The sequence below is a fragment of the Arthrobacter sp. ISL-85 genome (assembly GCF_018613675.1).
Lineage (GTDB): Bacteria > Actinomycetota > Actinomycetes > Actinomycetales > Micrococcaceae > Arthrobacter.
Window position 1 is genome coordinate 1 of sequence record NZ_JAGGPQ010000029.1, and the last position, 50,187, is coordinate 50,187.

The window sequence follows — 50,187 nt, forward strand, 5'->3', positions numbered from 1 at the left end:
TCACTCAAAGGTCAGCCACCGGCCAGCCGCGTCACCAACCTCGCAGGTCAATACACCTAGAGCACGCTGCGGATGGCCTGCTCGAAACTGGTGACGTGCTCCAGGGCGAGCTTGCCCGCCCGGTCCGCGTCGCCGTCGGCCACTGCTTCCAGCAGTTCCACGTGCTCCTCGATGTGCTCCGCCACGGAGGGAACCTTGTCCAGGACCATGCACCAGATGCGGGTGGCCAAATTGTCGTAGCGGATCAGGACGTCTTCAAGGTGCGTGTTGGCGGCCGCACGGTAGATCAGGCGGTGCACCTTGATGTCATAACGCATGAGGTCATAGGGATCGTCTCCGCCGCCCATCTTGGCGATCGCCGCCGCGGTTTCCCGGATCTCCTTCCGCAGCGCGGGCGTTGCCAGCTTTGCGGCGCGGCGGGCCGCCAGGGGTTCCAGGGACTCGCGCAGTTCGGAAACGTCAGCGAGTTCGGTGATGTCGACGACGGTGGCAAACGTTCCGCGGCGCGGATAAGACACCACCAGGTGGTCGCTTTCGAGCCGCTTGAGGGCTTCCCGGACCGGGGTGCGGCCGATTCCGAGTTCGGCGGCGAGCTTGCCGTCATTGATTGCCTCGCCCGGCCGGATGTCCAGCATGATGAGGCGGTCCCGAAGATGCCGGTAGGCCTGCTCGGCGAGCGACAGCTCACCCTCCCCGGCCAGGTGGTTCTCCAATGTGACGCTCATATTCAAGCTCTCCCAAGGTTGCTATTGACGGCACTGTGACTTCAAACATACTATTACGTCAGTTCTAATATATCAGTTACAGATCAGTTATAGATCAGTGACTCCGAAGGGCTCAAAAGGAGAACAATGCAGGACGTACTGAACGCCTCGCTCGCCACGGTGGACGCCGACGTCGCCGCCGCTGTGGCACAGGAACTGCACCGCCAGCAGTCCACCCTGGAAATGATCGCGTCGGAGAACTTCGCTCCGTCCTCCGTGATGGAGGCCCAGGGCTCGGTGCTCACCAACAAGTACGCTGAGGGATACCCGGGCAAGCGCTACTACGGCGGCTGCGAGCACGTCGACGTGATCGAGCAGTTGGCCATCGACCGCGTGAAGGCATTGTTCGGCGCGGAGTTCGCCAATGTGCAGCCGCACTCGGGCGCCCAGGCCAACGCCGCCGCCATGTTCGCCCTGCTGAACCCGGGCGACACCATCCTGGGGCTCTCCCTGGCCCACGGCGGCCACCTCACGCACGGCATGAAGATCAACTTCTCCGGCAAGCTCTACAACGTGGTTCCCTACCACGTCCGCCAGGAAGACCTCCGGATCGATATGGCCGAGGTGGAAGCCCTGGCCCTGGAGCACAAGCCAAAGCTGATCGTGGCCGGTTGGTCCGCCTACTCACGCCAGCTGGACTTCGCCGAGTTCCGCCGCATCGCCGACCTCGTGGGCGCCTACCTGATGGTGGACATGGCCCACTTCGCCGGCCTGGTGGCCGCCGGGCTGCACCCCAACCCCGTCCCCTACGCGGACGTGGTCACCACCACCACCCACAAGACCCTGGGCGGTCCGCGCGGCGGCGTCATCCTGGCCAAGGAGGAATACGCCAAGAAGATCAACTCCGCCGTGTTCCCCGGCCAGCAGGGCGGACCCCTGGAGCACGTGGTCGCCGCCAAGGCCGTGGCGTTCAAGCTCGCCGCCACTCCCGAATTCAAGGAACGCCAGGAGCGGGTGCTGCAGGGAGCCAAGCTGCTGGCCGAGCGCCTCCTCAAGGAAGACGTGGCAGCGGCCGGCATTTCCGTGGTCAACGGCGGCACGGACGTGCACCTGGTCCTGGTGGACCTCCGCAACTCCGAACTCGACGGCCAGCAGGGCGAAGACGCGCTCCACCAGATCGGCATCACCGTCAACCGCAACGCGGTCCCGTTCGACCCCCGCCCGCCGATGGTCTCCTCCGGCCTCCGGATCGGCACCCCTGCCCTGGCCACCCGCGGCTTCGGCGCCGCCGAGTTCACCGAGGTCGCGGACATCATTGCGACGGCGCTGGTCGCAGCTGCCGGCACAGGAACCCTGCCCGGGGACACCGCCGTCGGACTCCGCGCACGCGTGACGGCCCTGGCCGAAAAGTACCCCCTCTACCCGCACCTCTCCGCCGGCGCCAACCTGGCCGGCATCGAGGCAGACTTGATCGGAGCCGCCCAGTGAGCACCCAGCACCTTCCGGAGCACCCGGACTTCCTCTGGCGGAACCCGGAACCCAAGTCCTCCTACGACGCCGTGATCGTCGGCGGCGGCGGGCACGGCCTGGCCACCGCATACTTCCTGGCCAAGAACCACGGGATGACCAACATTGCCGTCCTGGAAAAGGGCTGGCTGGCCGGCGGCAACATGGCCCGGAACACCACCATCATCCGGTCCAACTACCTTTGGGACGAGAGCGCAGCCATCTACGAGCACGCCCTCAAGCTCTGGGAAATCCTGCCGGAGGAACTCGAATACGACTTCCTCTTCAGTCAGCGCGGCGTGATGAACCTTGCCCACACCCTGGGTGACGTCCGTGAAAGCATCCGCCGTGTGGGCGCCAACAAGCTCAACGGCGTTGACGCCGAATGGCTGGACCCGCAGCAGGTCAAGGAACTCTGCCCCATCCTGAACATCCGGGACAACATCCGCTACCCGGTCATGGGCGCCACCTACCAGCCGCGCGCGGGCATCGCCAAGCACGACCACGTTGCCTGGGCGTTCGCCCGCAAGTGCGACGAAATGGGCGTGGACATCATCCAGAACTGCGAAGTGACCGGCTTCCTCAAGGACGGCAACCGCGTGGTGGGCGTCAAGACCAACCGCGGCACCATCAACACCGAAAAGGTGGGCCTGGCCGCCGCCGGACACAGCTCGGTCCTGGCCGAAATGGCCGGATTCCAGCTCCCCATCCAGTCCCACCCCCTGCAGGCCCTGGTCTCCGAACTGCACGAGCCCGTCCACCCCACCGTGGTCATGTCCAACCACGTCCACGTCTACGTTTCGCAGGCGCACAAGGGCGAACTGGTCATGGGCGCCGGCGTGGACTCCTACAACGGCTACGGCCAGCGCGGCTCCTTCCATGTGATCGAGCAGCAGATGGCGGCCGCCGTCGAACTCTTCCCCATCTTCGCCCGGGCCCACGTGCTCCGGACCTGGGGCGGCATCGTGGACACCACCCTGGACGCCTCGCCGATCGTTGGCCTGACCCCCGTGGAGAACATGTTCGTGAACTGCGGCTGGGGCACCGGCGGCTTCAAGGGAACCCCCGCCGCCGGCATGACCTTCGCGCACACCATCGCCACCGGCGCCCCGCACAAGCTGAACCAGCCGTTCTCGCTGGAACGCTTCGAAACCGGCGCCCTCATCGACGAACACGGCGCCGCCGCCGTGGCCCACTAGCCGCCGCCACCAGAAAAGGACTAACGCACATGCTGCTGATCCCATGCCCCAACTGCGGCCCGCGGGACGAAACCGAATTCCACTACGGCGGACAGGCCCACGTCCCGTACCCGGAGAACCCCAGCGAGCTGACCGACACGGAGTGGTCCCGCTACCTCTTCTACCGCGAGAACCCCAAAGGCATCTTCGCCGAGCGCTGGGTCCACAGCACCGGCTGCCGCCAGTGGTTCAACATGCTCCGCGACACCGTGAGCTACGACATCAAGGCCATTTACCCGATGGGGACGCCCCGGCCTGACTCGGCCGGCGCCCCGGCCGCCGAATCCGGCACCGCCAGCCTTGCCGCGGACAGCACCACCACCGGGACCGACGCGCCCAATATCCCAGGCACCAGCATTTCCCACGCAACCGCCCCGGAAGGAGCCACCAAGTGACTTCACAGAACGCCCGCCTGGCTACCGGCGGCCGCATCGACCGCACCATCTCCTGGCGCTTCACCGTGGACGGCGAGGAGTTCACCGGCCACCCCGGTGACACCCTGGCCTCGGCGCTGCTGGCCAACGGCCTCATCGCCGCCGGCAACTCCCTGTACGAGGGCCGTCCCCGCGGCATCATGTCCGCCGGGGTGGAGGAGGCCAACGCCCTGGTCCGCGTGGAAGCCCGCTTCCCCGGCCACGTGGCCGAATCCATGCTCCCCGCCACCACCGTTTCCCTGGTGGACGGACTCCAGGCCACCCTGCTCAACGGCCTGGGCAAGCTGGATCCGGAGGACGACCGTGCCGAATACGACAAGAAGTACGTCCACACCGACATCCTGGTCATCGGTGGCGGTCCCGCCGGGCTCGCCGCAGCCCGCGAGGCTGTCCGCACCGGCGCCAGGGTCATGCTGCTCGATGACCAGCCCGAACTCGGCGGCTCGCTGCTCTCCGGTTCCACGGTTCCGGGCCTTGCCGAGACCATCGAAGGAAAGCCCGCCCTGGAATGGGTGGCCGACGTCGAAGCCGAGCTGGTATCCGGCGCCGAGTCCACGGTCCTGAACCGCACCACCGCGTTCGGCGCCTACGACGCGAACTACGTCATCGCCGTCCAGAACCGCACCGACCACCTCACCAGCCCCGCAGCTGCGGGTGTGTCCCGCCAGCGTATTTGGCACATCCGTGCCAGCGAGGTGGTCCTCGCCCCGGGCGCCCACGAACGTCCCCTGGTGTTCGAGAACAACGACCGCCCCGGAATCATGCTCGCCTCCGCCGTGCGCAGCTACCTTAACCGCTACGCGGTTGCCGCCGGCAAGCGCGTGGTCATCAGCACCACCAACGACAGCGCCTACGCCGTGGCCGCCGACCTCGCCGCCGCAGGCGTCAAGGTTGCCGCCGTGGTGGACGCCCGTCCTGCCCTGACCGCAGCGGCGACTGCCGCCGTCGAATCCGGGATCCGGGTGCTGATCGGCAGCGCGGTGGCCAACACCTCCGCCGGCGCCGACGGCCGGCTGGACGGCGTCACCGTTCGCAGCATTAACGACGACGACGAGCTCACCTCGGGCGTCGAGCAGATCGCAGCGGACCTGCTGGCGGTGTCCGGCGGCTGGAGCCCGCTGGTCCACCTGCACTCCCAGCGCCAGGGCAAGCTCCGCTGGGACGATGAGCTGGCGGCCTTCGTGCCCAGCACCGAGGTTCCCAACCAGCAAACCATCGGTTCGGGCCGCGGCTCGTTCGCCACCGAAGACTGCCTGGCTGAGGGCATCTCCGCCGGAGCAAAGGCGGCCATCGCTGCCGGCTTCGAATCTGCCGTCGAGCCTTCTTCCTTCGGTGAGCCGAAGGTTTCCGCTCCCACCCGCCAGCTGTGGCTGGTGCGCGGCGAGAGCGGCACCCCGGACGACTGGCACCACCACTTCGTGGACTTCCAGCGCGACCAGTCCGTGGCGGACGTCCTCCGCTCCACTGGAGCCGGCATGCGCTCGGTGGAACACATCAAGCGGTACACCTCCATCAGCACAGCCAACGACCAGGGCAAAACCTCCGGCGTCAACGCCATCGGCGTCATCGCCGCGGCCCTGCGCACAGCCGGGGAAGCCTCCCGTGGGATCGGCGACATCGGCACCACCACCTACCGCGCCCCGTTCACCCCGGTGGCCTTCGCCGCACTGGCCGGACGGCAGCGCGGGGAACTGTTCGACCCCGCCCGCGTCACGTCCATCCACCCCTGGCACGTGGCCAAGGGCGCACTGTTCGAGGACGTTGGACAGTGGAAGCGGCCCTGGTACTACCCGCAGGCGGGGGAGGACATGGACGCCGCCGTGCTGCGCGAATGCGCCGCCGTCCGCGAATCCGTGGGCTTCATGGACGCCACCACCCTGGGAAAAATCGAGATCCGCGGCAAGGATGCGGGCGAGTTCCTGAACCGGATGTACACCAACGCGTTCAAGAAGCTCGCCCCGGGTTCGGCACGCTACGGCGTCATGTGCACCCCGGACGGGATGATCTTCGACGACGGCGTGACCCTCCGCGTCGACGACGACACCTACTTCATGACTACCACCACCGGCGGTGCCGCCAAGGTACTGGACTGGCTGGAGGAATGGCTGCAGACCGAGTGGCCGGAGCTGGATGTGCAGTGCACCTCGGTGACGGAACAGTGGAGCACCATCGCCGTCGTCGGGCCCAAGTCCCGTGAGGTTCTGGCCCAGGTGGCACCGGAACTCGCTGCAAACGGCGGCCTGGGCGCGGAAGCCTTCCCGTTCATGACGTTCCGCGAAACCACCCTCGCCTCCGGCGTGCGGGCCCGGATCTGCCGCATCTCGTTCTCCGGCGAACTCGCCTACGAAATCAACGTGCCCGCCTGGTACGGGCTGAACACCTGGGAAGCCGTGGCCGCTGCCGGGGCCGAATTCAACATCACCCCATACGGCACTGAAACCATGCACGTGCTGCGCGCCGAAAAGGGCTACCCGATCGTCGGGCAGGACACCGACGGCACCGTCACCCCGCAGGACGCGGGCATGGAATGGATCGTCTCCAAGGCCAAGGACTTCATCGGCAAGCGCTCCTACACCCGGTCGGACGCCCAGCGTGAAGACCGCAAGCACCTGGTCAGCGTCCTCCCCGTGGACGGCACGCTGCGGCTGCCCGAAGGCACCCAGCTGGTGGAAAAGGGACGCTCGACCAACCCCGCCTACGGCCCCGTGCCGATGGAAGGGTTCGTCACCTCCAGCTACCACAGCGCAGCGCTGGGCAGGTCGTTCGGCCTGGCCCTGATCAAGAACGGACGCAACCGCATCGGCGAAACGCTGGTGGCAGCTGCCGGCGACCAGCTGGTGGACGTGGTTGTCGCAGAAACAGTGCTTTTTGACTCTGAAGGGACCCGTAAAGATGGCTGAAACAGCAGCATCCCCGACCTCCGCAAAGACCAACGCCGAGAAGAACCTCGCCGCCCGCGTCAGTCCGGCACGGCAGCTGGCGGAAGAATTCGCGGCCGGCTCCCTGGCAGGCACCGTTGAAATCTCCGAGGTGCCCTTCCTGACCATGGTGGGCCTCCGGACCCTCGCAGGATCCGCCGCGGCGGAGCGCCTGGCCGGTGTCACCGGCGGCCTCCCCGCCGGCTCCGGCGCGGTGGCAGGCAGCGGTGACGTGTCCGTCCTGTGGCTCGGCCCCGCCGAGTTCCTGGTGGTTGCACCCACCGAGGCGCACGAATCCCTGGGCGGGGACCTCATTCCCGCGCTCCGGGACGCGCTGGGCAGCGACGCGGGCCAAGTGGTGGACCTGTCCGCCAACCGGACCACGTTCGAACTGACGGGCCCCCGGGCCCGCGCCGTCCTGGAGAAGGGCTGCTCGCTGGACCTGCACCCGCGGGTCTTCAAAGCCGGCACCGCCTTCTCCACGGAAATCGCGAACATCCCAGCCATCCTGTGGAAGACCGGTGATGAGTCCTTCCGGATCTTCCCCCGCGCTTCCTTCGCCGAGTTCCTGGGCCGGTGGCTGCTGGACGCGATGCGGGAGTACGCCTCGCCAGAGGTCCCCTGATGGCGCTCAGCGTCCTTGACCTCTTTTCCGTCGGCATCGGGCCCTCGTCGTCACACACGGTGGGCCCGATGCGGGCGGCCAAGCTGTTCGCGGACGGGCTGAAGGGCGACGGCCAGCTGGCCGCCACCGCCCGCGTCAAGACCGAACTGTTCGGCTCCCTCGGCGCCACCGGCCGGGGCCACGGCTCGGACAAGGCAGTGGTCCTGGGACTTCAAGGACTGGAACCGGAAACAGTCAACACGTTCACGGCGGACGACCAGGTGGCAGCCGCCGCGCTCGACGCCGAACTCCAAATCGGCGGAGTGCACCGGGTGGACTTCAACTGGGAAGAGGACGTGGTGCTCCACCGGCGTAAGTCCCTTCCGGCGCACCCCAACGGCATGACCTTCCGGGCCTTGGACCACGCCGGAGCCGTCCTGAGCGAGCGGAGTTTCTACTCCATCGGTGGCGGCTTCGTGGTGGACGGCGACGCGGATGCCGGTGACCGCGTGGTTGCCGACGCCACTGTCCTGCCCTACCCGTTCACCACCGCCGATGAGCTGCTCGAGATCTGCAGGCGCGAGGGAATGTCCATCTCCGACGTCATGCTGGCCAACGAACTCACCTGGCGCAGCGAGGCGGAACTCCGCGAGCAGCTGCTGGGGCTGTGGGCCGTCATGCGCGAATGCGTGGAGAACGGCTGCAACGCCGAAGGCATCCTCCCGGGCGGGCTGAACGTCACCCGCCGCGCGCCGTCCCTGTTCCGCACGCTCACGGCCTCGGCCGCCACCGCCGAAGCCGCGGCAGCAACGCCGTCGCCCGTTAAAGCACCGGCTGACCCGCTCCTGGCGATGGAATGGGTCAACCTGTTCGCGCTGGCCGTGAACGAGGAGAACGCCGCCGGCGGGCGAATCGTCACCGCCCCCACCAACGGCGCCGCGGGGATCGTGCCCGCCGTCCTGCACTACTACGTGAAGTTTGTTCCAGGGGCCGACGACGACGGTGTGGTCCGCTTCCTGCTGGCGGCGGCCGCCGTCGGAATCCTGTTCAAGCTGAACGCCTCCATCTCCGGTGCCGAAGTGGGCTGCCAGGGCGAGGTGGGCTCCGCCTGCTCGATGGCCGCGGCCGGACTCTGCGAGGTGCTCGGCGGAACGCCCGCACAGGTGGAGAACGCCGCGGAGGTGGGGATCGAGCACAACCTGGGCCTGACCTGCGATCCCGTGGGCGGCCTGGTGCAGATCCCGTGCATCGAGCGGAACGCGATCGCCAGCGTGAAGGCGATCAATGCGGCCCGCCTGGCCCTGCACGGGGACGGCAGCCACAAGGTCTCGCTGGACAAGGCGATCAAGACCATGCGCGATACCGGCGCCGACATGAAAACCAAGTACAAGGAAACCTCCCGAGGAGGACTCGCCGTGAATGTGATCGAGTGCTGAGCCATGACTGCCACTGAAACCCATATCCCCGCCCCCAAGGCGCCCACCACCGTGGAGCACGTCCTGACCCTCGACTGCCCCGAAGGTCCCGGCATCGTGCACGCAGTCTCCGGATTCCTGCTGGAACACGGCTGCGACATCATCGACAACAAGCAGTTCGGTGAGCGGTCCGAAGGCCACTTCTTCATGCGCGTGCACTTCGCGTCCGAAGGGGACGAGTCCACGCTGGATGTTTTGCGTTCCTCCTTCGCCCCCGTTGCCGAAAAGTTCGGCATGCGGTGGCAGCTGGAGCGCCAGGGGTCCAAGCGCAAGGTGCTGATCATGGTGTCCAAGTTCGGGCACTGCCTCAACGACCTCCTGTTCCGGGCACGCATCGGCGAGCTTCCCGTGGACGTGGTGGCCGTGGTGTCCAACCACCGGGACCACCAGGCCCTGGTGGAGTGGCACGGCATCCCGTTCCACCACGTCCCCGTCACGGCGGACACCAAGCCAGCTGCCGAAGCTGCGCTGATGGCACTGGTGGACGGACTCGACGTCGAACTCGTAGTGCTGGCGCGGTACATGCAGGTGCTCAGCGATGATCTCACCCGGAAGCTGGACGGCCGGGCCATCAATATCCACCACTCGTTCCTGCCCAGCTTCAAGGGCGCCAAGCCGTACCACCAGGCCTACGCCCGCGGCGTCAAGACCGTCGGCGCCACCGCGCACTACGTCAACGCCGAGCTGGACGAGGGGCCCATCATCTCCCAGCAGGTGGTGGACGTGGACCACACCTACGGGCCCGAGGACCTGGTAGCCGCCGGCCGGGACACTGAGTGCAAAGCACTCTCCAACGCCGTGAAGTGGCACTGCGAGGGCCGGGTCATCCTGCAGGGCAGCCGCACCGTGGTGCTCCGGTAACGGAACAAAACGACATATCAAAGGCGCGGCCGGTCGCCCTCGGGGGCGGCTGGCCGCTGCAGCGTCACCACCCCATTTTGCATTGAGGCCGGACGGGGCAGGAGAGTTAGGAGAAACACCAACCCTTTCTGAGGAGAACCAGGGATGCACGAACGGGCGGCGGAGCACCAGGTACTGGAACTCCACGATGTTTCGTTCCGCCGGGACGGCCGCGAAATCATCAGCGGTATTTCACTGTCAGTCAGGGCCGGAGAGCACTGGGCATTGCTCGGTGCGAACGGGGCCGGGAAAAGCACACTCATGGGGCTGTGCGGAGCCGTCAACCACCCCAGCTCCGGGACCGTATCCGTCCTCGGTGAACGCCTGGGGCGGGTGGAAATGAAGGCACTCCGCCAGTCAATAGGACACGTCAATCCGCGCCACCAGGTCCTGGCACCCCTCACGGTCCGCCAGGTTGTCCTCACCGGCCTGACGGGCAGCAATGAACTGTCCCCGCGGTGGGAGCCCACCTACGCCGAGTTGGCCAAGGCCGACGCCCTGGTGGAACAGTTTGGCCTGGCCCGCAAAGCCGCCCTGCGCTGGCCTACCCTCTCCCAAGGCGAGCGTGGACGGGCACTTATCGCCCGGGCCCTCATCTCCTCCCCGGAGTTGCTGCTTCTGGATGAGCCCTGCACTGGCCTGGACATCGCTGCCCGGGAGCAGTTGCTGGAAACCATCGACGACCTCGCTTACACCCACCCGCAGATGGCGTCGGTCCTGGTTACCCACCATTTGGAAGAGCTTCCTGCCACCACAAGCCACGCGCTGCTGATCACAGGCGGGCAAGCGGTGGCCGCCGGCCCCGCTGCCTCAGTGATCACCAGTGAAAACATCAGTGCAGCCTTCGGGCATCCCATTGACGTCGAGTACCGGCACCAGCGCTGGAGTGCCCGCACGGGCCGCAGCAGCAGGCGCGGCATCCGCCGGCAGCACACAGAAGAGGTCACTGCTTCCTAAGGGGCCCAATCGCCCAATAAACCGAAAGACCCCTGCCCTGGAGCCCGCAAGCTCCTGGGCAGGGGTCTTTCGGGTGTGGAAGACAAACCGCGCCACTTCCGGGCCGCGCCGTGCACTGCGCTGACAATCAACAACTCGTCGCTGGGGGACAAAGGGCTTCGACACCCCACTGCCAAGCTGGATTCCACAGCAATTTTTCCGAACTCATGACCGTTAAGAAGGATCAAATGAGTATTTCGAATTCCGAGCCCCGGACCACTGACGTTCCGGCCAAGGAGCATTCAACGGCACTCCGCGCCGGCAGCATCGGCGTCCTGGGCATCCTCTTCTTCGTCCTGTCGGCACAGGCGCCCCTCACGGGGATCGTGGGCGCCTCGCCGCTTGCCGCAGCGCTCGGCAACGGTGCCGGCGCGCCCGGCGCCTACCTGATCGTGGGCATCGTCATCGTGATCTTCGCCGTCGGATTCGTGGCGATGAGCCGCAGGATCCAGGCCAACGGCGCGTTCTACGCCTACGTCACCGCGGCATTCGGCAGGAAGACCGGTGCGGGCGCGGCCTGGCTGGCACTCCTTGCCTACAACACCGTCCAGGCTGCCATGTACGGGCTCTACGGCTCCGCCTTCTCCGGGCTGCTGGCTTCCATCGGGCTGGATATTCCGTGGTGGCTGCTCGCCCTGGCCACCATGGCCGGGGTCCAGGTGCTCGGTTCATTGAACATCGAACTCGGTGCCCGTGTGCTGGCCCTGCTGGTGGGACTCGAGGTGGCCATCCTCCTGCTGTTCGGCTTCACCGTGCTGCTCCACGGCGGCGGCCCGGAAGGCATCAGTGTGGCCGCGTCCTTCTCGCCGGAAGCCATCGGGGCCGGAGCGCCCGGCGTGGCCATCATGTTCGCCGTGGCGTCCATGTTCGGTTTCGAATCCACCGCCATCTATTCGGCCGAGGCCAAGGACCCGCACAGGACTGTTGCCCGGGCCACCTACCTGTCCGTGGGCGTCATCTCCGTCTTCTTCTCCTTCATCTCCTGGATGCTGGTCAGCTACTACGGCCCGTCCCAGGTGATGGATGCGGCCGGGGCAGCCCTTGAATCCGGTGATGCCACCTCCTTCGTGCTCGGGCCGCTGGTGGAGCTCTTCGGGCCATGGGCGGGCATCGTGGCAGGCATCCTGCTGGTCACCTCGCTGCTCGCCGGCATCATCGCCTTCCACAACGGCATCAACCGCTACCTGCACTCCCTTGCCCTGCGCGGTTCCATGCCCGCCGTGCTGGCCCGGACCAACCGGCACCGCGCACCTGCCGCCGCCGCCTGGGTGCAGTCCGCCACCGCCGTCGTCCTGGTGCTTCCTTTCGCGGTCCTAACCCTTGACCCGGTCCTGACCCTTTTCTCCTGGTTCAGCGGACTCGCCGTGGCGGCACTGCTGGTGCTGTACATGCTGTGCTCGGTGGCGGTGGTCAGCTTCTTCCGCCGTGAACGTGCCGGCGCCCAGTTGTGGCAAACCCGGGTCGCCCCCATGCTGGCAACGGTGCTGCTCGCGTGGGTCCTGTTCCTGGTGGCCAGCAACTTCACGGCACTGATCGGCGGCAGCGCGGAAACTGCCGCCGCCCTGCTGGCCGCCGTGCCCATTGTCTTCGTGGCGGGGGTGCTGGTGGAAGCCGGCATCGAGCGCCGCCACCACGCCACCGCCGGCCGGCCTGCGCTCAGCCAGCCGTAAGGCTCCCTGTCCTGGCCCGGCGCGGACCGCCAAGTCCGCGCCGGGCCAGGACCCGTGCCGCAGCGAAGAGTCCGGCCACCAGTGCCGCTGCCAGCCAGGCCGCCCAAGCGCTGACGGGCCACAGACCGGCCAGGCCCAGGAATGCGGGAATAGTGGCCGTGGCCTGGCTGGCCAGGACCAGCGCCCAGCCGGTGAACGGGTCCAGCCGCACCACGCCCAATGCAGCCGAGGCGAACAACAGCCCCCATAGCACCGACCAGCACACCCAGAGCACGGCGAGCAGCGGATCGGTGCTCAGCCAGGCACCCGCCAGCAGCAGGCCGAAGAATGCCACCATGCCGCAGAACCAGCCCAGGCCCATCGAGCCCAGCCCCAGCAGGCCATCCAGACCGGCATAGGCGTACGTCAGCCCGAACAGGAACATGCCGGCGGCCCCCATAAGGGCTTCGGCGCCGGTACCGCCAGCGGAAAGATGGACGACACCGAGCACCAGCTGGGTGCCGCCGAGCAGCAGGCTGAAGGTGGCGGCGTCGCGGCGGGGGAGCCGCCCCAGCGTCGCCAGCCCGTTGACCAGCAGCGCTGCACCGGAAAGGAGGAGGCAAATGAAGGGCATCAGCGCGCCTCGGATGTGAAGGAGGGCCGCGGAGCATCTCTCGCAGTGTGGAATATCTGTGTCACAGTACGGAGATTAGCCGAACCGCCGTGCTCCGCCTACTGGCCTCCGGTCGTAATCCGATAGGTGAAGAGTGGACCTTCTGCCGGGCCGTGGCGGAGATCTTCGAAAGCCCTGGCGCAGGGTTTGGTCCAGGTGGGCTGCTCTGGGAGGGCTTGACCCTAAGGGTGTGCGTCAGCAGCCCCGGCGCCATTCGCTGGGTGGCACGCCAAAGGCATCCCGGAACGTCCGGCTGAAGTGGGCGGCATCCAGGAAGCCCCAGCGGGCAGCCACGGTGCCCACGGATTGCCCGGCATGCAGCGGGTCGCGGAGGTCGCGGCGGGCACCTTCGAGCCGCTGGGTCCGGATCCAGCTGGCCACGGTGGTCCCGGACTCGTGGAAGACGTTGTGCAGGTGCCGGGTGGAGATGAAATGTGCGGCGGCGATGCTTGCCGGTGACAGCAGCGGGTCGGCGAGGTTGGCCTCGATGTATTCGCGGACCGAAACGGCCAGCATCGCCTGCGGCTTCATGCGGTCCGGGCTGATGTCCATTTCCGCGTGCAGCATAGTGGACACCAGGTCCAGGGCGTTGGTGGCAAGCCTGGACCCGCTGGGGCCGTTCAGGACGGACAGGTTCGCTGACAGCTCCCGAATGAACTGGCCCACAATTCCGCTGAGACCCCCGGCGCCCATGCGCACCGCGGCCAGTTGCCCCACATAGTCGGCGGGCAGGGATAGTGCGTCGCAGGGGAACATCAGCACCATGATCCTGGTGCTGTCCTCGAATGCAAGGGTGTACGGCCGGTTGGTGTCATAGATGGCCAGGTCGCCGGGCTGGAGGACGGCTTCGCGGTTGTCCTGGATCAGCAGGCCCGTGCCCTCGAGTTGAAGGTTCAGCTTGAAGTAGCGCTCATGGGCTTGGGCGATCAGCGCCGGGGTGCGGTGCACCTCGTGGGAGGAGGCGCTCACTTCCACGATGGACATTCGGTCCAGCACCCGGGAGCGCATCCGCCCGTGGAAGCCGTCGACGTCGGCCGTCCGGGCGTTGAGGGGAACGAAGGATTCCGCCACCAGGTGCTTCCAGTGGTCAAACGACCTCGCGACGCTGGAGGTCACGTCCTGGTGTGGGCTCCGGGCTGTTGTCCCGGTTGTTGCAGCTGCTGGCATGATGTTCCTTGCGCACGGATGGCCACTCGACGTCCCCCGGGTTGTGTCCTGCGACACAGTCCAATCAGGTTAGCGGCCTGGCATTCTTTTTTCAACGGTTGGCGAAAATAAGAAATGCTTCTTTACGGCCGCAGCCCACAGCCGCGCATGTCGCGCGCACCGTTCCAGGCTCCGGATCCTGGTGATGCTCGTCGGCCTGGTGGCGGCGCTGGTGGTTGGCACGTTCGGCACCTGGGCCTACCCACCATCAACCTGGTTTCGGGGCTGATTCACCAGCCTCCCAGCACCGCCGCTTCGCCTGCCGTCACGTGCCGGCGCCCGGGAGCATATTCTGGGCGCATGGCTGAGATGAGAGTTAACTGGCACCGGCGGCACAAGGAGGGCCTCAGCAGGGGCGACAAGGCTGCGGATGCCCTTCGCAACGGCATGGGCAGCTGGCCCTTTGTGGGCATATTCGTAGGTTTCATGGCGCTGTGGGCCGCAGTGAACTCCTTTGCCCTCGCCAATAATGCGTGGGACCCCTACCCCTACATCCTGCTGAATCTTTTCCTGTCCATGCTGGCCGGCCTGCAGGGTGCAATCCTGCTCATCGCAGCCAAGCGCCAGGATGCCATTGCTTCAGCGATGGCACAGCATGACTACGAGACTGACGTCCGCGCAGCCGCGCAGATCGAGATGCTCATGAATATCAATGCTGAACAGTTGAAGCTGCTACAGGAGTTGCGCGGCATGAGGAAAAACCCCTGAAGACGCCAATGGGTGCAACTCCTGCTGGAGCTGCACCCATTCTTGAGGCGTCGGACTAATCCTTCTTGAAGGCGTCCTTGACGTTCTCGCCTGCCTGCTTCAGGTCCGATTTGGCCTGGTCGGTCTTGCCTTCGGCCTTCAGGCTCTCATCGCCCGTTGCGCTGCCGGCAGCTTCCTTGCCCTTGCCGCCAAGCTTCTCTGCGGCGTTGCCGATCTTGTCATCCAAACCCATGGAGTTGCTCCTTACAGTTGGTGCTCTCCCTGGCCAAAGCCAGAGCCTGACCCCTCCATACTAAGCATGCTTTCGACTTTTGGTGCCCATTCGACGCCGTACTTTTTCTGGCGGCGGGAGGTTCAGGCGCGTTCCAGCAGCGCCAGGTAGCCCTCGAGCTGGGCCGCGTGGCCAAAGTCCGTCTGCCCCTCGGGGGCGAGGGCCGCCTCGATTTGCGCCCCGAGCAGCATGTTCAGCAGTTGGCCGGCCAGGATGGAATCGTCGACGGCGGCGCGTACATTGCCGCGGTCCCTCGCCTCTGCCAGGAAGCGGCGGATCGCCACCAGCCGCTGAGCCATTGACTCCTGGTGGATCGCGGCCTTCTGCCGATCGTTGATTGCCTTCTGCCAGAACGGGACCACGATGCGTGCCTCATTGACACGCTCTTCATCCAGGGGGAGGACTTCGAGGCAGAAGGCCCGCAGCGCGTCCAGCCCTGTCCTTCCGGCGGTGACCTCTGCGATCCGCAGGTTGGTCCTGTTGAAAACATGGCTGAAGGCGAATTCGAGCAGGGTGTCCTTGGTGGGGAAGTAGGGTTTCAGGGCACCGTTGGCAAAACCTGCCTCTGTGGCAATCTCGCGCATTGTGGCACTTTCGAGGCCCTGCCGGGCGATGATCCGCCAGGTGGCGTCCACGAGTTCCAGGCGGCGCTCGTCATGGTCAACTATCTTCGGCACCGCGGCCACTCCCCGGAAATTTTCGCTCAGACTCTTGTTATCCATCGTACGGACGTTTATTCTCTACAACCATAGAAAATAAACCCAGTGGCCGGAGACGGCCCGGACGAAGGCTTTCCCATGACTCTTGCCCCCACCGAAACTGCATCAGCCTTTCGCTTGGCCTCCGCGCCGGAAATCCTGGAGGTGCGCTCCATCCTGCGGCTGGAAGGCCACCTGGGCCCGCAGCACCGGATCGCCTACCTGGGATTGCTGGACCCGGCCCGGAGCAGCGATCCCACCACGGCCGAGCGCCGCTTCCGGGTGTTCATCCACGACGTCACCGGGGCGGCGCCTCGCGACGTCGTTGTCTCCACCACGCAGCAAAAGGTGCTCTCCGCCGTCGACCTTGACACCGCGGTGACCGGCGAACTGCCGGTCCTGGAGGAGGAATTCGAAGTGGTGGAATCGCTTCTGGCCACTGATGAACGGTGGCTCAAGGCGCTCGCGGACCGCGGTCTCGCCGTCGAAAAGGTTCGTGTTGCCCCGCTCTCGGCCGGCGTTTTCGAATACAGCGAGGAGCGGGGACGCCGCATCCTGCGCGGGCTGGCGTTCGTGCAGGACTTCCCGGAGGACAGCGCCTGGGCGCACCCGGTGGACGGCCTGGTGGCATATGTGGATGTGGTCAGCAAGGAAGTCACCCAGGTGATCGACCTCGGCGCCATGCCCATCCCCGCCGAGCACGGCAACTACACGGATCCTGAACTGACCGGGCCAATCCGCGAAACCCAGAAGCCCATCAGCATCACCCAGCCGGAAGGGCCCAGTTTCACCGTCACCGGAGGCAACCACGTGGAGTGGGAAAAGTGGAGCGTCGACGTGGGATTCGATGTCCGCGAAGGCGTGGTCCTGCACAACCTGGCGTTCCAGGACGGCGGCCGGAAGCGTTCCATCATCAACCGCGCGTCGATCGCCGAAATGGTGGTGCCCTACGGCGACCCGTCACCCATCCGGTCCTGGCAGAACTACTTCGACACCGGCGAATACCTGGTGGGCCAATACGCCAACTCCCTGGAACTGGGCTGCGACTGCCTCGGCGAGATCACGTACCTCAGCCCAGTGATCAGTGACGCATTCGGAAACCCGCGGGAAATCCGCAACGGCATCTGCATGCACGAGGAGGACTGGAGCATCCTCGCCAAGCACTCGGACCTGTGGAGCGGCGTCACCTACACCCGCCGCAACCGCCGCCTGGTCATCTCCTTCTTCACCACCATCGGCAACTACGACTACGGCTTCTACTGGTACCTCTACCTGGACGGCACCATCGAGTTTGAGGCGAAGGCCACCGGCATCGTATTCACCTCCGCGTTTCCGGCGGGCGGCTCGGACAACATCTCCCAACTGGCCCCCGGCCTGGGCGCACCCTTCCACCAGCATCTGTTCAGCGCCCGGCTGGACATGGCCATCGACGGGTTCACCAACCGGGTGGAGGAGGAGGACGTCATCCGCCAGGCGATGGGGCCGGGGAACGAGCGCGGCAACGCCTTCTCCCGCAAGCGCACCCTGCTGGCGCGCGAGTCAGAGGGCGTCCGGGAGGCCGATGCCCGGGCCGGCCGGACCTGGATCATCTCCAACCCGGAATCCCGCAACCGGCTGGGGGAGCCCGTGGGCTACAAGCTCCACTCCCACAACCAGCCCACGCTGCTGGCTGACCCTGGCTCCTCGATTGCCCGCCGCGCGGCGTTCGCCAGCAAGGACCTGTGGGTCACCCGGTACGCCGAGGAGGAGCGCTACCCCACAGGCGACCTCGTCAACCAGCACTCGGGCGGCGCCGGCCTGCCCGCCTATATGGCGCAGGACCGGGACCTCGACGGCCAGGACATCGTAGTGTGGCATACCTTCGGCCTGACCCACTTCCCGCGGATGGAGGACTGGCCCATCATGCCCGTGGACACGGTGGGCTTCAAGCTGCGGCCCGAGGGGTTCTTCGACCGCAGCCCTGTCCTGGACGTCCCCGCCAACCCGAACAAGCCGGAATCCTCCTGCCATAGTGAGGGCGGCAGCGGTGGCTGCCACTAGCCTGTCCGTCCCACAGTGCAGGGAAAGCACGACGGCGGCAGGGCGGGCCCGTGCCAACGGTCCCGTCCTGCATCCCCGCTTCGTCGCCGTGGTCACCGCCGTATCGTGCGTCGCCCACGTGTGCCTGGCGGTGTCCGGGCACCACGGCGCGTGGCCCAGCGGCCTTATGGTGACGGTCGCCGCGGGCTGCGTTCCCTGCACGGTTCACATCTGGCGGCACAGCAGGGTGGCTGCGCTGCACCAGGTCGCCGTTGCCGCCGTGGCCATGGCTGCCCTCCACGCCGTCCTGCTGTTTGGCGCCAAGGGTTCCGGACACGCGCACGGTGGGACGCCGTCGTCGTCCGCTGCTGCTGACCCCGCCGGCAGCGCCCAACTGCTGCTGGTCATCGGCCTGGAACTGGCCACGGCGCTGCTCGCCGCCACGCTGGTGGCCCGGCTCCGGCGGTTGCACCGGTAGGCCGGGAAGCGTCAGCCGGCAGGGACCCCCAGCGGGCGGGCGACGTGCAGCTGGCCGTGGTCAACCAGCCATTGGACGGACTCGAAGATGGCCTGCTCGGGCTCGTAGCGGGGCGCATAGCCCAGCATCGACGCGGCCTTCTCGATGCTGAAGCACTGGCTGCGGTAGAGATGGCCCCAGCTGGACTCCGCGTACTCCTGCGAGGTGTTTTCGCGGAAGCGGTCCCATGAAACCGTCTCGAGCACCGCGGCGTGCCCGAACCAGGCTGCGGCGATGTCAGCATAGCCGCGGACCGTGAGTGCCGTCGGGGCAACGATGTTGAAGTCCTCACCGGTGGCCGCTTCCGGGCGGCCGATGGCCTTCTCGAAGGCCTGGGCGACGTCGTCGGCGTGGACGTGGTGCATCAGCTCGGCGCCGCTGCCGGGAACCCGGAGGGGCTGCCCGGCGGAGATCGTCTGCCAGACGGTGGGATCGAGGTTTCCGAGCGGGCCGATGGGCTGCCAGCCCGGGCCTACGATGTGGCCGGGGTGCAGCGACGTGGTGGCCAGGCCGCCGCGGGCGGTTTCCTCCTGGAGCATCAGGGCGATCCTGTTCTTCTGGATGCCGTACTCGCCGAAGGGCTCAGCGGCGGAATCCGATCCTTCCCTGATGGGAAGCTTCAGGCTCTGGCCGTACCGCCAGATGGAGCCGCAGTGCAGCAGGTGTCCCACTTCGCCGCGCAGCCGCTGGACAAGTGCGGTTGCTGATTCGAGGGTGAAGCAGACCAGGTCCACCACGACGTCCGGCTTGAGGGCGGCTACCCGGTCCGCGAACGTTCCGTCCCGGTCCTCCGCCTGCCGGTCTGCGCTGACCTGGCGCACCTGCTGCCACTCCGGTGCGTCCGTGTAGGGCTTGCTGCTGCCGCGGCTGATGTTGGTAACGTCGTGGCCGGCCCGGACCAGCCGGGGGACCAGGAACGACCCGATGTGGCCGCTGCCGCCGATGACGGTGACTTTCATTGCTCTCCGATCGTTGTGTTCCCTCCACCGTAGGGCTGAAGCCGTAGTTAAGGGAGGTCCTGGCGGGCCTCCCTTAGCTGCTTGCTCCTGGCGTAATCACGCGGGCTTTGCGTATTCCGCTGCGCTCATCACTTCGTAGCCGACATAGGTTTCATCGCCCTCCACCCAGGCGTCATGGCCTGCCGGAATGGAGTAGGCATCACCGGCGCCGATGGTCATGCCCGTTCCGTCGGTCAGCTGCACGGTCAGCGTCCCGGCGATGCAGAAGCCCAGGTGGTTGACCTGGCAGCTGTCCGTATGGACCACCGTCTTGACGGTTTCCGACCAGCGCCAGCCGGGCTCGAAGGTGAAGCGGCCCAGCGTGGTGCCGCCAAGGGTAACGACGTCGACCTGCGTCATGGGCGGGCGGCGCTTTTCATCGGGTTGGTCGAAGGATTTGGACTCCAGGTCCTTCACGGTAACTGCGGGCATTGCTGGCTCCTTCATAAGGAGTGGTTATTGAGTTCATCCGGGGCTGTGCGCGCCGGGAATGGGCCTGGCAGGGAGGGATGTGCCCCTCCAGAGCCTGCCGGCCCTATGGATTAACGCTCTCAATCTGCTCCTGCACGGAGCCCGTGTCAATGACGCTTTTCCTGCTCGAACCACTCCCGCGCCGGGTTGGTCACCGAGGGTGCCGAGCGGTCCAGGCCCGGCTGTGCAGCCCACCGCACGCCGTTGGCCAGGACCCGCTGGACCTGCGGGTGGTGGTACACCGGATACTCCTGGTCGCCGGGGCTGAAGTAGAAAATGCGTCCCTTACCGCGGGTAAACGTGACGCCGGAACGGAACACCTCGCCGCCCGCGAAGGAGCTGATGAAGATTAGGTCGTCCGGGTCCGGGATGTCGAACAGCTCGCCGTACATCTCCTGCTCGGGGATGACGATGGGGCTGTCTACGCCCTCGGCGATGGGATGGGAGGGTTTCACGGTCCAAACCAGCTCTCGTTCGCCGTCGTTCCGCCAGGCCAGGGAGCAACTGGTCCCCAGCAGTTTGGTGAAGATCTTCGAGAAGTGCCCCGAATGGAGCACGATCAGCCCCATTCCACCCAGTACATGCCGGCGGACGCGGTCGACGACGGCGTCACTCACCTCAGCATGCGCGATGTGTCCCCACCAGAGCAGTACGTCCGTCTCCGCAAGCACCTCCTCACTGAGGCCGTGTTCCGGGTCGGTGGCCAGGACCGCCGTCGTGATGTCCCCGTCGGGATAATAGGAGCGGAGGCCGGCCACGATAGCTCCGTGGATGCCCTCCGGGTACATCTCCCCGATGTGGGCCGGCTCGTTGTTCGCCTCGTGCACGCCCTCGTTCCACACCCGGATCTTCAGCTTGCCGTCCACTAAAGTCGAACCTCCCTCTGCTCCAGCGCTGACTGGTAGCACGCATCGATAATCTGCGCACGGTAAAGCGCCAGCGAACCATCATGCCGGGCCCAGACCTGCTCGCCGCCGCGGACTGCGGTGACGAAATCCTCCACCACTGCGTCATGGGCACGGCCCGGCAGGACGGGGGGCAGGTAGTCCGCGGACTCGCCGTCCTTGTCGGTGAACACCCGCAGCTGTCCCACCGGTGGGAACGGGGCGCCGTGCACCCTGAGCTCGGCGCCGCCGTCGGTTCCGTAGACCGTGAAGTCCAGCTGGTCGTCCGTTTCCCGGTACGCCGCCCAGCTCGCCTCGACCAGCAGTGTTGCGCCGCCCTCCAACCGCAGGAACGCCGAGGCGAAGTCCTCCACCTCGAAAGCGTGGCTGGTGGCCTGCGCGGAGTACCGGCTTCCGCCGCCCCGGCCCTGCGGGCCCAGCTCGGCATGGGTGGCCGCGGAGACCGCCACCACCTTGGGTTCGCCGAGGAGGTGCAGGGCGAAGTCGAGCACATGGACGCCGATGTCCGCCAGCGGTCCGCCGCCGGCCAGTTCCGGGTTGGTGAACCAACTGCCCAGCGTGGGGATGCCGGCGCGGCGGAGCCAGGATGCCTTGGCGTAGTACGGCCGGCCCAGCCCGCCGTCGTCGATGACGTCCTTAAGCGCCTTGATGTCGCCGCGGCGCCGGTGGTTGAAGGCGACGTCCAGGACGCGGCCGGCCTTGCGTGCGGCGTCCACCATGGCCTGGCCTTCCGCAGCGTTGCGCGCGATGGGCTTCTCGCTCAGGACGTGGATTCCCCGTTCCAGGGCAGCGATGGTGATGGGGGCGTGCAGGAAGGTTGGCACTGCCACGCTGACGGCGTCCAGGCCGCCGTGGTCCAGCATGTCCTTCCAGTCGGCGAAGGCATTGGGAATCGAGTATTCGGCCTGCAGGGTGCCGCGGAGTTCCTCCTCCATTCCTGCCAGCGAGACGATGCTGACACCGTTCAGGCCGGCGTAGGCCTTCAGGTGCTGCTGGCCGGCCCAGCCAATGCCAATGACACCAACCCGCAGTTCCTGGGCTGGCGGCTCTTCCGTGCTGGGGGCCTGCTGGCCTGGGGACTGCTCATTATTCAAGGGCTCCTACCTCTTCCTGGCTGACTTACCTGGCGTGACCACCCGTACCCTGCATTTCGCGGATCATGCAATTGCCGTGGCTGGCCATGGATACCGGCAGGAGCAGGTAACTCCTGCGCGCCGCGTGACGCCTGAAACTCGGGTGTAGGTGGCTGAAACCATCATTTAACACGGCTGAAACCTACCCAAAAATTGCCGCCATACATTGGTACCAGACGGCAAAAGCCACCCCTCTGCTGAACGTGGTTTCTCCGCCACCGTTCCACTTGGCGCAACGGCGCTGACGGCAACCGACCGTTGTTTTTCGCATCTTGAAAGGGGTTTCCCATGGACTCGGGAAATGTCGCTTGGATTTTGGCCAGCTCGGCGCTGGTATGCATGATGATTCCCGCCCTGGCCCTGTTTTACGGGGGTATGGTGGGGTCCCGCCGCATTCTGAACATGATGATGATGTGCTTCGGCGGCGCCAGCCTGGTTGCCGTGCTTTGGGCACTGTTCGGTTACTCGATGGCCTTCGGAAATTCCGTGGGCGGCCTGGGACTCATCGGTGACGTCACCGAGTTCCCCGGCATGGGGCAGCTGCTGGCCAAGGACGATTCGGCGTCCATTCCGCTCATCCTGTTTGCCGCATTCCAGTTGTTCTTCGCCTGCGTCACCACCGCACTTGTTGCCGGCGCCGCCGCGGGCCGTATGAAGTTTGGCGCATGGATGCTCTTCGCCGGCATCTGGGCCACGGTTGTGTACTTCCCCATCGCCCACTGGGTGTTCGCGTTCAACTCGGCGGACGGCAGCACCGTTGGCGGCTGGATCGCCAACGGCATCAAGGCCATCGACTTCGCCGGCGGCACGGCGGTCCACATGAACGCCGGCGCCGCAGCACTGGCTCTTGCCTTGGTCCTGGGCAAGAGCTCCGGCTGGCCCAAGGTGGAACACGCCAAGCCGCACAGCCGGCCGCTGGTGTTGCTGGGTGCAGGCCTGCTGTGGGTTGGGTGGTTCGGCTTCAACGCCGGTTCCGCCCTCGCCGCCGGCCAGTCGGCGTCGGTGGTTTTCCTGAACACAGCCGTGGCCGCCTCTGCCGGACTGCTTGCCTGGGCCCTCGTGGAGCGGGTACGCCACGGCGCAGCCACCAGCATGGGCGCCGCCTCCGGCCTGATCGCCGCGCTGGTTGCCATCACGCCGGCCTGTGGTGCGGTCAGCCCGTTGGGCGCCTTGGCCATTGGCGCGATCGCGGGGGCTGTCTGCTCCCTGGCCATCGAATGGAAGTTCCGCCTGGGCTTCGACGACTCGCTCGACGTCGTCGGCGTCCACCTGGTGGGCGGCATCATCGGCACGCTCCTCATCGGGCTGTTCGCCACGGACAAGGCCCCGAACGGTGTCAGCGGCCTCTTCTACGGCGGCGGCCTGGAGCAACTGGGCATCCAGGCGATTGCCACCGTCAGCGTCCTGGCCTACTCCTTCGGCGTCACCTGGATCCTGGCGAAGATCCTGGACAAGACGATGGGCGGACTCCGCATCAAGCCCGAGGACGAACTGCGCGGCATCGACCTCGCAGCGCACTCCGAACTCGCCTACCTGATGGACGAGGATCCGGTGGACCTGGGCTCGCCGCAGCGGGTCTAGCCCGCACTTCCCGCACAAGCTGCCGGGCGCCCGCCTGCTGGGGGCGGCGCCCGGTGCGGGCGTAACGCATTCGCGAGCCACGTGCCGCAAGGCGCGTCCCAGCGCTCGAGTCAGGGCCAAACCTTGGACCGGTGCCGGCAACCGCCGGCTTATAGTTCCGGGGTTTGGCCCTTCGGCGCGCCTGGCAGCTGCCGGATGTTCCGCGACTAATGCTGGATGCAGATTCGGTTCCCGTCGCGGACTTCCAGCCGGGCGGATACCAGCAGGTGTTGCGGACTCCGACGCGCAAATGCCTTCGCGCGGCGCACATTCCCCGGCGCTACGGATGTTTGGGCCGCGAATCGGAACGTGCGCGTCGAAAACCTCGAAAGCGCGGCGCACGCCCTACTCCTTGAACAGCCCTGCCAGGTCCTCGGCCGTGATGGCTCCGCCGGCCATGGCATCGCCTTCCAGGACGTCAGCGAACAGCTGCGACTTGCGGGTCTTCAGTGCCATGACCTTTTCCTCGATGGTGTCCTTGGCCACGAGCCGGTACACCATCACGTTCCGTGCCTGCCCGATCCGGTGCGTCCGGTCCACGGCCTGCGCCTCGGAGGCCGGGTTCCACCAGGGGTCGAGCAGGAAGACGTAGTCGGCCTCCGTGAGGTTGAGTCCGAAGCCGCCGGCCTTGAGTGAAATCAGGAACACCGGCGCGTTGCCGTTCTTGAACTCGCTCACCACATCGGCGCGGTTCCGGGTGCCGCCGTCGAGGTAGCAGTACTCGATCTCCTCCTGGTCCAGCCGTTCCCGCACCTTGCCCAGGAAGCCGGTGAACTGGCTGAAGATCAGCGCCCGGTGCCCCTCGGCCACCAGGTCCTCGAGCTGCTCGAACAGCACATCCAGCTTGCTGGACCGGACGGCGGACAGGGCCGGGTCCACCAGCGACACGTCCAGGCTGAGCTGCCGGAGCAGGGTCAGCGACTGGAAGATGGTGAACCGGTTCTTGTTGACGTCCTCGATCAGCCCCAGGATCTTCTGCCGTTCGCGCTGCAGGTGCGTCTGGTAGACCTTCTGGTGCCGCGGATTGAGCACCACCTCCAGGATCTGCTCCTGCTTGGGCGGCAGGTCCTTGATCACCTGGTCCTTGGTACGGCGCATCATCAGCGGCCGCACACGGCGCCGGAGCTTCTCCAGCTGCCCCTTGTCGCCGTTCTTCTCCACCGGCTTCTGGTAATACTCGGCGAAGCGCTTGGGGCTGGAGAACAGGCCCGGCGCCACGATGGACGTCAGCGCCCAGAACTCCATCAAGTTGTTCTCCAGGGGGGTGCCCGTGATGGCAAGCTTGAACGCCGCCGGCAGCTTCCGGGCGCACTGGTATGCCTTGGACTGGTGGTTCTTCACGAACTGCGCCTCGTCCAGCACCAGCCCGTTCCAGGTCCGGGAAGCGTAGGCCTCGTAGTCGATGCGGAACAGGGCGTAGGAAGTGATCACGACGTCGGCCCCGCCAAGTGCCTCCGCCACGTCCCGGCCGCTCTTCCCAAAGGTCTCGCCGACAGTCCGTACGGTGAGGCCAGGAGCAAACCGCGCCGCTTCGAGGGCCCAGTTGCCCACCACGCTGGTGGGCGCCACCACCAGGAAGGGCGCGACGGCGGCGGGCGGGGCTCCACAGTCAGCGGCCGCACCGCCGTCGGACGAACCATCCGCGTCCAGGGCGGCAGCGGCTTCAACAGCCAACTCCCTCGCCGCACACATCAGCGCCAGCGCCTGTACGGTCTTGCCCAGGCCCATGTCGTCGGCCAGGATGCCGCCCAGGCCGTGTTTGTAGAGGAAGCTGAGCCAGTTGTAGCCTTCCAGCTGGTACGGCCGCAGCTCGGCGTTCAAGGTGGCCGGCAGCGGCAGCCCGTCCGTGCCGCCTTCCAGGAGCCCGCCCACGGCGGAACGCCACGCGGCGGCCTGTTCGTCCACGATTCCCAGCTGCGCCAGCTCATCCCAGAGTCCCGCCTGGAACCTGCTGATCTGCAGCGGCGCATCCTTGTTGTCCTGCAGCGACCTGGCTTCCTCGATCAAAGCCCGCAGCTGGTGCAGTTCCGGCAGGTCCAGCGAGAAGTAAGCGCCGCTGGGCAGCAGCATCTTGGTCTGCCCGGCGGCGAGGGCGGAGAACACGGCGGCGAAGGAAACGGGCTGGCCTTCCAGGGAGATCTGGATGCCCAGGTCGAACCAGTCCCGCTGTTCCGTTGCCTTGGTGGAGATGGACACCACGGGCGCCTCCTCGGCCTCGCGGTAGTCGGCGATCTCGCCCACTGTGTCCACGTCCACGTCCGGCGCTTCCCGCAGCCGCGGGAGCACTTCCTCGGTGAACGCCAGTGTGTCCAAACCTGTCAGTTCGGCGGAGGCCGCCAGCCGGGGAGTGCCCCAGCCGCCTGTGGCGGACTCGCCCAGCGCGTGCACCACGTCCCATGGCTGACCGATGCCCTCCAGGATGCGGGCTTCCGCTGTGTCGTCGCGGTAGCCCTGGTCGCCCGGGTGCCGCCACAAGGGCTGGGCTGTGACCAGCTTGCCGGTCTTGTAGTGCCACTCCCAGTGCAGCCGTACCCGGTGGTCCGCGCCGTAGTTGGCCAGCAAGGAGAGGGTGGGGACCGCCAGTTCGGGCAGCTCCACCGATTCGTCGCGCGCCGTCACCCGGGCCGCCTGCTTGAGCTTTGGATAGAAGCCGGTCAGGAACTTCGACTCGTCCTTTGCAGGAATGTGCAGCATACTGCCCGCGGTGACGAACGCCAGCAGCTCTTCGCTCAGTCCGCTCTCAAGCGGGGCCAGCGTGATGGTTCCGTTGGGGTCGGGGACCCCGGGCAGGGCCGCCTCGCCGGCGGTGAAGAAGAGGCCGTGAGCAGGGCGGCCGATCGTGCCTACCGACGCCGGATCAACCTCTTCCCCCTCGATGGTGATGGTGGGCGAAAGTTCCAGACCGGCGTCGGACGTTGCGGCCCCGCCCTCCGCGCCGGCCGGCTCAGCAACGGGAGTACCGTAGCGGCTCAGGGAAAGCCCGACGGCGGCAGGGGCCTCATCCACCCGGACCGGCTCCGTGCCGCGCGAGTGGACCAGGGCGAGCCCGATCTTCCTGGCATCCGATAGCAGGCCCCACAGGTTCCTGCCGGCATAGGAGTTCAGGCTCAGCCAGAGGCCCGCGGAGTTGTGCATCCGGCTGGCGGAGGAGGAATGGCCGGCCAGGAACTCCTGCAGCCATTCAACGTGGGCCTGGTTCGATTCACGCCGGAAGTTCAGGTAGCTCAGGGTGTTCCAGGAAACGTCTCCGCGGATCCACTTGCCCTTGGCCCCCATGATGACGGGCCGGACCTTGAGCTGCCGTACACCGCGTACCGGGTCCCGGCGGCCTGTGTAGGAAAAATGCGGCGGTGGTTCCTCCACCTCGAACTGCAGGGCGAGGGGAATCCCGCTGGCAGTGGGGGCGGAACCGGTGTGGGAAATCAGCGGGCTGAGGGCCTGTTCCCAGTCGGAGAGGGCCGCGGATGGCGTGCGGGACACCTGCGTGGAGGTGGACGGTGCCAGCAGTTGCATTCGGACGGATGGGTTGTCCTCCGCCGCGAAGAGCAGGGCCGCCACGTGCTTGCAGTCTTTGCGGACCGGGCAGCTGCATACGCCCACGGTGCAGCTCCAGCCGCCGCCCCTGCGGACCAGCTTGGCCGTGGTGGAGTAAGGAACCTCCGCGCCGCCCCGGACCTTTCCCAGCATGAGGCCCGTGCCGCCGTCGAACGATATGCCCGAGACCCTGCTCGCCATGGCATAGGCCAGACCGGCCGCCAGGGAGCGGTCGTTGATGGCAGGTGTCTGTATTGCCAGTTCCGCACTTTCGTCCGGTTGGGATGGCATGGTGAGCGCTACTTTCGGCAGGCCGCGGCGGGTCCGGGTCCGGTGGGTGGTTATCTGATCCATCTTAGTTCGCCCGGCGGCTGGCCCATGCCGCCTGGCGCCTTGCCTGGCGGTCCCGAAAACTTCGCTTGACGTTCATTTCCTTCCGATGCTGCCGTGAACCGGCCGCCGTAGCGTGAAAGCGTCCGGAGCAACATCACCGCCCAGCAAGGATCACCATGACCACCACGCACCACCCCGTCGTCCTGACCAGCAGCAGCATTGGAGGCAGGGACGAGGAGGTGGTGGAGGCCAACGCGGCCATCATCGACGCCATGCGCAAGGCCATGCTGCGGCTCGAGGACATGTCCCCGGTGGCCGTCCGGAGCTGCTTGGTGGATTTCTACCTGTCCCAGGCGCTGGAGGGCGGCTTCGCGCAGTATGCCGTCATGGCGGGCGGCCGGATCGCCACGGATCCGCTGGTCCGCGAGGGCATGGCGGGGATGGGCGCCACCGCACACCTGGACCTGTTCAACCGCGCCGTGGAGGCCTACGGCGCCGTGTCCGCCGGAACTGCGGCGTCCTACCTGGCCGGCCGCAGCGGTGAGAGCGGGGCCGTTCCCGGCGCAGTCCTCCGGGTGGATGAGTTGGACGGCGAGTTCGAGGAGCTGCTGGAACACGAGAACATCACCGCCCTCAACGCCCGGTGGCTGCGCGGCCAGCCGGACCTGCTGGTGCTGGACGACGAGGAAGTGGGCCCGTACATCCAGAGGCTGGCGGCCATGGCCCTGGAAGACGCCCGGGAGGCCGCCGGTGCGCGGGAAAGCCACGAACGCGCTGTAGCGGGTCGGTCTGCCCGCACTTCTTGAGCGATTCGGATGCAGAAAAAAGATTCCCGGACACCCGTAACCTTTCCGCAACCGCAGGCGATGTAGTCAATGATGGGTCCGCCCGGCGGGCCCCGTATTGAATGTGTTGTCTAGGTTTTGGAGAAGTAAATGTCTGTATTCACCGTTCTCGCCACCAGCAAAGTCGCTGCAGGAGTCCTCGCTGCCGGAACCCTGGCTGTCGGCGGAACCGGCGCCGCAGCCGTCTCCGGCGTCCTGCCCACGCAGGCCCAGCACGCCGCGCACGAAGTCTTTGGCGCACCTGCCCCCAAGCTCGCAGCTGAAGCAGCGGCTGATGCCCAGGCCACCCCGGCTCCCACCGCTACCGCCGCAGTAGCCGATGCCCTTAAGAGCGCCGACGCCACTGCAGGCGCCACTGCCAAGGCGTCCGAAACGGCTGAGGCCTCCGACTCGAAGGCTACCGCCGGCGCAACCGCATCCGCCACGGCCAACACCGCCGTTGACGCTGCCGGTCCTGCAGCCCTGGGCCTCTGCACCGCGTTCACCCACGGCGGCCTCGACGCTTCCTCCAAGGCGTTCTCCTCGCTGTCCGTGGCGGCCCACGGCGATGCGAACATCAAGAGCTACTGCACCGGGGTCGTAGCCAAGGCAGACGCCGCCGCCAAGGCCGGCGCCGAAACCAAGGGTTCCGCATCCGTCCAGGCTGAAAAGCCCGAGGTTCCCGCAGTACCGGCCGTCCCGGGTGTCGACGGCAACACCACTGTTCCCGCAGTTCCTGCCGTTCCCGCTGTTCCCGCTGTTCCCGCTGCGGGCGGCAACACGGTCCACACGCCGTCAGTTTCGGCCCGCTAAGGGACATTGGCTAGTCTGGACTGCGGCTGCGGCCGCAGTCAGGGCAGCCGGGCGGGGTGCGGAGGGGTTGGAAGAGCGGCCCCTGGCAGCCCCGCAACGAGGCAGCCGGAGTACCGCGGGGACTGGCCGGTCCAAACCGGAAACCGGGGCCGGACGCAGGCCGGACCCCGGAATGGAGGAGCCAACTGGTGCTGGACACTGTGGCCCAAAATGAGATCGACATATTCGACAACGCAGCCGGAACCGACCCGGCCGCGTTGTTCGCTGCTGCCTATCGAACCTTCGCGGGCCCGGTGCAGGGATACCTCAAAGCGCGCGGACTCGATGACCCCGAGGCCGTCACCCAGGATGTCTTCCTGGCCTTCTATCCCAGAATCGGCACCCTCACGGGCGGCCTGCAGGGCGCAAAGTCCCTGATCTTCTCCATCGCCCACGCCCGTATGGTGGACCACTACCGCCGCCTGGAGCGAAGGCCGCAGCTGACACCGTACGATCCCCTGCACGACGGCAGGACCACTCCGTCCGCCGAGGACCAGGCCGTGGAAATGACAGCCGGGGCCGAAGCGATGCTGCAAGGGCTCAGCGAGGAACACCAGGAGGTCCTGGCCCTTCGCGTCGTGGCAGACCTGTCCATCGACCAGGTAGCCGCCATCATGGGCAAGAGCACCGGAGCCATCAAACAGCTCCAGCGCCGGGCCCTGCAGAACCTCAAGGCACTAACGCTCAAGAGAAACCAGGCACATCATGAGTGACACCGCAGGATCCCGCAACGACGGGGCCGTTGACCAGCTCCTGCTGGAGGCGGGCATGGACGACGACGGCCAGCTCCGCCACGCCCTGCTCAACCTGCGTGCCGTGGCGGGAGAGGCCCCGGTACCCTCCGCGGAAATCGCAGCGCTGATGGCAGGCTCGTCAGCTGCCGGCGCCAGTGCGCCCGCCGCCCCGTCCCTGCTTTCGGGGCCGCCGGCTGACGAACTGGCTGCCCGCCGCAGGGCCAAGCGCCGCATCACCCTCACCACACTCTCTGTGGCAGCCTCGCTCGCGGCCGGCGGCGCAGTCGCTGCCGCCTCGGACCAGGGCTTCCGCGACTCCATCTCGCAGCTCAACCACGCCGTCACCTCGTTCGTGGCGGGTTCCGCAGCGGTTCCCGCGGGCAACGCCACCATGACGGTTCCGAGGCCCGTGCCGTCGGCTCCCCGGCCGTCGGCAACCAGCAGCGCGGATGCCGTTCCGCCGGCACCCGCGCCCGCCTCGGCACCTGCCGCCGCGGCGCCGTCGAGCATTCCGGCCCGGCAGGGAAACACCCCCGGCCATGGAGCGTCTCCGCAGAAGCCCTCGGAGGTTCCGGCGGAGCCGGCACTGCCTGCCGGTGTCCCGGGGGATGTCAGGAAGGGCCTGGAACAGGGCCCCAAACTGCCCGTTCCCGTGCCCACCGAAATCCCGCTCCCGGGCAAGGCCCCGGACGTTCCCTTGAAGTAGGCCCGGGCTAGTAGCCCGCCTGGCCGGCCGCCTTGACCATCGCCCCCGATGGGTCCGCCAGGTACCAGACGCCGCCCACGCCCTGGCCCAGGACGTCGCCCGCCTTGGTGTCCTTCGCGAAGTAGTAGAGCGGCATGCCGTTCAACGTCACCTGCTTCTTGCCGTCAGCCGTGGTGATGGTGCCCAGTTTCCCGGTCACTCCCTCTGCGGTGGGGGACGCCGAGGTGGTGGTCAGCGGCGGCCACTGGACCATGCAGGAGCCGGTGCAGGCACTGCTGCCGGAATCCTTGGTGTCCTTGGTGAAGAAGTAGAGGCTCATTCCCTTCGCGTCCACCACAATGGTGCCGGCCGCGGAGGACGCTGTCTTAAGGTCGACGGCGGCACTTGCCTGCGACGATGACGCGGAGGTTGCTGAGGGGCTGGAGGATGCCGCCCCGGAAGAGGCGGCGGTGCTGCCGGCGGCACTGTTCGAGCCGCCCGCGGCCTGGCTGGAGGCTGCCGGCGTGGTGCCGGTGCTGCTGCCGCAGCCGGTGAGGGCTGCCGCCAGGGCCAGGATGACAAGACCGGCCCCGAGATGGTGTTTCATGGTGTGCTCCTTGGCTGTGTGCTTTCTTGGCTGGCGCCTTTTATGGACGTCCCCGTGCTGGATCACCGGGACGCTAACCCCTACGACGCCTCCGGGGGAAGAATGGTTCACAGGTACGCTGCGGCGCGTGCAATTGAACCGTTTCCTGCTTCCGTTCGTGGTAACAGCCGGGAGCGCAGCATGCCGTGGCGTTCCCCGCGGGCAGTGACGTGGACGGGCAGTGGGGGTATCAGCCAGTGATGGGAGGAGCGGGATGCCGCTCGACGACGACGTGGTGGAGGCCATCTACCGTGAACATGGCAGCGCCCTGCGCCGTTTCGTGCTCAGCGCCACCCGCGATCCGCAGCTCGCGGAGGACGTGGTCCAGGAAACCGTGCTTCGGGTCTGGCAGCACGCCCCCGAGGTCAACGGCAGCTTCCGCAGTTACTTGTACCGCACAGCCAGGAACATCATGATCGACAACTACCGCCGGAGCCAGCGCCGCCCGCACGAGGCGCTGGAAAGCAGCCTCACGGACCCCGCCGAGGTGATGGGCCGCGTTGACGAGCTGCTCAACCGGGTCCTGATGGAGGAGGCACTGCTGCGGTTGAGCAAGGAACACCGGGACGTGCTGGTGGCCCTGCATTACCGCCGGTTCACAGTCAACGAAGCCGCGCTCCAGCTGAACATCCCCAGCGGCACGGTAAAGTCCCGCGCCTTTTACGCCCTCCGGGCATTGCGCACCATCCTTGACGAAATGGGGGTGGAACGGTGAACAGCAACCCGCACCACCTGCTCGGCGCCTACATACTGGGCGGCCTCGACCCCGCGGATGTCACTCTTTTCGAGGACCACCTCCAAAACTGCGCCGGCTGCCGGAAGGAAATGGCGGTGCTGGAGAAAGTGCCGATGCTCCTGGATTCGCTTCCCGTCCCTGACGCTCTGGCGCTCAGCGGCGTGCCCGGCGGCGGCGAGGCGGCAGGCTCCGGCGTCCCCGCCGTGCTCTTTGACGAACTGGGCCGCCGCCGCAGGACAGCACGACGGCGGTGGGCGGCGCTGGCGGGGGCTGTGGCCGCTGCGTGCCTGGCGGTCGGGCTGGCAGTGGGGCCCCTGCTTGTCAGGCCGCCGCAGCCGGACGCCACCTACTCCGTAACCTCCGGGGGAGGGCTTCAGGTGAACATCGACATGGCCCGGAAGACCTGGGGAACCGAGCTTGCGGTGAGCGGCAGCAGCCTGCCGTCGGATGGAACGCTCTCGCTGTGGGTGCGGGACAGGGCCGGCGCGGAGGACCGGGCCTGCGCCTGGACCGCCACTCCCAGCGGAAAGGTGAAGGTCACCGGGGCCACGCCCATCCAGCTGGGCAGCATCTCGAGCGTCGAACTGCGCGACGGCGCCCAGCGGGCTGTGGCGGTCATCACGGTTCCGTAGATCTGCGGGTCCCTGTTCCGGCTGCCTGCTTGGTCAACGTTTCCCAGTGCCCTGAACTCCGCCACCAGGCCTTCGTCCTGGCAGGCGCCGGCGAAGGCCTCAATCAACCCCTTGCGCGTACCTGGGGCATGCCTCAACCCAACCAGGCCGGCGGCGGCTACTTGGTCATTTTGGCCATCCGGGCGCGCATGATCATGTACGCGCCATAGCAGATCAGCCCGGCTCCCACTGCTGCCAGGAGATAGGGACCCAGGGGCTGGTCGCGGAGCGCCCGCAGGCCGCCGTCCAGGCCGGTGGAATCCTCCGGATGCTTCTTGAGCGTGGCGACGGCGATGAGCAGGCCGGTCAGGAGGAGCACTGTTCCCTTGGCCAGGTAGCCGGTTACTCCCAGTGCTGTCACGGCCGTCCTGGCCGGTCCCGGAGCCGGCATCCGCAATTGCTTCTGGAAGGACTTCTTCGGCCCCCGGATGCCGTAGGCCACGCCTGCGACGGCAACCGCTACGCCGGTCAGGACCAGCAGGGCAACGCCGCCCGGGGCCTGCATCATGGAAACGGTGAAGTCGCTCGTGGCCTTGCGGTTGTCTCCGCCGGTCCCGGTGCCGGTGACAAAGTGCCAGAGCGTCAGGGCAAGGACGGCGTACACGATCGCCTGGAGGGCGGCCTTGGCCTTGTTCTTGATTTTTTTCTTGGTGGCCTGGTGGTTGAAGTCGAAGATCGCATCGCCAGCCTGCCAGAGCGACAACGCGGCGCAGGCCGCGAAGCTGCCCCAGAGCAGGAACGGTCCAATGGGCATGGTGGCCAGTTCCGCCACCGCACCGCTGAAATCCGCGCTGCCCGTGCCGCCCACCGCCAGCCGGATGGAGATGGCCCCCACCAGCAAGTGGAGGATGCCGCTGGCCGCGAACCCGGACCGGGCCAGGATCTCAAGGACGCGCGAATTGGTGACGTCCTCGGCCTTGTCAACGGCCTGTTTCAGTTCGTCTTTGATCGTCTTTCCTTATGGACGGTGCGGCAGTGCGCTGGTATGCGTGCCCTTCTTACATGAGCAATCGTGCCACGCCGGCAGGGCCCGGAACAGTTGGCCCGGGCATGCTTCCACTGATGGCCATGCTTCCACTGATGGGGAGGGATCCCCATCGCCCCGCCACGTTACCTGTGCAACCATGAGGACCAGCGATTGACGCACACCGCACTTTTTCCGGGGGAACGATGACTTTTTACGGCGCAGACATCAGCCAGTTGCGGGCACTGGCCAAGGCCGCGGACCAGGCAGCGTCACTGTTGAGCAGCCGAGCCGGGTCCCTGCACAGCCAGATCCAGTCCGCGCCATGGAAGGGCCGGGACGGTGAACGCTTCCGCCAGGAGTGGAGCACCAGCCACCGCCCCAGCCTGGACAAGGTGGTGGCAAGCCTGCGGGAGAACTCGAAAATCCTGATGAAGCATGCCGACGAGCAGGAGAAGGCGTCCACTGCCGGGACCGGTGGCTCCAGTGGCGGCACCTGGGACCGGCTCACCTCGATGGCCGCGCAGGCGAAGGAGTGGTTCAAGGAAAGGGTCGAAGAAGCACGGGCGGCCGCCGAACACCGCCGGGAGCTCGAAGCCGGGCTGGACCGGATGCTCAACGCCGGCCCGGAGGAGCAGGCAAAATGGTGGGCCGGCCTGTCCGAAGCCGACCGGATGTACCTGATCCAGGGTGAAGGCAGCGATGGCCCTTTAGCGGAAGACCTCATGCGCATGGACGGCGGTATTCCCGCGTCGGCGCAGGAGCTGGCCAAGCAGCACCTGCAGGAGCTGGCCAAGGCGGACATTCCGGTCTATTCGGAAACGGGCAAGGCCTCCATCGAAGCCCGGGTTGCGTGGGTCCACGGCGGCGCCGAGGTCGGGACCGAAGTGGTGGAGAACGCCGACGGCTCCGCCACCATGAAGGTGTACGGAAACATGGGCCTGGGCGTCAACGACACCACCGGCACGGCGGGGGCCACGCTGACCGGTGAAGTCTCCCGCGAGTACACCTTCGCCAGCGTGGAGGAAGCCATGGCTGCCCGCGAACAGATGTACCGCGACCTCCCGCCGGACAGCATTGGCGAGATCAAGGATGTGGCCGGCAACCCGCCCGGATACATCCTGGACACCATCAATGATGCGGCGAAGGACAACGGTTCCACCGGGCAGACGGACAAGGCCAAGGGCACGTTCTCACTCGACGCAAGCGGTGAGTCCGGCACGGCGTCCGGCGGGGCGAAGCTGGACCTCGCCTACGAGCGGAACCTGACGGATGGTACCTCCACAGCCAGCGGTGAGGTCTCCGCCCACGGCCAGCTCAAGCTGGACGGCCGGGTCTTCGAGGCCTCCGGCAAGGGTGGCCTGCAGGTCAACATGGACAAGGCCAACAACATCGATTCCGTCTCCGTTTCCATGGACGGGACCGTGGCCCAGGGCATCACGTCCGGAGTGAAGACCGAGGCCGCTAAGTTCGATTCCACCGTGACGGCCGGAACCCAGGGAACCGTCAAAATCGACGTCGACTATTCCCCGGAGAACCGGCCGATCATCGACAGCTACCTGCGCAACGTGGCCCTGGGGAATGACACGGGCGCCGCCCATGATGCCGCCAGGCTGTACGAGGCCGGTTCCGCCACCGTGCAGGTGAACTCCGTGGTGACGGCCACCAACGAGGCGGGGTTCGACGTCAAGGTGGGCGAAGTGGAAGTCAAGACCGAGAACCAGTCCACCACCAACGTGTCCACGTACTATAAAGTCCCCAACGACACCAAGCTCGAGAGGCTCTGAAACCAATGTCAGTGCACATTGAATCCCCGCTGGGCTTCACCGCAGACTTTCCCGAGCACACCCAGGTCCTGGACGACTCCACGGCCGGGCCCAACAGCGAGCAGTATGGCCTGCTGGGCGGCGTCCTGGTCACCGTGATCAAGGACGACGCCTCCGTGCAGGATGCGCCGCAGGCCAACGGCTGGGCCCACCTGATGTCGGGCTTCTACCTTGAGGACCGCGGCGGTACCCTGCTGGCGGAAGGCGAGCTGAACCTGCCCGGCAAGGCTGCCTACGCCGTGGTGGTGGGATATGGCGACGACGGCGGCCCGGCGAAGGTTGCAGCCACCGTGGGCGTGTGGGAAAACGGCCGGTTCATCGGCGTCGTGGTCGTCTGGCCCCACCTGGACCCGGAAGCGGAACCGCGCCTGGACATGCTCAAGGAGATCGTGGCCGCCATCAATGTCGGCTAGGAGCTTTCCCCGCCCCGCCGCTTAGCGGCGGCGGTAGCAGAGATCGAAGATCAGCCGGCCGGCCTCGTGGGCCTTTGCCTCGAAGCTGGTCCGGACCCTGCCCTCGAACCGGGGCGCCCAGCCGCCGGTTTCGTCCACGCCTTCATTGGGCCCGGTGTGTTCGGTGCTCACAGGTGCGCGCCCCTCACGGACGGGGGCGCCGCCCACCACCGATTCGACGCCGGACTGCCACACCTGCGTCAAAGGGCTTTCCGGGCCGCGGCGCTCGCCGGTGTGCAGGTTCTCGAAGTCCGCTGAGCCCGCCATGACGTCCCGGACATGGACGGCGTAGTTTGACCAGTCGGTGGCGATCCGGAACAGGCCCCCCGGTTTCAGCGCGCGCCCCGCGAGGCCGGCGAACTCGGGCTGGATGAGGCGGCGCTTATGGTGCCGCGACTTGTGCCAGGGGTCCGGAAAGAAGACCCACAGTTCGCTGACAGACCCTTCGGGCAGCATGGTGGCCAGAACTTCAGGGGCGTTTGCTTCCACCACGCGGACGTTGTTGAGGCCCCGGCTGTTGATCTTGATGATGGTGTTGGCAAGCCCGGGAGTGTAGACCTCCACGGCCAGGAAATTCGTGTCCGGGTGTTGTTCAGCTGCGTGGCAGATGGCGTCGCCGAGTCCTGAGCCGATCTCGACGATGAGCGGGGCCTCACGGCCGAATTCCGCTGCGGCGTCGAAGGTGTAATCGGGGTGGACCGAGGTGTTGGCCACGTGCCGTGGGACGTCGACTGCCCACCGCTCGGCATGCTCAGCCCAGGCAGCCTGCCGGCGGCCCTGCAGCCTGGTGCCGCGGCGCACGAAACTGACCGGGCGGCCGCCGTAGGTACCGAAGGAGGCCTGGGTTCCGGGCGTTACGGGCCTTGGGACATGCGGCTGCTGGGGGTTCTCGGGGGATTCGCTCATCCCTTCCAGAATAGCGCTGAGGGGACAGCCGAAGATCGGCGCCAGGAATACGCTTTGGCCGGGGACGCTCCGATGCTCAGAACACGCCTATGAGGTCGAGTGCCGGACCGAGTGCCAAAGCGAAGACCAGGCCGCAGATACAAAGGGCAACTGCCGCAGCGGACCGGCTTCCTGATCCCCGTGGCAACTCTTTCAGTGCCGGGAGTGCCAACCGAAGACCGAGCGAGGCGAAGAGGAGAGGCAGGCTGAACAGCACGAAGGGAGCCACCCAGGGAGCGGAGGAGTGTCCGTTGTCCGAATAGGTCAGGAGCATGGCCAGCCCGGCGAATGGCCCGGTCAGGAACATGCTGGCGGGGGCAAGGATCGCCAGGACCAGGCTGTTCGTCCCTTTGTGGTTGGGCGCCCCCGGCGATTGCGCGGGGCCACTTGGCAAAGGAGGCGGGCCAGCCCCGCCGGGCGGTGCGCCTTCCAGCGGTGCAGGGCGTGATTCCGGCGGCGGCGTCGTTTCCATAGTGCTCCCGTGGGTTGGTGCGGCCAGGTGGCTGGCCGCGGCTGGTTACAACGTATGAATTTGCGCAGCCCTCCGGAACCTGCGCCGGTCCGTATGTGGATAACGACCGGTGCCGCGCCATCCTGCAAGAATGGGCGAATGACCGACGCAACGAATGCCGAACCGGGGATGCAGCAGCGAAGGGCCGACTCCGGGGAAGCGCACCTCCGGACCAGGACGGGCAGCAGCCTGGTGGACCTCAGCACCCTGGTGGATGCAGAAATTGACGAGCTGCCGGCCCCTGAACCCACCCGGGTGGGCAGCCGGCGTGCTTTGGCCTACCTTGGCGTGTGCCTGGTCCTGATCGGACTGAACCTTCGCAGCGTCTTTTCCAGCCTTTCGGCAGTCCTGCCGGAAGTGACATCCCAGGCGGCGCTGCCGGGCTGGTCCGTGGTGGTGCTGACCACCGTTCCCGTAACACTGCTGGGCGTCTTCGCCCCGCTCGCCCCGGTCCTGGCGCGCCGGTTCGGTGCAGAGCGGGTGCTGCTGGGGGCCATGGCCTTGCTGACCGCCGGGCTGCTGCTGCGGCCCGTGGATACCGGGGCAGCCACCGGCGGCTCAGGCCACCTGCCTGCCCTCCTGGTTGGCACGGCAGCGTGCGGTGCGGCGATTGCCCTGTGCAACGTGCTTCTTCCGGGCCTGGTTAAACGCGACTTCCCCCACCGGCTGGGGCTCATGGGTGGCCTGTACACCACCGCGATCTGTGCGTCGGCCGCGCTCGGGGCGGGCTTCACCTACCCGGTCTACACGGCGACGGGGGAGTGGACCCGGGCGCTGTGGGTCTGGGCGGTGCCCGCCGCCGTGGTGCTTCTCTTGTTCCTTCCCGTGGCCGTGCGGCAGGGGACCGTCCGGCACCAGGCGGTCAGGGACGGCGTGAACGTGTGGCGCTCACCGGTGGCCTGGCAGGTGACCATCTTCATGGTGCTGCAGGCCATGATGTCCTTCAGCGGCTTCGCCTGGCTGGCGCCCATCCTCCGTGACAGGGGCGTGGACGGGGCCACCGCAGGGCTGATCGTTGCCGTCTGCATCGTGCTGCAGATGCTCGGGTCCCTGTTCGCCCCCGCCCTGGCCGCGAGGTTCCGCGACCAGCGCGCCATCAACACCGTGGTGGCACTGATGACCGGTGCGGGATTCGTGCTGAGCATCCTGGGCCCGCTGGACCTGATCTGGGTGTGGGCCGGCCTGCTCGGACTGGGGCAGGGAAGCCTCACCGCCGCCGCGCTGACCCTGATCATGCTCCGCACCCGCGACGGGCACACCGCCGCCCACCTCTCCGGCATGATGCAGGGTGTGGGCTATGGGGTGGGCTCCACAGGCACCCTCATGGTGGGGCAACTGCACCAGGCAACAGGTTCGTTTGTTCCCGCCGGAGTCCTGTTCATGGTGGTGGGCCTGCTCGCTGCGGTCTTCGGCTACCGGTCCGGCCGGAACCGTTACGTGGAGTAGGAGCCGCCGTGCGGGACTCCACCCTTCCAGCCGCCCACCCTGCCGCCGGGATCTTCCGGGCCCCATACCTTTGGGTGACCGTGGGAACCTGTGCCCTGGTGTTCCTGGCCGCCTTCGAATCCCTTGCCGTGACCACCATCATGCCCCTGGTCAGCCGGGAGCTGAACGGCGGAAGCCTCTACGCCCTGGCATTCGCGGGACCGCTGGCCACCGGCGTGATCGGCATGGTGGGGGCCGGCAACTGGTCCGACCGCCGCGGCCCCGCCTTGCCCCTGTACGCCTCCGTAGCCCTGTTCGTGCTGGGCCTGCTGATCGCGGGCACTTCGGTATCCATGCCCATGCTCGTCGCTGGCCGCCTGGTGCAGGGGCTCGGCGGCGGCGCCCTCACCGTTGCCCTCTACGTGCTGGTGGCACGGTTCTTCCCGGGCCCGCTGCATCCCCGAATCTTCGCCGCGTTTTCGGCAGCCTGGGTGGTCCCGTCACTGGTGGGACCCTTCGCCGCCGGCGTGGTGGCGCAGGTCTTCAGCTGGCACTGGGTGTTCCTGGGCGTGGTGGGTTTGGTGATTCCCGCCCTGGCAATGATCGTGCCGGTGCTGCGCGGACTGGACGGATCCGGAGAGGCCGGCCAGCCGGCAGAGACTGGCCGCTCCGAAGAAACCGCGCCGCCGTGGGCCCTTGGCCGTCTGGGATGGGCGGCGCTGGCCGCACTTGCCGTGCTGGGGCTCAACCTGTCCGCGGACGCCAATATCCCCGCCTTCCCCGCCGCCACGCCTGTCCTGGCGCTCGCCGCCGTCGCGCTTGCAATGGTGGCTGTCCGTCCCTTGGTGCCCTCCGGCACCCTCGCCGCCCGCCGCGGGCTTCCGAGCGTGATCCTGGCGCGCGGGCTTGCGTCGGCGTCGTTTTTCGGCGCAGAGGTCTACCTTCCGTACCTCCTGATTGACCAGTACTCGTTCCCGCCCACCCTGGCCGGACTGACCCTCACCGGCGGGGCGCTGGCTTGGGCAGGCGCCGCGGCAATCCAGGGCCGGCTGGGCACCCGCCTGCCGCACCGGCGCGCGGTCCAGGCAGGATCGCTCATGGTCCTGGTGGCAGTGCTCCTGGCCCTGGCCACCACGGCGCTGCACTGGTCCGCCGCCATCGCCATAGCCGGCTGGGTCCTGGCAGGCGGTGGCATGGGCCTGCTCTACCCGCGCTTGAGCGTGATGACCCTGGCGCTCTCCACCAGGGAGGACGAAGGCTTCAACAGCTCCGCCATGTCCATCTCAGACTCCCTCGGCGGCGCGCTTTCACTGGCCACCACCGGGATTGTTTTCGCGGCGTTCACGACGCCGGTCCAGTCCTTCTCAGGCGTCTTCGCCTTCACCGCGGCCATCGGGGTCGCCGCTGCCTTGGTGGCACCGCGGGTCACCGCCGCGGAACCCCTGGACACTTAGGGCAGCCGGGTGGCACGCAGGACGACGTCGGCGATGGTCGTCTCCTGCCCCTCCGGCCCGGTCACCGGGCGCTCCCGGCTGGTGAGGACCTCCAGCTGCCACTCCGGGCGGCCGCTGGAAGCTGCCCGGTCCAGCGACAGCTCACGGACCAGCTGATCCCCGGTGTAGAACATGTCCCGGTTCTTGTGGTGGTCGTTGCCCCAGGGCGGCAGCCGGTCCGGGTGGTGGCCCACCACCAACAGGGTTCCGCCCGGCTTGACGGCTGCGGCCGCATTCCGCAGGGGGACCCGCCAATCGAGTTCCTGGGAATGCAGGAACTGCGACGTCACCAGGTCGTAGGAGCCCTCCGGTCGCCACTGCGCCAGGTCGGCCAGTTGCCAGGTGATCCGGCTTTGGATATCGCCGTTCGAGGCGTCCACGCTTTCCCTTGCCAGTTCGGCCAGCTCGTGCGAGCGCGCCCGCTCCAGGGCAACAGCGGAAAGGTCGACGGCGGTCACGGACCAGCCTTGCTGCGCCAGCCAGATGGCGTCGGCGCCTTCGCCGCACCCCAGTTCCAGCGCCTTTCCGGGCCGCAGGCCGCCGGCCTCCCGAACCAGCTGCGGATTCGGCTTCCCGCTCCAGAGCCGTGCTTTGGTGCGGTACCGCTCGTCCCATGCGGAAGCCGCGTCGATGCCGCCGCCGCCAGCCCCCTCCGTCAGGCCGCCGGCGTCGTGCGCGTATCCTTCGTGCTGGTGGGTGTCCTGCTGCCCCGGGTGTTCGCTCATGCCTCAACACTGCCCCGCTGTGGCGCCCAAGGCAACGCCGGGAACAGGTTCCGGGCGTTGGGATGCTAGACTGGTGGAACTTGATGTGCAGTGATGCCGCCTGCTCCTGATCTGGAGATCCTATCCAGGGAGTGGGCTTTCTTCATGTGAGAGGCACATCCTGCGTCGATGAACGCGTTCCATTTGGTCCCTGCCGGCTGTCCTTATTTGCAGCGGCACGGTTGATCACCTGACTTTTCTTCGGCGAACCCCTGGTCCAACCGGCATCGGGGGCCGATATCCGCATGGATACCGCCTGAAAGACCGTAAAAAACTACATGACTACTTTTGCTGCCCTCGGTACTCCCAAGGCCCTTGCAGACACCCTCACCGCGCAGGGAATCGTTGAACCGTTCCCCATCCAGGTCAAGACCCTCCCGGACACGCTGTCCGGGCGTGACGTCCTGGGCCGCGGCCGGACCGGATCCGGTAAGACCATCGCTTTCGCCATCCCGCTTGTAGCAAGACTCGCTGAGCGGGAAGCCAAGCACTTCCGCAAACCCGGCCGCCCCATGGGCCTGGTCCTGGCGCCCACCCGTGAACTGGCAACCCAGATCAACGCCACCATCGAACCGATGGCCAAGGCCATGGGCCTGAACACCACAGTGATTTACGGCGGCATCTCCCAGGCCCGCCAGGAAAAGGCATTGCGTGCCGGCGTGGACATCGTCATCGCCTGCCCCGGACGCCTGGAGGACCTGATCCGCCAGCGCATCCTCACCCTCGAGGCAGTGGAGATCACCGTCCTGGACGAGGCCGACCACATGGCCGACCTCGGCTTCCTGCCCGTGGTGAAGAAGCTCATGGACATGACGCCCAGCCAGGGCCAGCGCCTGCTCTTCTCCGCCACCCTGGACAACGGCGTGGACAAGATCGTCCAGCGCTACCTGTCCAACCCGCTCACCCACTCGGTGGACGATCCGCAGGCTGCGGTGACCACGATGGAGCACCACGTGCTGGTGGTCAACGACCAGACTGTCAAGAAGCAGCTGATCGTTGAGCTCGCTTCGGGCGCCGGCCGCCGTGTCCTGTTCATGCGGACCAAGCACCACGCCCGCAAGCTGGCCAAGACCCTGACCGACGCCGGGATCCCCGCCGTCGACCTGCACGGCAACCTGTCGCAAAACGCCCGGGACCGCAACCTCGCCGAGTTTTCCAACGGGGACGTCCGCGTCCTGGTGGCCACCGACGTCGCTGCCCGCGGTGTGCACGTTGACGACGTCGAACTGGTCATCCACGTGGATCCGCCCACCGAGCACAAGGCGTACTTGCACCGTTCCGGCCGCACCGCGCGTGCCGGCTCCGACGGCACCGTGGTCACGCTGACCCTCCCGGAGCAGCAGTCCGACGTCAAGAAGCTCATGAAGGCTGCCGGCGTCGAGGTGAACTTTGAGCGCGTCACGGCCAACTCCCCGATCGTGGCTGACCTGGTGGGCGAAATCGCCGACAAGGTTGACCCCCGCACCCGCGCCGCACTGATGGCTGCCAAGGCTCCCCGCCAGGGTGGCGGCACCTCCACCGGTGCCAATGCGGAGCGAAAGCGTGCACGCCGCCAGGCTGCACCATCAGCCGGTGGGCGCGGCGGCAGGGGCGGACGCGGCAAGGTTTCGGCCGAACCCGCCCGCACCGATGTTCCACGCGCCGAGCGCCGCGCAGTCGCTTTCGAGGGCCGCACCGAAGCCCGCGCCGCATTCGACCGCAATGCCGAGCAAAATGAGGACCGCGCGGTGGCAGCAGCCGCTGCCCGCCGCAACGCCCGTGGCCGCGGCACCGCTTCGACCCACCGCAACGACGTCCCCGCAGCAGGTGGCCGCTCATCGGCCGGCCGCGGTTCGGACGGCCGTGCAGCAGAGGGCCGGGGCGATTCCCGGATCACCCGCAGCGATGCCCCGCGCGGCGGCACCGGCCGCCCGGCCTCAGGCGGACGCCCCGCCGGCGGCGGACAGCGCAGCGGACGCCCCGCAACCGGCCAGCGTGCAGCAGCATCCGGCCAGCGCTCCTCCGGGGCAGCTGGCGGCAACAAGGCTGTCTGGTCCTCCAACACCGGCGGAACGTCCGGCGGCTCCTACGGCTCCGGCAGTGGTGCTTCCGGCAACGGCGGTTCCGGCCGCGCGGCCCGCAGCGGCCCGCGCCGCGCATCCGCCCCGGCGTCGAACGAGCGCCGCGGCCGCTAATCGCTAGATAGCCCAGCGGGCCTGCCTTCCGGGCGGGCCCGCTGGGTCGTTTAACCGGCTTTTACCAACCGCGCGCACTGCTCCCACCAAGATCCGGATCTGTGGGAGCCGGGGCAGGGACCGCGTCCCCTGCCGCCGGCAAACGCTCAAGCCGGGGGTCTGGTCACGTCAGTGCCGTCATGATGAGCGCGCCCACCAGGCCCATGCCCATGACGGCGAACCCCATGGCAACGATGACCCGGCCGGGGAAAGCACCGCGGACCATAAGCATTGAGGGCAGGCTCAGGGCCGGCAGGGTCAGCACCAGGGCTCCCAAAGGCCCCATTCCAACCCCTGCGGCCATCAAAGCACCGAGGATGGGAATCTCCGCGGCCGTCGGGATCACAAACAGGGTTCCGACGACGGCGAGCAGGACGGCTGCGGGCAGGCCCCACGATGCGAGTGTGCCGGCCTCCGGGAACAGCCAGCCACGGAAGCCGCCAAGGAGCATCACAACCACCGCATACTCCGGCAGGAGGCGCACCGCCAACCGGACCAGGGCCCTGGCGAACCTGCGAACAGCGCCGGCGGCAGTCCCGCTGCCGGCGGGCTGGTCCTCCGGCTCGGCGACACTGGTCGCTTTCGCCAGGCGGCCCACGAGCAGCGTGACGCCGAAGACAAGGACCACACCCGTGCCAACGCGGACGGCGACGAACTGCCAGGGGAGTACGAAGGCCATGAATGCCAGGGCTGCCGGGTTAAGCACCGGGTTGCCCAGCCAGTACGCCAGCGCGGAGCTGACCGGAACACCTCTGCGACGGATGTTCAAGGCGACAGGTGCCGCGCAGCACGTGCACATCATCGACGACATCGACAGAAGTCCGCCGCACACCGTGCTCACCGCCGGGCCACGCCTGGCCTGGAACAGCGCGAGCAGCCGGCGGGCTGGCAGAAACGCCTCTACCGCCGCAGCCACGAGCAGGCCTGCCACGAGCGCCTGCCAGATCGACGCCACGTAGGCGAGGCTGTACTCGACGGCCGCGTTCCAGGACGGGGATGGCGGCGCACTTGCTTTGCCGGACAGGACGGAGCTTCCCAAGGAGTGGCTGCCGGCTACCAACGGAATTTTGAGGGCGTATGGGTACCACTTGGCCCATGCGAGGACAGCGATGGCTATCCCGGCCGTGACCAGTGTTCCCACAAGCACACTGCGCCGGTGGCGTTGGCCCGGGTCTGGCGTGAGCTTCTGGTTCAGCCGCCCGTTGTCCTGGGCTTCGATGCCGACGGCAATGTTCTTCATGCGTTCCCGGAACCTCTCCTCGTGGGACGTGGCGACAGCTGTTATTCGCTACCAGCCGCGGGCGCGCCACTCTTCAAGATGCGGCCGCTCCGCACCCAGGGTGGTGGGCTTGCCGTGCCCGGGATGCACGACGGCGGTGTCCGGGTAGGCGCCGAACAGCCGCTCCGTGACGTCGGACAGGAGCTGGTTGAACCGTTCCGGGTCCTTCTGGGTATTGCCCACGCCGCCCGGGAACAGGGAGTCCCCGGAGAAGATGTGCGCCGGTCCTTCCGGGTCCTGGTAGACGAAGGCGATCGAGCCCGGCGTATGGCCGCGCAGGTGTACGGCTGTCAGTTCGAACCCATCCACGGCCACCGTGTCCCCGTGCCCGAGCCGCCGGTCCACGGCGGCAGGCAACGCGTCGGCGTCGTCCGCTCCTGCGGCAGTTGGCGCCCTGGTGGAGTCCACCAGTTCCTTCAAGGCCCGTACGTGGTCCCAGTGCTGGTGCGTGGTGGCGACCAGCGCAAGGTGAGCCCCTGCACTGGTGTCCCCGGCCCCGTCCGCCAGCAGCTGCTCGATGGCGGGCAGGTTGTCCGCGGCGTCAATCAACACTTGCGCACCGCTCTCCTTCGCGGTGAGCAGGTACACGTTGTTGTCCATCTGGCTGACGGAAATGCTGCGGATGGTGAGGGCAGGCAGGTCGTACAGAAGTGAGTCCATGGGCTTCAGTCTAGGGACGGACTACAGGTCAAGCGGCATGGTGGTGGAGTAGACCTGCTTGGACGGCGGAGCGGCCAGGACGTCGCTGAGCCTGTGCTGCCCCTCGGGCGTCTTCCGCCACGCCACGTAGTCGTCGTGGTCCTGCGCGCTGGCCCAGGTTTCCACCACCAGGATGTGGCACGGGTCCGCGTCATCCACCAACGCTTCGATGCCCTGGTTGCCGGGCCAGGCGCGGGTGGCCGCCAGCGTTTCGGACAGATATTTGGCGGCGTCGTCCCGGCGGGCGGGGTCGATCTGGACTTCGAAGTGGACGATGGCGGGCATGGGGCTCCTTAGCGTGGTGTTGAGGCGTGTGGTCTGTTCGTTTTGAATAATGCGGGCTATTCCCGCCCTTCGGACACCCACTTGGGGTCCGCGGAACGGGAGCCGACGACGGCGTCCGAAGCAGCGTCCAGGGCGTCCAGATGCGCCGGGGTGAGCTCCAGGGCCAGGGCGCCAAGGTTTTCATCGATGCGCGCGGCCTTGCGGGTGCCGGGGATGGGGACCACCGGCAGGCCCAGCCGCTTGCCCTTGGCGAAGAGCCACGCCAGGGCAACCTGCGCCGGGGTGGCCTTCAGCTGATCCGCGACGGACTTGACGGTGTTCACCACCGCCTGGTTCGCGCTTGCCGCATCGGGGGCGAAGCGCGGGATGTTCCTGCGGAAGTCCTTGGCGCCCAGGCTGGAGGTATCGACGGTTCCGGTAAGGAATCCGCGGCCCAGCGGAGAGTACGGAACGAAGCCAACTCCCAGGCCGGCGGCGGCGGGAACAACGTTGCTCTCCACGTCCCGGCTCCAGATGGACCATTCGCTCTGGACCGCGGCGATCGGGTGGACCGCAGCTGCATCCTGCAGTTCCTGGGCCGTCACTTCGGACAGGCCCAGGTGCTTGACCTTTCCCTGCTTCACCAGTTCGGCCATGGCACCCACGGTCTCCTCGATGGGGACGCGGACGTCGCGGCGGTGCATGTAGTAGAGGTCGATCACGTCGGTGCCCAGCCGCTGCAGGCTCCGTTCCACCGCTTGGCGTACGTATTCGGCGTCCCCACGGATGTCCGTGTAGCCGTCCGTCGGGGTGCCCACCAGCGAGAACTTGGTGGCGAGCTGGACCTCGTCCCGCCGGTCCTTGAGCAGCTGCGAAATCAGCTCCTCGTTGCTGCCGCCGCCGTAAATGTCCGCAGTGTCGATGAAGCTGACGCCGGCGTCCACAGCGTGGTGCAGCGTCCGCAGCGCCTCGGCAGGGTCCACCTCGCCGTACACAGGGGTGAGGGCCATGCCGCCGAAGCCGAGGGAGCTGACGGTGAGCCCGTCGCCGAGCTGGACAGTGTTGGCGGCGCTTTCAGTGTTGGCGGGTTCCGTGTTGCCGGGTTGGGCAGGTGCTTTTGCCATGGTTCTCCTCTTCGTTTCCTGCTTTGAAATTACAGCCAGGGTATGACACGGTCCGCGGCGTGGCGGGTGGCCTGGATCAGGCGGGCATTGGCTTCGTCAGGTCCGGTGGCCCAGGCAAGTGCAGAGTCCCGCTCCATGCCGAACGAGATGTGCCGGTCCACCAGGCGCTGCAGCCGGAGCGCGGGCGGGGTCTCGAGGAACCACACCTCGTCCAGCTGCGCCCGCACCTCTTTCCACGGCTCCTGGTCCGCCAGCAGGTAGTTGCCCTCCGTGATGACCAGCTGGACCTCGGCCGGGACGGCGATGGAGGCGGCCACCGGCTCGTCCAGGGTGCGCCGGAACTCCGGCGCGTACACCACCGCCTCATCCCGGCGCGCCAGGCGGCGCAGCAGCGAAAGGTAGCCGCCGGCGTCGAACGTATCAATGGCGCCTTTGCGCTGGCGGAGCGGGGTCCCATCGATGATCGCGTTGCCCAGGTGGAAGCCGTCCATCGGGACCACCACCGATGTCCCGGGGCTGAGCTGCTCCTGCAGCCAGGCGGCAAAGGTGGACTTGCCGGATCCCGGCGCCCCCGCTATGCCCAGGATGGTCCGCGTTCCGGGCACCAGGCGGCGCCGGAGCGCGTCCACGGCCACGGTGATCTCGGGGGAGTCCATGGCAAAAGCCTAGTCACCCTTCTGCGCCTGCGGAGCATCTTTTCCGGCCGGGAGTGCCTTCAGGCCGGCGGCGCAGCCCACGATCGCCGCGATGAACAGCAGCTTCACCACCCTGAAAGGTTCCACGCCGGTGGCCATGGCCCAGCTGACGGTCAACGCCGCGCCGATGCCCACCCAGACGGCGTAGGCGGTGCCCAGCGGGATGCTCCGGATGGCCAGGCCCAGGCCCAGCATGCTCAGGGTTGCGGTGACTGCGAAGACGATGGTGGGCAGGGGCTGGCTGAACCCGTCGGACAGGCCAAGGGCCGTGGCCCAGACTGCCTCCAGGACTGCGGAAGCCAGGAGTACCAGCCAGGGAACGGACCGCTTCAGCATCACGCCACCACCTTGAGGCCAACCACGCACGCGGCGATGCCGGACAGCAGCAGCAGGCGCGCCGCCGTCGGGCGTTCCACCTTGGTGGCCATCGCGTAGGCGGAGGTCAGGACTACGCCCACTCCCACCCAGACCGCGTAGGCGGTGCCTGTGGGGATGGACTGCATGGCGACGGCAAGGCCGCCCGTGCTGCCCGCCACGGCCACCAGGAACAAGGCTGCGGGGGCGAGGCGGCGGCGTCCGGAAACCTGGGCGGTCCGGTGGAGCGCCGCTGCCCAGACGGCCTCCAGTGCGCCGGAAAGAATGAGGATGATCCACGACATGACAGTTCCTTTGGCCAGTCTTGTCGCGTGCCGGGTACTGAACCGTCGTCCGGAGGCCCGGGGTGCGGGGCCTTGGCTTCCAGCGTAGCAACGGCCGACGGCGGCCAGCCACCGTTGGTGAACAACCTCACCGGCAGGGTGGTTACGAGGCGGGATCCAACTGGTCGATGGATACCACTGCCAGGAAACCGCGGCCCAGGATTTCGGGGGAGTCGGCATCCGAGCCGACTACCGCGTCATATCGGTCCAGCTCCACCGGCTCGGCGCCGCCCTGGCTGGCTTGTGCCTGTCCCTGCAGCAATACCCCCAACTGACCCTCGAACACAGGGTGGGCGCGTTTCTTGGACAGCTCGATGATCGAGGTGTAACCCTTGAATGCCGCCGAACGGGTGATCACGTTGAGGTCCCGGATGTCCCCGGTGGGGAGCTTCGCCCCGGTGGCAGCGCCGCCGTCGAACCGAAAGGGACGGTACTTCTCCAGGGGCTGCTCCACGCCGTCCACGGTGAGCAGCAGCAGTTCCCCCTCGATGACTGTCAGGACGCGCTCCATGCCGGGGAACGCGGAAAAATCTCCCGCCTTGCCCACATCCGCGATGCTCACCCGCCAGTCCCAGCCGCCGTCTGCCGAGCCCCGGCGCGCGATTTCCCTGGTCACCCCGCCGCCGTTGCGCCATGGCTCGGCTTTGAGGTCTGCGAAGCGGATGATCTGCATCAGCCCAGCCTAGTTCCCCACCATGATTGCCCGTCGCAGTTGTGCCCGGGTCCCTGCTAATCTCCTCCGGGGGGTCAACACGAAAACAGCCTGAAGGAGCCCGGGAATGTTCGTCAAAGTGTGTGGTCTCAGCACCCCTGAATCCGTCCGCGAAGCAGTGGATGCCGGCGCTGATGCCGTGGGATTCGTCCTCACCGCCAGCCCCCGGGTCGTCTCACCGTCGCAGGCTGTCTCCTTGCTGGCCGGGGTTCCGGACAGCGTTTCCCCGATCGGCGTCTTCCGCGACGAGCCCGTAGCCGACGCCATTGCCATCGCCCGGGCCGCGGGCCTGGAATGGATCCAGCTGCATGGGGCCCGGTCACGCGCGGACGTGGCAACAGTGCACGACGCCGGCATGAAGCTGGTCAGGGCCATCACCATGGGTGCCGGCCAGGATGAGTTTGAAGACTGGGGTGAGGATCTGCTCCTGATCGATGCCGCCGTGCCGGGCTCCGGCGAGTCCTGGGACTATGCCTCCGTGGCGGCCCTTCCTGTGCTCCAGGGGCGCAGTTGGCTGCTGGCCGGTGGCTTGGAATCCACCAACGTGGGCCAGGCATCAGCGGCCGCGCACGCCTGGGGCGTGGACGTGTCCTCCGGTGTTGAAGCGTCCCGCGGCGTGAAGGATTTGGCCAAGATCCGCGCGTTCGTTCAGGCAGCCAAAGCGGCTGCCACGGTTTAGCCGCCCGGGCCTCCTGGGCAAGCGGAGGCGGGATCGGGGCGGGACCAGGGATGTCACCCATCTTTTGGCCGCAGGCTCTTTTGTCAGGGGTCGAGGGCACAATGGGTGCATGAAGACACTTCTGAACATCATCTGGCTGGTTTTCGGCGGCTTTTGGCTGGCCCTGGGTTATTTCCTCGCGGGCGTGGTGTGCTGCCTGCTGATCGTCACCATTCCGTGGGGCATTGCCTCATTCCGGATTGCCGCCTATACCCTCTGGCCGTTTGGCCGGATGGTGGTGGACAAGCCCGGCGGTACCGGTGTCTTCTCACTGCTGGGCAACGTGATCTGGCTGCTGGTGGCCGGGATCTGGATTGCCATTGGCCACGTGGTCACTGCATTCGCCATGGCAATGACCATCGTTGGCATCCCGCTGGCCATCGCCAACCTGAAGCTCATCCCGGTGTCCCTGATGCCCCTGGGCAAGCAGATCGTGCCCACCAATACGCCGTTTGTAAGCACCTATCCCGTCAGGACTTACCGCTGATATGTAGGTTGGATTGTCAAGAGGGCAGAGATGAGCGGCTCCTGGGCCCGTGTGGTTCCGGGGGCCGCTCATCGTGTGCCGGTCCGGTCGTGGTGTGAGTGGTGGTGGCGAGTCGTTTTCGACTGGCAGTGTCAGGCTGACATTCGCGGGTTGGTTACCGCATGACGAAGTGTTCGGCTGGAGCGTTATCGGTGTCTAGGATCGAGCGTCGACGGTTTGGTCCGTCTGCTCATAGCGGTTTCTCGAGTTAGCTCCGCGTG

General features: G+C 67.1%; 49 protein-coding genes and 1 riboswitch. Of the genes, 26 read left to right on the forward strand and 23 right to left on the reverse strand.

Annotated features, from left to right (window positions below; all coding sequences use genetic code 11):
* Positions 1-56: 56 nt before the first annotated feature.
* Positions 57-725, reverse strand: coding sequence for a GntR family transcriptional regulator (locus J7I84_RS19940; RefSeq protein WP_214946257.1), 669 nt, complete (start codon positions 723-725; stop codon positions 57-59).
* A 126-nt stretch (positions 726-851) separates the two neighbouring features.
* Between J7I84_RS19940 and glyA the strand changes: the two genes are divergently transcribed.
* The 9 genes from glyA to J7I84_RS19985 all read left to right on the forward strand — a co-directional run bounded on the left by glyA (position 852) and on the right by J7I84_RS19985 (position 12,445).
* Positions 852-2,192, forward strand: coding sequence for a serine hydroxymethyltransferase (gene glyA / locus J7I84_RS19945; protein ID WP_214946258.1), 1,341 nt, complete (start codon positions 852-854; stop codon positions 2,190-2,192).
* Positions 2,189-3,409: a sarcosine oxidase subunit beta family protein gene (locus J7I84_RS19950; RefSeq protein ID WP_214946259.1), complete on the forward strand. Its 1,221-nt coding sequence runs from the start codon at positions 2,189-2,191 to the stop codon at positions 3,407-3,409. Before glyA ends, J7I84_RS19950 begins: the two co-directional genes overlap by 4 nt.
* A gap of 29 nt (positions 3,410-3,438) precedes the next feature.
* Positions 3,439-3,843, forward strand: a complete 405-nt coding sequence (locus J7I84_RS19955) for a sarcosine oxidase subunit delta (RefSeq protein ID WP_214946260.1) — start codon at positions 3,439-3,441, stop codon at positions 3,841-3,843.
* Positions 3,840-6,782, forward strand: coding sequence for a 2Fe-2S iron-sulfur cluster-binding protein (locus J7I84_RS19960; RefSeq protein WP_214946261.1), 2,943 nt, complete (start codon positions 3,840-3,842; stop codon positions 6,780-6,782). Before J7I84_RS19955 ends, J7I84_RS19960 begins: the two co-directional genes overlap by 4 nt.
* Positions 6,775-7,425, forward strand: a complete 651-nt coding sequence (locus tag J7I84_RS19965; RefSeq protein ID WP_214946262.1) for a sarcosine oxidase subunit gamma — start codon at positions 6,775-6,777, stop codon at positions 7,423-7,425. Before J7I84_RS19960 ends, J7I84_RS19965 begins: the two co-directional genes overlap by 8 nt.
* Positions 7,425-8,840 carry an L-serine ammonia-lyase gene (locus J7I84_RS19970; protein WP_214946263.1) on the forward strand — a complete coding sequence of 472 codons (1,416 nt, stop codon included), beginning with the start codon at positions 7,425-7,427 and terminating at the stop codon, positions 8,838-8,840. Before J7I84_RS19965 ends, J7I84_RS19970 begins: the two co-directional genes overlap by 1 nt.
* A gap of 3 nt (positions 8,841-8,843) precedes the next feature.
* Positions 8,844-9,740, forward strand: coding sequence for a formyltetrahydrofolate deformylase (gene purU / locus J7I84_RS19975; protein WP_214946264.1), 897 nt, complete (start codon positions 8,844-8,846; stop codon positions 9,738-9,740).
* Between the two features lie 144 nt (positions 9,741-9,884).
* On the forward strand, positions 9,885-10,736 hold the full coding sequence (locus tag J7I84_RS19980) for an ABC transporter ATP-binding protein (RefSeq protein WP_214946265.1): 852 nt from the start codon (positions 9,885-9,887) through the stop codon (positions 10,734-10,736).
* 227 nt (positions 10,737-10,963) lie between these two features.
* Positions 10,964-12,445: an APC family permease gene (locus tag J7I84_RS19985; RefSeq protein ID WP_214946266.1), complete on the forward strand. Its 1,482-nt coding sequence runs from the start codon at positions 10,964-10,966 to the stop codon at positions 12,443-12,445.
* Here J7I84_RS19985 and J7I84_RS19990 read toward each other — a convergent pair.
* Positions 12,432-13,058, reverse strand: coding sequence for an AmiS/UreI family transporter (locus J7I84_RS19990; RefSeq protein WP_214946267.1), 627 nt, complete (start codon positions 13,056-13,058; stop codon positions 12,432-12,434). The genes J7I84_RS19985 and J7I84_RS19990 overlap by 14 nt on opposite strands.
* A 234-nt stretch (positions 13,059-13,292) precedes the next feature.
* The gene (locus J7I84_RS19995) at positions 13,293-14,264 is read right to left on the reverse strand and encodes a helix-turn-helix domain-containing protein (protein ID WP_214946268.1); all 972 of its coding nucleotides are present in this window, start codon (positions 14,262-14,264) and stop codon (positions 13,293-13,295) included.
* 339 nt (positions 14,265-14,603) lie between these two features.
* Between J7I84_RS19995 and J7I84_RS20000 the strand changes: the two genes are divergently transcribed.
* Complete coding sequence (locus tag J7I84_RS20000; RefSeq protein ID WP_214946269.1) at positions 14,604-15,011, forward strand: DUF1003 domain-containing protein; 408 nt, start codon at positions 14,604-14,606, stop codon at positions 15,009-15,011.
* 55 nt (positions 15,012-15,066) lie between these two features.
* Here J7I84_RS20000 and J7I84_RS20005 read toward each other — a convergent pair whose 3' ends face one another.
* On the reverse strand, positions 15,067-15,243 hold the full coding sequence (locus J7I84_RS20005; RefSeq protein ID WP_214946270.1) for a CsbD family protein: 177 nt from the start codon (positions 15,241-15,243) through the stop codon (positions 15,067-15,069).
* Positions 15,244-15,365: 122 nt separating this feature from the next.
* On the reverse strand, positions 15,366-16,004 hold the full coding sequence (locus tag J7I84_RS20010; RefSeq protein ID WP_251046873.1) for a TetR/AcrR family transcriptional regulator: 639 nt from the start codon (positions 16,002-16,004) through the stop codon (positions 15,366-15,368).
* Between the two features lie 75 nt (positions 16,005-16,079).
* Between J7I84_RS20010 and J7I84_RS20015 the strand changes: the two genes are divergently transcribed.
* Both J7I84_RS20015 and J7I84_RS20020 read left to right on the forward strand, forming a co-directional pair.
* Complete coding sequence (locus tag J7I84_RS20015) at positions 16,080-18,020, forward strand: primary-amine oxidase (RefSeq protein ID WP_214946271.1); 1,941 nt, start codon at positions 16,080-16,082, stop codon at positions 18,018-18,020.
* Positions 18,007-18,477: a hypothetical protein gene (locus tag J7I84_RS20020; protein WP_311381175.1), complete on the forward strand. Its 471-nt coding sequence runs from the start codon at positions 18,007-18,009 to the stop codon at positions 18,475-18,477. The genes J7I84_RS20015 and J7I84_RS20020 overlap by 14 nt, the downstream gene beginning before the upstream one ends.
* A gap of 11 nt (positions 18,478-18,488) precedes the next feature.
* On the opposite strand, the gene J7I84_RS20025 is transcribed toward J7I84_RS20020, so the two are convergent.
* From J7I84_RS20025 to J7I84_RS20040, 4 genes are all read right to left on the reverse strand, one after another.
* Positions 18,489-19,475 (reverse strand): NAD(P)-dependent oxidoreductase, encoded by a 987-nt coding sequence (locus J7I84_RS20025; RefSeq protein ID WP_214946272.1) that lies wholly within the window; start codon positions 19,473-19,475, stop codon positions 18,489-18,491.
* Positions 19,476-19,571: 96 nt separating this feature from the next.
* Positions 19,572-19,946 (reverse strand): cupin domain-containing protein, encoded by a 375-nt coding sequence (locus tag J7I84_RS20030; RefSeq protein ID WP_214946273.1) that lies wholly within the window; start codon positions 19,944-19,946, stop codon positions 19,572-19,574.
* Between the two features lie 146 nt (positions 19,947-20,092).
* Positions 20,093-20,851, reverse strand: a complete 759-nt coding sequence (locus J7I84_RS20035; RefSeq protein ID WP_214946274.1) for a ThuA domain-containing protein — start codon at positions 20,849-20,851, stop codon at positions 20,093-20,095.
* Entirely contained in the window at positions 20,851-21,984 is a 1,134-nt protein-coding gene (locus J7I84_RS20040) for a Gfo/Idh/MocA family protein (protein WP_214946275.1), read from the reverse strand. The genes J7I84_RS20035 and J7I84_RS20040 overlap by 1 nt, the downstream gene beginning before the upstream one ends.
* A 327-nt stretch (positions 21,985-22,311) precedes the next feature.
* On the opposite strand from J7I84_RS20040, the gene J7I84_RS20045 reads away from it, so the two are divergent.
* On the forward strand, positions 22,312-23,604 hold the full coding sequence (locus tag J7I84_RS20045; RefSeq protein WP_214946276.1) for an ammonium transporter: 1,293 nt from the start codon (positions 22,312-22,314) through the stop codon (positions 23,602-23,604).
* A gap of 384 nt (positions 23,605-23,988) precedes the next feature.
* Here J7I84_RS20045 and J7I84_RS20050 read toward each other — a convergent pair whose 3' ends face one another.
* Complete coding sequence (locus J7I84_RS20050; RefSeq protein ID WP_214946302.1) at positions 23,989-27,468, reverse strand: DEAD/DEAH box helicase; 3,480 nt, start codon at positions 27,466-27,468, stop codon at positions 23,989-23,991.
* A 218-nt stretch (positions 27,469-27,686) separates the two neighbouring features.
* On the opposite strand from J7I84_RS20050, the gene J7I84_RS20055 reads away from it, so the two are divergent.
* The 4 genes from J7I84_RS20055 (at position 27,687) to J7I84_RS20070 (ending at position 30,626) form a co-directional block, all read left to right on the forward strand.
* Entirely contained in the window at positions 27,687-28,316 is a 630-nt protein-coding gene (locus J7I84_RS20055) for a hypothetical protein (RefSeq protein WP_214946277.1), read from the forward strand.
* A gap of 129 nt (positions 28,317-28,445) precedes the next feature.
* Positions 28,446-29,147 (forward strand): protein tyrosine phosphatase, encoded by a 702-nt coding sequence (locus J7I84_RS20060; protein WP_214946278.1) that lies wholly within the window; start codon positions 28,446-28,448, stop codon positions 29,145-29,147.
* 188 nt (positions 29,148-29,335) lie between these two features.
* A complete protein-coding gene (locus tag J7I84_RS20065) occupies positions 29,336-29,899 on the forward strand; it encodes an RNA polymerase sigma factor (RefSeq protein ID WP_214946279.1) in 564 nt (187 codons plus the stop codon).
* A complete protein-coding gene (locus J7I84_RS20070; RefSeq protein WP_214946280.1) occupies positions 29,892-30,626 on the forward strand; it encodes a hypothetical protein in 735 nt (244 codons plus the stop codon). The genes J7I84_RS20065 and J7I84_RS20070 overlap by 8 nt, the downstream gene beginning before the upstream one ends.
* A 7-nt stretch (positions 30,627-30,633) precedes the next feature.
* Here the strand turns inward: J7I84_RS20070 and J7I84_RS20075 are convergent, their stop codons facing one another.
* A complete protein-coding gene (locus J7I84_RS20075; RefSeq protein ID WP_214946281.1) occupies positions 30,634-31,212 on the reverse strand; it encodes a hypothetical protein in 579 nt (192 codons plus the stop codon).
* A 253-nt stretch (positions 31,213-31,465) separates the two neighbouring features.
* Here J7I84_RS20075 and J7I84_RS20080 point away from each other — a divergent pair, with 253 nt between their 5' ends.
* Both J7I84_RS20080 and J7I84_RS20085 read left to right on the forward strand, forming a co-directional pair.
* On the forward strand, positions 31,466-31,966 hold the full coding sequence (locus J7I84_RS20080; RefSeq protein ID WP_214946282.1) for a sigma-70 family RNA polymerase sigma factor: 501 nt from the start codon (positions 31,466-31,468) through the stop codon (positions 31,964-31,966).
* Positions 31,963-32,619, forward strand: a complete 657-nt coding sequence (locus J7I84_RS20085; RefSeq protein ID WP_214946283.1) for an anti-sigma factor — start codon at positions 31,963-31,965, stop codon at positions 32,617-32,619. Before J7I84_RS20080 ends, J7I84_RS20085 begins: the two co-directional genes overlap by 4 nt.
* 157 nt (positions 32,620-32,776) lie before the next feature.
* Here the strand turns inward: J7I84_RS20085 and J7I84_RS20090 are convergent, their stop codons facing one another.
* Entirely contained in the window at positions 32,777-33,595 is an 819-nt protein-coding gene (locus J7I84_RS20090; protein WP_214946303.1) for a DUF1206 domain-containing protein, read from the reverse strand.
* A gap of 233 nt (positions 33,596-33,828) precedes the next feature.
* On the opposite strand from J7I84_RS20090, the gene J7I84_RS20095 reads away from it, so the two are divergent.
* Entirely contained in the window at positions 33,829-35,409 is a 1,581-nt protein-coding gene (locus J7I84_RS20095; protein WP_214946284.1) for a hypothetical protein, read from the forward strand.
* Positions 35,410-35,414: 5 nt separating this feature from the next.
* The gene (locus tag J7I84_RS20100) at positions 35,415-35,861 is read left to right on the forward strand and encodes a hypothetical protein (RefSeq protein WP_214946285.1); all 447 of its coding nucleotides are present in this window, start codon (positions 35,415-35,417) and stop codon (positions 35,859-35,861) included.
* Positions 35,862-35,882: 21 nt separating this feature from the next.
* On the opposite strand, the gene trmB is transcribed toward J7I84_RS20100, so the two are convergent.
* Together trmB and J7I84_RS20110 are read right to left on the reverse strand one after the other, a co-directional pair.
* The gene (gene trmB, locus J7I84_RS20105) at positions 35,883-36,806 is read right to left on the reverse strand and encodes a tRNA (guanosine(46)-N7)-methyltransferase TrmB (RefSeq protein ID WP_214946286.1); all 924 of its coding nucleotides are present in this window, start codon (positions 36,804-36,806) and stop codon (positions 35,883-35,885) included.
* Between the two features lie 76 nt (positions 36,807-36,882).
* Complete coding sequence (locus J7I84_RS20110; protein WP_214946287.1) at positions 36,883-37,317, reverse strand: hypothetical protein; 435 nt, start codon at positions 37,315-37,317, stop codon at positions 36,883-36,885.
* Between the two features lie 138 nt (positions 37,318-37,455).
* Here J7I84_RS20110 and J7I84_RS20115 point away from each other — a divergent pair, with 138 nt between their 5' ends.
* Both J7I84_RS20115 and J7I84_RS20120 read left to right on the forward strand, forming a co-directional pair.
* On the forward strand, positions 37,456-38,802 hold the full coding sequence (locus J7I84_RS20115; RefSeq protein WP_214946288.1) for an MFS transporter: 1,347 nt from the start codon (positions 37,456-37,458) through the stop codon (positions 38,800-38,802).
* 8 nt (positions 38,803-38,810) lie between these two features.
* Positions 38,811-40,235: an MFS transporter gene (locus J7I84_RS20120; RefSeq protein WP_214946289.1), complete on the forward strand. Its 1,425-nt coding sequence runs from the start codon at positions 38,811-38,813 to the stop codon at positions 40,233-40,235.
* On the opposite strand, the gene J7I84_RS20125 is transcribed toward J7I84_RS20120, so the two are convergent.
* The gene (locus tag J7I84_RS20125) at positions 40,232-40,999 is read right to left on the reverse strand and encodes a cyclopropane-fatty-acyl-phospholipid synthase family protein (RefSeq protein ID WP_214946290.1); all 768 of its coding nucleotides are present in this window, start codon (positions 40,997-40,999) and stop codon (positions 40,232-40,234) included. The genes J7I84_RS20120 and J7I84_RS20125 overlap by 4 nt on opposite strands.
* 317 nt (positions 41,000-41,316) lie before the next feature.
* Here J7I84_RS20125 and J7I84_RS20130 point away from each other — a divergent pair, with 317 nt between their 5' ends.
* Positions 41,317-43,212 (forward strand): DEAD/DEAH box helicase, encoded by a 1,896-nt coding sequence (locus J7I84_RS20130; protein WP_214946291.1) that lies wholly within the window; start codon positions 41,317-41,319, stop codon positions 43,210-43,212.
* A gap of 163 nt (positions 43,213-43,375) precedes the next feature.
* On the opposite strand, the gene J7I84_RS20135 is transcribed toward J7I84_RS20130, so the two are convergent.
* The 8 genes from J7I84_RS20135 to J7I84_RS20170 form a co-directional block, all read right to left on the reverse strand.
* A complete protein-coding gene (locus J7I84_RS20135; protein WP_214946292.1) occupies positions 43,376-44,491 on the reverse strand; it encodes a permease in 1,116 nt (371 codons plus the stop codon).
* Positions 44,492-44,539: 48 nt separating this feature from the next.
* Complete coding sequence (locus J7I84_RS20140; protein WP_214946293.1) at positions 44,540-45,190, reverse strand: MBL fold metallo-hydrolase; 651 nt, start codon at positions 45,188-45,190, stop codon at positions 44,540-44,542.
* A 21-nt stretch (positions 45,191-45,211) separates the two neighbouring features.
* Complete coding sequence (locus J7I84_RS20145) at positions 45,212-45,514, reverse strand: putative quinol monooxygenase (protein ID WP_214946294.1); 303 nt, start codon at positions 45,512-45,514, stop codon at positions 45,212-45,214.
* 56 nt (positions 45,515-45,570) lie between these two features.
* On the reverse strand, positions 45,571-46,617 hold the full coding sequence (locus J7I84_RS20150; protein WP_285291251.1) for an aldo/keto reductase: 1,047 nt from the start codon (positions 46,615-46,617) through the stop codon (positions 45,571-45,573).
* Positions 46,618-46,646: 29 nt separating this feature from the next.
* Positions 46,647-47,273: a nucleoside/nucleotide kinase family protein gene (locus J7I84_RS20155; RefSeq protein ID WP_214946295.1), complete on the reverse strand. Its 627-nt coding sequence runs from the start codon at positions 47,271-47,273 to the stop codon at positions 46,647-46,649.
* Positions 47,274-47,282: 9 nt separating this feature from the next.
* On the reverse strand, positions 47,283-47,648 hold the full coding sequence (locus J7I84_RS20160; protein WP_214946305.1) for a multidrug efflux SMR transporter: 366 nt from the start codon (positions 47,646-47,648) through the stop codon (positions 47,283-47,285).
* Complete coding sequence (locus tag J7I84_RS20165; protein ID WP_214946296.1) at positions 47,648-47,971, reverse strand: multidrug efflux SMR transporter; 324 nt, start codon at positions 47,969-47,971, stop codon at positions 47,648-47,650. Before J7I84_RS20165 ends, J7I84_RS20160 begins: the two co-directional genes overlap by 1 nt.
* A 9-nt stretch (positions 47,972-47,980) precedes the next feature.
* Positions 47,981-48,046, reverse strand: a riboswitch (guanidine-III (ykkC-III) riboswitch).
* Positions 48,047-48,113: 67 nt separating this feature from the next.
* Positions 48,114-48,683, reverse strand: a complete 570-nt coding sequence (locus J7I84_RS20170) for a HutD family protein (protein WP_214946297.1) — start codon at positions 48,681-48,683, stop codon at positions 48,114-48,116.
* Between the two features lie 106 nt (positions 48,684-48,789).
* On the opposite strand from J7I84_RS20170, the gene J7I84_RS20175 reads away from it, so the two are divergent.
* The gene (locus tag J7I84_RS20175; protein ID WP_214946298.1) at positions 48,790-49,401 is read left to right on the forward strand and encodes a phosphoribosylanthranilate isomerase; all 612 of its coding nucleotides are present in this window, start codon (positions 48,790-48,792) and stop codon (positions 49,399-49,401) included.
* 109 nt (positions 49,402-49,510) lie between these two features.
* Positions 49,511-49,927 carry a YccF domain-containing protein gene (locus tag J7I84_RS20180; RefSeq protein ID WP_214946299.1) on the forward strand — a complete coding sequence of 139 codons (417 nt, stop codon included), beginning with the start codon at positions 49,511-49,513 and terminating at the stop codon, positions 49,925-49,927.
* Positions 49,928-50,187 lie beyond the last annotated feature (260 nt).

Bases quoted from the DNA above. Each gene is read 5' to 3' on its own strand.
- J7I84_RS19940 (WP_214946257.1), bottom strand. From the start codon at position 725: ATGAGCGTCACATTGGAGAACCACCTGGCCGGGGAGGGTGAGCTGTCG.
- glyA (WP_214946258.1), top strand. From the start codon at position 852: ATGCAGGACGTACTGAACGCCTCGCTCGCCACGGTGGACGCCGACGTC.
- J7I84_RS19955 (WP_214946260.1), top strand. From the start codon at position 3,439: ATGCTGCTGATCCCATGCCCCAACTGCGGCCCGCGGGACGAAACCGAA.
- J7I84_RS19965 (WP_214946262.1), top strand. From the start codon at position 6,775: ATGGCTGAAACAGCAGCATCCCCGACCTCCGCAAAGACCAACGCCGAG.
- J7I84_RS19970 (WP_214946263.1), top strand. From the start codon at position 7,425: ATGGCGCTCAGCGTCCTTGACCTCTTTTCCGTCGGCATCGGGCCCTCG.
- purU (WP_214946264.1), top strand. From the start codon at position 8,844: ATGACTGCCACTGAAACCCATATCCCCGCCCCCAAGGCGCCCACCACC.
- J7I84_RS19980 (WP_214946265.1), top strand. From the start codon at position 9,885: ATGCACGAACGGGCGGCGGAGCACCAGGTACTGGAACTCCACGATGTT.
- J7I84_RS19985 (WP_214946266.1), top strand. From the start codon at position 10,964: ATGAGTATTTCGAATTCCGAGCCCCGGACCACTGACGTTCCGGCCAAG.
- J7I84_RS19990 (WP_214946267.1), bottom strand. From the start codon at position 13,058: ATGCCCTTCATTTGCCTCCTCCTTTCCGGTGCAGCGCTGCTGGTCAAC.
- J7I84_RS19995 (WP_214946268.1), bottom strand. From the start codon at position 14,264: ATGCCAGCAGCTGCAACAACCGGGACAACAGCCCGGAGCCCACACCAG.
- J7I84_RS20000 (WP_214946269.1), top strand. From the start codon at position 14,604: ATGGCTGAGATGAGAGTTAACTGGCACCGGCGGCACAAGGAGGGCCTC.
- J7I84_RS20005 (WP_214946270.1), bottom strand. From the start codon at position 15,243: ATGGGTTTGGATGACAAGATCGGCAACGCCGCAGAGAAGCTTGGCGGC.
- J7I84_RS20010 (WP_251046873.1), bottom strand. From the start codon at position 16,004: ATGGATAACAAGAGTCTGAGCGAAAATTTCCGGGGAGTGGCCGCGGTG.
- J7I84_RS20015 (WP_214946271.1), top strand. From the start codon at position 16,080: ATGACTCTTGCCCCCACCGAAACTGCATCAGCCTTTCGCTTGGCCTCC.
- J7I84_RS20025 (WP_214946272.1), bottom strand. From the start codon at position 19,475: ATGAAAGTCACCGTCATCGGCGGCAGCGGCCACATCGGGTCGTTCCTG.
- J7I84_RS20030 (WP_214946273.1), bottom strand. From the start codon at position 19,946: ATGCCCGCAGTTACCGTGAAGGACCTGGAGTCCAAATCCTTCGACCAA.
- J7I84_RS20045 (WP_214946276.1), top strand. From the start codon at position 22,312: ATGGACTCGGGAAATGTCGCTTGGATTTTGGCCAGCTCGGCGCTGGTA.
- J7I84_RS20050 (WP_214946302.1), bottom strand. From the start codon at position 27,468: ATGCCATCCCAACCGGACGAAAGTGCGGAACTGGCAATACAGACACCT.
- J7I84_RS20055 (WP_214946277.1), top strand. From the start codon at position 27,687: ATGACCACCACGCACCACCCCGTCGTCCTGACCAGCAGCAGCATTGGA.
- J7I84_RS20060 (WP_214946278.1), top strand. From the start codon at position 28,446: ATGTCTGTATTCACCGTTCTCGCCACCAGCAAAGTCGCTGCAGGAGTC.
- J7I84_RS20070 (WP_214946280.1), top strand. From the start codon at position 29,892: ATGAGTGACACCGCAGGATCCCGCAACGACGGGGCCGTTGACCAGCTC.
- J7I84_RS20075 (WP_214946281.1), bottom strand. From the start codon at position 31,212: ATGAAACACCATCTCGGGGCCGGTCTTGTCATCCTGGCCCTGGCGGCA.
- J7I84_RS20080 (WP_214946282.1), top strand. From the start codon at position 31,466: ATGCCGCTCGACGACGACGTGGTGGAGGCCATCTACCGTGAACATGGC.
- J7I84_RS20095 (WP_214946284.1), top strand. From the start codon at position 33,829: ATGACTTTTTACGGCGCAGACATCAGCCAGTTGCGGGCACTGGCCAAG.
- J7I84_RS20100 (WP_214946285.1), top strand. From the start codon at position 35,415: ATGTCAGTGCACATTGAATCCCCGCTGGGCTTCACCGCAGACTTTCCC.
- trmB (WP_214946286.1), bottom strand. From the start codon at position 36,806: ATGAGCGAATCCCCCGAGAACCCCCAGCAGCCGCATGTCCCAAGGCCC.
- J7I84_RS20110 (WP_214946287.1), bottom strand. From the start codon at position 37,317: ATGGAAACGACGCCGCCGCCGGAATCACGCCCTGCACCGCTGGAAGGC.
- J7I84_RS20115 (WP_214946288.1), top strand. From the start codon at position 37,456: ATGACCGACGCAACGAATGCCGAACCGGGGATGCAGCAGCGAAGGGCC.
- J7I84_RS20125 (WP_214946290.1), bottom strand. From the start codon at position 40,999: ATGAGCGAACACCCGGGGCAGCAGGACACCCACCAGCACGAAGGATAC.
- J7I84_RS20130 (WP_214946291.1), top strand. From the start codon at position 41,317: ATGACTACTTTTGCTGCCCTCGGTACTCCCAAGGCCCTTGCAGACACC.
- J7I84_RS20135 (WP_214946292.1), bottom strand. From the start codon at position 44,491: ATGAAGAACATTGCCGTCGGCATCGAAGCCCAGGACAACGGGCGGCTG.
- J7I84_RS20140 (WP_214946293.1), bottom strand. From the start codon at position 45,190: ATGGACTCACTTCTGTACGACCTGCCTGCCCTCACCATCCGCAGCATT.
- J7I84_RS20145 (WP_214946294.1), bottom strand. From the start codon at position 45,514: ATGCCCGCCATCGTCCACTTCGAAGTCCAGATCGACCCCGCCCGCCGG.
- J7I84_RS20150 (WP_285291251.1), bottom strand. From the start codon at position 46,617: ATGGCAAAAGCACCTGCCCAACCCGGCAACACGGAACCCGCCAACACT.
- J7I84_RS20155 (WP_214946295.1), bottom strand. From the start codon at position 47,273: ATGGACTCCCCCGAGATCACCGTGGCCGTGGACGCGCTCCGGCGCCGC.
- J7I84_RS20160 (WP_214946305.1), bottom strand. From the start codon at position 47,648: ATGCTGAAGCGGTCCGTTCCCTGGCTGGTACTCCTGGCTTCCGCAGTC.
- J7I84_RS20165 (WP_214946296.1), bottom strand. From the start codon at position 47,971: ATGTCGTGGATCATCCTCATTCTTTCCGGCGCACTGGAGGCCGTCTGG.
- J7I84_RS20170 (WP_214946297.1), bottom strand. From the start codon at position 48,683: ATGCAGATCATCCGCTTCGCAGACCTCAAAGCCGAGCCATGGCGCAAC.
- J7I84_RS20175 (WP_214946298.1), top strand. From the start codon at position 48,790: ATGTTCGTCAAAGTGTGTGGTCTCAGCACCCCTGAATCCGTCCGCGAA.
- J7I84_RS20180 (WP_214946299.1), top strand. From the start codon at position 49,511: ATGAAGACACTTCTGAACATCATCTGGCTGGTTTTCGGCGGCTTTTGG.